This window comes from Cupriavidus sp. MP-37 (genome assembly GCF_020618415.1).
GTDB lineage: Bacteria > Pseudomonadota > Gammaproteobacteria > Burkholderiales > Burkholderiaceae > Cupriavidus.
In genome coordinates, this window is the sequence record NZ_CP085344.1 from 985,933 (window position 1) to 1,041,391 (window position 55,459).

52 protein-coding genes and 1 tRNA gene (2 of these 53 running past the window's edge) are annotated in these 55,459 nt (G+C 67.5%); 32 read left to right on the plus strand and 21 right to left on the minus strand.

The annotated features are described in order from the left end of the window. Positions 1 to 671: the 3' portion of a carboxylating nicotinate-nucleotide diphosphorylase gene (gene nadC / locus LIN44_RS04660; protein ID WP_227313701.1), read on the plus strand. Its footprint begins 193 nt before the window's first position; 671 of the gene's 864 nt are visible here — the last part of the coding sequence; its start codon lies off the left edge, out of view; it ends in the stop codon at positions 669 to 671. A gap of 61 nt (positions 672 to 732) precedes the next feature. Here nadC and nadB read toward each other — a convergent pair whose 3' ends face one another. The 4 genes from nadB to radC form a co-directional block, all read right to left on the minus strand. Next, positions 733 to 2,325, minus strand: a complete 1,593-nt coding sequence (nadB, locus tag LIN44_RS04665) for an L-aspartate oxidase (RefSeq protein WP_227313702.1) — start codon at positions 2,323 to 2,325, stop codon at positions 733 to 735. A 178-nt stretch (positions 2,326 to 2,503) separates the two neighbouring features. Continuing rightward, entirely contained in the window at positions 2,504 to 2,674 is a 171-nt protein-coding gene (gene rpmG, locus LIN44_RS04670; RefSeq protein ID WP_010814980.1) for a 50S ribosomal protein L33, read from the minus strand. A gap of 13 nt (positions 2,675 to 2,687) precedes the next feature. Next, positions 2,688 to 2,921 (minus strand): 50S ribosomal protein L28, encoded by a 234-nt coding sequence (rpmB, locus tag LIN44_RS04675; RefSeq protein ID WP_006575661.1) that lies wholly within the window; start codon positions 2,919 to 2,921, stop codon positions 2,688 to 2,690. Between the two features lie 190 nt (positions 2,922 to 3,111). Beyond that, complete coding sequence (gene radC / locus LIN44_RS04680) at positions 3,112 to 3,798, minus strand: DNA repair protein RadC (RefSeq protein ID WP_227313703.1); 687 nt, start codon at positions 3,796 to 3,798, stop codon at positions 3,112 to 3,114. 103 nt (positions 3,799 to 3,901) lie between these two features. On the opposite strand from radC, the gene LIN44_RS04685 reads away from it, so the two are divergent. The 7 genes from LIN44_RS04685 to LIN44_RS04715 all read left to right on the plus strand — a co-directional run bounded on the left by LIN44_RS04685 (position 3,902) and on the right by LIN44_RS04715 (position 11,020). Continuing rightward, positions 3,902 to 4,390, plus strand: a complete 489-nt coding sequence (locus LIN44_RS04685; protein ID WP_227313704.1) for a peptidylprolyl isomerase — start codon at positions 3,902 to 3,904, stop codon at positions 4,388 to 4,390. A 36-nt stretch (positions 4,391 to 4,426) separates the two neighbouring features. After that, positions 4,427 to 5,392, plus strand: coding sequence for a 4-hydroxy-3-methylbut-2-enyl diphosphate reductase (gene ispH / locus LIN44_RS04690; protein ID WP_227313705.1), 966 nt, complete (start codon positions 4,427 to 4,429; stop codon positions 5,390 to 5,392). 558 nt (positions 5,393 to 5,950) lie between these two features. Continuing rightward, positions 5,951 to 7,162: a branched-chain amino acid ABC transporter substrate-binding protein gene (locus LIN44_RS04695; RefSeq protein WP_227313706.1), complete on the plus strand. Its 1,212-nt coding sequence runs from the start codon at positions 5,951 to 5,953 to the stop codon at positions 7,160 to 7,162. 212 nt (positions 7,163 to 7,374) lie between these two features. Continuing rightward, positions 7,375 to 8,310 (plus strand): branched-chain amino acid ABC transporter permease, encoded by a 936-nt coding sequence (locus LIN44_RS04700; protein WP_227313707.1) that lies wholly within the window; start codon positions 7,375 to 7,377, stop codon positions 8,308 to 8,310. A gap of 13 nt (positions 8,311 to 8,323) precedes the next feature. Next, the gene (locus LIN44_RS04705; protein ID WP_227313708.1) at positions 8,324 to 9,481 is read left to right on the plus strand and encodes an ABC transporter ATP-binding protein; all 1,158 of its coding nucleotides are present in this window, start codon (positions 8,324 to 8,326) and stop codon (positions 9,479 to 9,481) included. Positions 9,482 to 9,494: 13 nt separating this feature from the next. After that, on the plus strand, positions 9,495 to 10,271 hold the full coding sequence (locus tag LIN44_RS04710; protein WP_062801615.1) for an ABC transporter ATP-binding protein: 777 nt from the start codon (positions 9,495 to 9,497) through the stop codon (positions 10,269 to 10,271). 32 nt (positions 10,272 to 10,303) lie between these two features. Next, positions 10,304 to 11,020: an ABC transporter ATP-binding protein gene (locus tag LIN44_RS04715; protein ID WP_227313709.1), complete on the plus strand. Its 717-nt coding sequence runs from the start codon at positions 10,304 to 10,306 to the stop codon at positions 11,018 to 11,020. A 279-nt stretch (positions 11,021 to 11,299) separates the two neighbouring features. Here the strand turns inward: LIN44_RS04715 and LIN44_RS04720 are convergent, their stop codons facing one another. Together LIN44_RS04720 and LIN44_RS04725 are read right to left on the minus strand one after the other, a co-directional pair. Next, positions 11,300 to 12,487, minus strand: a complete 1,188-nt coding sequence (locus tag LIN44_RS04720; RefSeq protein ID WP_227313710.1) for an acetylornithine transaminase — start codon at positions 12,485 to 12,487, stop codon at positions 11,300 to 11,302. Positions 12,488 to 12,785: 298 nt separating this feature from the next. Further along, a complete protein-coding gene (locus tag LIN44_RS04725; protein ID WP_227313711.1) occupies positions 12,786 to 13,844 on the minus strand; it encodes a CDP-6-deoxy-delta-3,4-glucoseen reductase in 1,059 nt (352 codons plus the stop codon). Positions 13,845 to 13,853: 9 nt separating this feature from the next. Between LIN44_RS04725 and LIN44_RS04730 the strand changes: the two genes are divergently transcribed. The 11 genes from LIN44_RS04730 to hutG all read left to right on the plus strand — a co-directional run bounded on the left by LIN44_RS04730 (position 13,854) and on the right by hutG (position 26,266). Further along, positions 13,854 to 14,891, plus strand: a complete 1,038-nt coding sequence (locus LIN44_RS04730) for an NAD-dependent epimerase/dehydratase family protein (RefSeq protein WP_227313712.1) — start codon at positions 13,854 to 13,856, stop codon at positions 14,889 to 14,891. A 308-nt stretch (positions 14,892 to 15,199) separates the two neighbouring features. Beyond that, on the plus strand, positions 15,200 to 16,180 hold the full coding sequence (locus LIN44_RS04735) for an ABC transporter substrate-binding protein (RefSeq protein WP_227313713.1): 981 nt from the start codon (positions 15,200 to 15,202) through the stop codon (positions 16,178 to 16,180). Positions 16,181 to 16,208: 28 nt separating this feature from the next. Continuing rightward, on the plus strand, positions 16,209 to 17,078 hold the full coding sequence (locus LIN44_RS04740) for an ABC transporter permease (protein ID WP_227313714.1): 870 nt from the start codon (positions 16,209 to 16,211) through the stop codon (positions 17,076 to 17,078). Beyond that, positions 17,075 to 17,854, plus strand: coding sequence for an ABC transporter ATP-binding protein (locus LIN44_RS04745; RefSeq protein ID WP_012353726.1), 780 nt, complete (start codon positions 17,075 to 17,077; stop codon positions 17,852 to 17,854). The genes LIN44_RS04740 and LIN44_RS04745 overlap by 4 nt, the downstream gene beginning before the upstream one ends. 6 nt (positions 17,855 to 17,860) lie before the next feature. Then, positions 17,861 to 18,622: a histidine utilization repressor gene (hutC, locus tag LIN44_RS04750; protein WP_227313715.1), complete on the plus strand. Its 762-nt coding sequence runs from the start codon at positions 17,861 to 17,863 to the stop codon at positions 18,620 to 18,622. Between the two features lie 63 nt (positions 18,623 to 18,685). Next, a complete protein-coding gene (hutH, locus tag LIN44_RS04755) occupies positions 18,686 to 20,260 on the plus strand; it encodes a histidine ammonia-lyase (protein WP_227313716.1) in 1,575 nt (524 codons plus the stop codon). Between the two features lie 206 nt (positions 20,261 to 20,466). Further along, positions 20,467 to 22,167 carry a urocanate hydratase gene (gene hutU / locus LIN44_RS04760; RefSeq protein ID WP_227313717.1) on the plus strand — a complete coding sequence of 567 codons (1,701 nt, stop codon included), beginning with the start codon at positions 20,467 to 20,469 and terminating at the stop codon, positions 22,165 to 22,167. Continuing rightward, the gene (locus LIN44_RS04765; protein ID WP_227313718.1) at positions 22,164 to 22,766 is read left to right on the plus strand and encodes a HutD family protein; all 603 of its coding nucleotides are present in this window, start codon (positions 22,164 to 22,166) and stop codon (positions 22,764 to 22,766) included. The genes hutU and LIN44_RS04765 overlap by 4 nt, the downstream gene beginning before the upstream one ends. Next, a complete protein-coding gene (hutI, locus tag LIN44_RS04770; protein ID WP_227313719.1) occupies positions 22,763 to 24,016 on the plus strand; it encodes an imidazolonepropionase in 1,254 nt (417 codons plus the stop codon). Before LIN44_RS04765 ends, hutI begins: the two co-directional genes overlap by 4 nt. Beyond that, complete coding sequence (locus LIN44_RS04775) at positions 24,013 to 25,419, plus strand: formimidoylglutamate deiminase (RefSeq protein WP_227313720.1); 1,407 nt, start codon at positions 24,013 to 24,015, stop codon at positions 25,417 to 25,419. Before hutI ends, LIN44_RS04775 begins: the two co-directional genes overlap by 4 nt. Before the next feature lie 34 nt (positions 25,420 to 25,453). Beyond that, positions 25,454 to 26,266, plus strand: a complete 813-nt coding sequence (gene hutG / locus LIN44_RS04780; protein ID WP_227313721.1) for an N-formylglutamate deformylase — start codon at positions 25,454 to 25,456, stop codon at positions 26,264 to 26,266. A 28-nt stretch (positions 26,267 to 26,294) separates the two neighbouring features. Here hutG and LIN44_RS04785 read toward each other — a convergent pair whose 3' ends face one another. From LIN44_RS04785 to LIN44_RS04795, 3 genes are read right to left on the minus strand one after another with little or no spacing between them, the layout of a single operon-like run. Next, the gene (locus LIN44_RS04785) at positions 26,295 to 27,203 is read right to left on the minus strand and encodes an SMP-30/gluconolactonase/LRE family protein (protein ID WP_227313722.1); all 909 of its coding nucleotides are present in this window, start codon (positions 27,201 to 27,203) and stop codon (positions 26,295 to 26,297) included. Between the two features lie 35 nt (positions 27,204 to 27,238). After that, positions 27,239 to 28,621: a gluconate:H+ symporter gene (locus LIN44_RS04790; protein WP_227313723.1), complete on the minus strand. Its 1,383-nt coding sequence runs from the start codon at positions 28,619 to 28,621 to the stop codon at positions 27,239 to 27,241. A 2-nt stretch (positions 28,622 to 28,623) separates the two neighbouring features. Next, a complete protein-coding gene (locus LIN44_RS04795) occupies positions 28,624 to 29,478 on the minus strand; it encodes a cytochrome b561 domain-containing protein (RefSeq protein ID WP_227313724.1) in 855 nt (284 codons plus the stop codon). A gap of 255 nt (positions 29,479 to 29,733) precedes the next feature. On the opposite strand from LIN44_RS04795, the gene LIN44_RS04800 reads away from it, so the two are divergent. Then, positions 29,734 to 31,103 (plus strand): IS3 family transposase gene (locus LIN44_RS04800; RefSeq protein ID WP_227314337.1). Its coding sequence is split into 2 segments (ribosomal slippage): positions 29,734 to 30,217 and positions 30,217 to 31,103, totalling 1,371 coding nucleotides; the frame shifts between segments, so codons are not numbered across the junction. A gap of 67 nt (positions 31,104 to 31,170) precedes the next feature. Here the strand turns inward: LIN44_RS04800 and LIN44_RS04805 are convergent. The 3 genes from LIN44_RS04805 to LIN44_RS04815 form a co-directional block, all read right to left on the minus strand. Further along, positions 31,171 to 32,796: a bifunctional aspartate transaminase/aspartate 4-decarboxylase gene (locus LIN44_RS04805; protein ID WP_227313725.1), complete on the minus strand. Its 1,626-nt coding sequence runs from the start codon at positions 32,794 to 32,796 to the stop codon at positions 31,171 to 31,173. A 94-nt stretch (positions 32,797 to 32,890) separates the two neighbouring features. Then, a complete protein-coding gene (aspT, locus tag LIN44_RS04810) occupies positions 32,891 to 34,576 on the minus strand; it encodes an aspartate-alanine antiporter (RefSeq protein ID WP_227313726.1) in 1,686 nt (561 codons plus the stop codon). Positions 34,577 to 34,998: 422 nt separating this feature from the next. After that, positions 34,999 to 35,742: a M48 family metallopeptidase gene (locus LIN44_RS04815; RefSeq protein WP_227313727.1), complete on the minus strand. Its 744-nt coding sequence runs from the start codon at positions 35,740 to 35,742 to the stop codon at positions 34,999 to 35,001. A gap of 286 nt (positions 35,743 to 36,028) precedes the next feature. Between LIN44_RS04815 and LIN44_RS04820 the strand changes: the two genes are divergently transcribed. Further along, positions 36,029 to 36,313: a BrnA antitoxin family protein gene (locus LIN44_RS04820; RefSeq protein ID WP_227313728.1), complete on the plus strand. Its 285-nt coding sequence runs from the start codon at positions 36,029 to 36,031 to the stop codon at positions 36,311 to 36,313. Positions 36,314 to 36,368: 55 nt separating this feature from the next. Here the strand turns inward: LIN44_RS04820 and LIN44_RS04825 are convergent. Next, a tRNA-Leu gene (locus tag LIN44_RS04825) sits at positions 36,369 to 36,453 on the minus strand. Positions 36,454 to 36,618: 165 nt separating this feature from the next. Here LIN44_RS04825 and LIN44_RS04830 point away from each other — a divergent pair. Next, positions 36,619 to 37,539, plus strand: a complete 921-nt coding sequence (locus LIN44_RS04830; protein ID WP_227313729.1) for an alpha/beta hydrolase — start codon at positions 36,619 to 36,621, stop codon at positions 37,537 to 37,539. 21 nt (positions 37,540 to 37,560) lie between these two features. Here LIN44_RS04830 and LIN44_RS04835 read toward each other — a convergent pair whose 3' ends face one another. The 4 genes from LIN44_RS04835 to LIN44_RS04850 form a co-directional block, all read right to left on the minus strand. Then, positions 37,561 to 38,442, minus strand: a complete 882-nt coding sequence (locus LIN44_RS04835; protein ID WP_227313730.1) for an NAD(P)-dependent oxidoreductase — start codon at positions 38,440 to 38,442, stop codon at positions 37,561 to 37,563. Between the two features lie 36 nt (positions 38,443 to 38,478). Further along, on the minus strand, positions 38,479 to 39,642 hold the full coding sequence (locus LIN44_RS04840; RefSeq protein WP_227313731.1) for an ABC transporter substrate-binding protein: 1,164 nt from the start codon (positions 39,640 to 39,642) through the stop codon (positions 38,479 to 38,481). A gap of 79 nt (positions 39,643 to 39,721) precedes the next feature. After that, on the minus strand, positions 39,722 to 40,879 hold the full coding sequence (locus LIN44_RS04845; RefSeq protein WP_227313732.1) for a class I SAM-dependent methyltransferase: 1,158 nt from the start codon (positions 40,877 to 40,879) through the stop codon (positions 39,722 to 39,724). A gap of 85 nt (positions 40,880 to 40,964) precedes the next feature. Continuing rightward, complete coding sequence (locus tag LIN44_RS04850) at positions 40,965 to 41,906, minus strand: CysB family HTH-type transcriptional regulator (RefSeq protein WP_012353708.1); 942 nt, start codon at positions 41,904 to 41,906, stop codon at positions 40,965 to 40,967. Between the two features lie 164 nt (positions 41,907 to 42,070). On the opposite strand from LIN44_RS04850, the gene LIN44_RS04855 reads away from it, so the two are divergent. Genes LIN44_RS04855 through cobA form a run of 7 tightly spaced genes read left to right on the plus strand, consistent with a single transcriptional unit; the run spans position 42,071 to position 49,111 of the window. Next, entirely contained in the window at positions 42,071 to 42,844 is a 774-nt protein-coding gene (locus LIN44_RS04855) for a sulfite exporter TauE/SafE family protein (protein WP_227313733.1), read from the plus strand. A gap of 28 nt (positions 42,845 to 42,872) precedes the next feature. After that, a complete protein-coding gene (locus LIN44_RS04860; RefSeq protein ID WP_227313734.1) occupies positions 42,873 to 44,555 on the plus strand; it encodes a nitrite/sulfite reductase in 1,683 nt (560 codons plus the stop codon). An 18-nt stretch (positions 44,556 to 44,573) separates the two neighbouring features. Beyond that, positions 44,574 to 45,155: a DUF934 domain-containing protein gene (locus tag LIN44_RS04865; protein ID WP_227313735.1), complete on the plus strand. Its 582-nt coding sequence runs from the start codon at positions 44,574 to 44,576 to the stop codon at positions 45,153 to 45,155. Further along, entirely contained in the window at positions 45,152 to 45,964 is an 813-nt protein-coding gene (locus LIN44_RS04870; RefSeq protein WP_227313736.1) for a phosphoadenylyl-sulfate reductase, read from the plus strand. The genes LIN44_RS04865 and LIN44_RS04870 overlap by 4 nt, the downstream gene beginning before the upstream one ends. Positions 45,965 to 45,976: 12 nt before the next feature. Then, a complete protein-coding gene (cysD, locus tag LIN44_RS04875; protein ID WP_227313737.1) occupies positions 45,977 to 46,942 on the plus strand; it encodes a sulfate adenylyltransferase subunit CysD in 966 nt (321 codons plus the stop codon). A gap of 25 nt (positions 46,943 to 46,967) precedes the next feature. Further along, entirely contained in the window at positions 46,968 to 48,272 is a 1,305-nt protein-coding gene (locus LIN44_RS04880) for a sulfate adenylyltransferase subunit 1 (RefSeq protein ID WP_227313738.1), read from the plus strand. Between the two features lie 38 nt (positions 48,273 to 48,310). Beyond that, on the plus strand, positions 48,311 to 49,111 hold the full coding sequence (gene cobA, locus LIN44_RS04885) for a uroporphyrinogen-III C-methyltransferase (RefSeq protein WP_227313739.1): 801 nt from the start codon (positions 48,311 to 48,313) through the stop codon (positions 49,109 to 49,111). A 221-nt stretch (positions 49,112 to 49,332) separates the two neighbouring features. Here the strand turns inward: cobA and LIN44_RS04890 are convergent, their stop codons facing one another. Genes LIN44_RS04890 through lptF form a run of 3 tightly spaced genes read right to left on the minus strand, consistent with a single transcriptional unit; the run spans position 49,333 to position 52,048 of the window. Next, on the minus strand, positions 49,333 to 49,722 hold the full coding sequence (locus LIN44_RS04890) for a sirohydrochlorin chelatase (protein WP_227313740.1): 390 nt from the start codon (positions 49,720 to 49,722) through the stop codon (positions 49,333 to 49,335). A gap of 11 nt (positions 49,723 to 49,733) precedes the next feature. After that, positions 49,734 to 50,921, minus strand: coding sequence for an LPS export ABC transporter permease LptG (gene lptG / locus LIN44_RS04895; protein WP_227313741.1), 1,188 nt, complete (start codon positions 50,919 to 50,921; stop codon positions 49,734 to 49,736). Beyond that, on the minus strand, positions 50,918 to 52,048 hold the full coding sequence (gene lptF / locus LIN44_RS04900; protein WP_227313742.1) for an LPS export ABC transporter permease LptF: 1,131 nt from the start codon (positions 52,046 to 52,048) through the stop codon (positions 50,918 to 50,920). Before lptF ends, lptG begins: the two co-directional genes overlap by 4 nt. A 187-nt stretch (positions 52,049 to 52,235) precedes the next feature. Between lptF and LIN44_RS04905 the strand changes: the two genes are divergently transcribed. Genes LIN44_RS04905 through LIN44_RS04915 form a run of 3 tightly spaced genes read left to right on the plus strand, consistent with a single transcriptional unit; the run spans position 52,236 to position 54,746 of the window. After that, positions 52,236 to 53,786, plus strand: coding sequence for a leucyl aminopeptidase (locus tag LIN44_RS04905; protein WP_227313743.1), 1,551 nt, complete (start codon positions 52,236 to 52,238; stop codon positions 53,784 to 53,786). Positions 53,787 to 53,820: 34 nt separating this feature from the next. After that, positions 53,821 to 54,255 carry a DNA polymerase III subunit chi gene (locus LIN44_RS04910; protein WP_227313744.1) on the plus strand — a complete coding sequence of 145 codons (435 nt, stop codon included), beginning with the start codon at positions 53,821 to 53,823 and terminating at the stop codon, positions 54,253 to 54,255. Beyond that, positions 54,252 to 54,746, plus strand: coding sequence for a DUF2486 family protein (locus LIN44_RS04915; RefSeq protein ID WP_227313745.1), 495 nt, complete (start codon positions 54,252 to 54,254; stop codon positions 54,744 to 54,746). Before LIN44_RS04910 ends, LIN44_RS04915 begins: the two co-directional genes overlap by 4 nt. Before the next feature lie 222 nt (positions 54,747 to 54,968). Here LIN44_RS04915 and ilvD read toward each other — a convergent pair whose 3' ends face one another. Continuing rightward, positions 54,969 to 55,459 carry the final stretch of a dihydroxy-acid dehydratase gene (ilvD, locus tag LIN44_RS04920; RefSeq protein ID WP_227313746.1) on the minus strand. Its footprint extends 1,183 nt past the window's final position, so only the last 491 of its 1,674 coding nucleotides appear in the window; the start codon falls outside the window, past its right edge — the gene reads right to left on this strand; it ends in the stop codon at positions 54,969 to 54,971.

Below are 55,459 nucleotides of genomic sequence, written 5' to 3' on the forward strand. Positions count from 1 at the left end.
ACGCGTGCATGCGCGCGGTCGACCCGGCCCTGGCGGTGCGCTGGCTGCAGCAGGAAGGCGAGCGCATGGCGCCGGACGCGGTGGTCTGCGAGATCACCGGCCCGGCCCGCTCTCTGCTGACCGCCGAGCGCCCGTCGCTGAATTTCCTGCAGCTGCTGTCCGGCGTGGCCACCGTCACGCGCCGCTATGCCGACCTGATCGCCGGCACCCGTGCGCGCGTGCTCGATACCCGCAAGACGCTGCCCGGCCTGCGCCTGGCGCAGAAGTACGCGGTCCGTATCGGCGGCGGCGAGAACCAGCGCCTGGCGCTGTATGACGGCATCCTGATCAAGGAGAACCATATCGCCGCGGCCGGCAGCATCGGCGCGGCGATGCGGGTGGCGCTGGCGCTCGATACGCAGGCTTCGGTGCAGATCGAGGTCGAGTCCCTGGCCGAGCTGGAAGAAGCCCTGGCCGCGGGGGCGAAGTCGGTGCTGATCGACAACTTCACGGTGCCGATGATGCAGGACGCCGTGAAGATCAACCAGGGCAGGGCGCTGCTGGAAGTGTCGGGCGGCGTCAATGCCGAGACCATCCGCACCTTCGCCGAGACCGGCGTCGACCGGATCTCGGTGGGCGCACTGACCAAGGACGTGCGGGCGACGGATTACTCGCTGCGGATCATCGGCTGAGGGGGTGCTCCCCTCTCCCGCGTGCGGGAGAGGGAGCACACAGTCACTTGATTGTTGTGCTTCAACGCTTGCGAACCGCAGGCGGCTGCATCACCGTCGGCAGCGCCTTCGGCAACGAATCCGGATAGTCGCGGCTGAAATGCAGCCCGCGGCTTTCATGCCGCGAGTAGGCGCTGTCGACGATCAGCGAAGCCACCTCGACCAGGTTGCGCAGTTCCAGCAGATCGCGCGTGACGCGGAAGTTGGCGTAATACTCGGCAATCTCCTCGCGCAGCAGCACGATGCGGTGCTGCGCCCGCTCCAGGCGCTTGCTGGTGCGCACGATGCCGACGTAGTTCCACATCATGCGGCGCAGTTCGTCCCAGTTGTGCGACACCACGACTTCCTCATCGGCATCGGACACGCGGCTCTCGTCCCATGCCGGCAGCGTGATATTCGGCGCGCCGGCCTTGTCCTGCGAGGCAATGTCTTCAGCGGCGGCGCGGCCGATCACCATGCATTCGAGCAGCGAGTTCGAAGCCAGCCGGTTGGCGCCGTGCAGGCCGGTGCAGGCGGTCTCGCCGACGGCGTAGAGATTGCCGATGTCGGTGCGTCCCGAGGTGTCGGTGACCACGCCGCCGCAGGTGTAGTGCGCGGCCGGCACCACCGGGATCGGCTCGCGCGTGATATCGATGCCCAGTTCCAGGCAGCGCGCGTGGATGGTCGGGAAATGCTCCTTCAGGAAGGCCTCGGGCTGGTGCGTGATATCGAGATAGACGCAGTCCAGCCCGCGCTTCTTCATTTCGAAGTCGATCGCGCGCGCGACCACGTCGCGCGGTGCCAGTTCGGCGCGCGCATCGTGCTCGGGCATGAAGCGGGTGCCGTCGGGCAGCTTGAGCAGGCCGCCTTCGCCGCGCACCGCTTCGGAGATCAGGAAGGATTTGGCATACGGGTGGTACAGGCAGGTCGGGTGGAACTGGATGAATTCCATGTTCGACACCCGGCAGCCCGCGCGCCACGCCATGGCGATGCCGTCGCCGGTGGCCGTGTCGGGGTTGGTGGTGTAGAGGTAGACCTTGCCTGCACCGCCGGCGGCCAGCACGGTGTGCGTGGCGGTGAGGGTGTGCACGGCCCCGGTGCGATCGTCCAGCACGTACAGGCCGTAGCAGCGGTTGCCCGGCAGCCCCATCTTGCGCGACGTGATCAGGTCGATCGCGAAGTGGTCTTCCAGGATGGTGATGTTCGGGTGCCGGGTGGCCTGCTGCAGCAGCGTGCTGACCACCGCATGGCCGGTGGCGTCGGCGGCGTGGATGATGCGCCGGCGGCTGTGGCCGCCTTCGCGCGTCAGGTGGAAGCCCAGCTCGGCCTGCGCGTCGCGGGTGAACGGCACGCCGCGGTCGATCAGCCACTGGATGGCCTCGCGCCCATGCTCCACGATAAAGCGCGTGGCCTCTTCATCGCACAGCCCCGCACCGGCAACGAGCGTGTCCTGGGTGTGCTCGTCGTGGCTGTCGCCGGAGTCAAGCACCGCGGCGATGCCGCCTTGCGCCCAATCACTGGCGCCCTGCGTCATGGCGCGCTTGCTGAGGATGGCCACCCGGTGGGTGTCGGCCAGTTGCAATGCGACCGTAAGGCCGGCCAGGCCGCTGCCGACGATGGCGACGTCGTAATTCATGGTGCAAGGAGAGCGCCGGCAGGGCGCTTGGCAGATTGGGGGAAACGGCAAAGTCTACACCCGGCGCGCCGTCCCGTGCATCAATGCGCCGGCCCGGTGCAATCGAGCGCAACAAAAAGCGACGGGCAACAAAAAGCCCCGCTGCATGGCGGGGCTTTCTGGCGGGATACCGGATCAATTACTTGATCTTGGTTTCCTTGTAAGCGACGTGCTTGCGGGCGACGGGATCGAACTTCATGATCTCCATCTTTTCCGGCATGGTGCGCTTGTTCTTGGTGGTGGTGTAGAAGTGACCGGTACCTGCGGTCGATTCCAGCTTGATCTTGTCGCGGCCGCCCTTGCTTGCCATGATGTACTCCTAATTAGACTTCGCCGCGTGCGCGCAGGTCGGCGAGCACGGAGTCGATGCCTTTCTTGTCGATCAGGCGCAGGCCGGCGTTCGAGACGCGCAGGCTCACCCAGCGGTTTTCGGATTCAACGAAGAAACGACGATTCTGCAGGTTGGGCAGAAAACGGCGCTTGGTCTTGTTGTTTGCGTGGGAAACGTTGTTGCCGACCATCGGCGCTTTCCCGGTCACTTGACAGACGCGTGCCATGAAGCACTCCTAAATCTTCTATTCGTGGACAATGTTCGCAACAGATCAACAAAAGGCGCGCGGGCCCGGACTGCAGCGGTTGAGACTTCAGCAAAACGGGCATTATAGACCGGATTCCCCCGGCGGATCAATGCTTTCTGTGCTCCGCCGCAGCCGGGTGTTGCGCTCCGGGCATGTCGTGGCGTAGGCGTCACAGCCCGGGCAGGCGCTCGCAGGATTCCGCCAGCGAGCGGATTTCGTGTCCCGCGACGATGAAGTGGTCGAGCAGCCGTACATCGATCAGGTCGAGCGTGCGCGCGAGTTCGCGCGTCAGGTGGATGTCGCTCTGGCTGGGTTCGGTGGTGCCGCGCGGATGATTGTGGGCGACGATGATGCCGGCCGCATTATGCGCCAGCGCCTGGCGCGCCACCTCGCGCGGATACACCGAGGTCCGGGTCAGCGTGCCGCGGAACAGCTCCTCGCTGGCGAGCATGCGGTTGCCGGGATCCAGGAACAGGCACATGAAGACCTCATGCTGCAGCGGTGCCAGGGTCAGGCGCAGGTAGCCGCGTACCGACTCCGGGGAGTTGAAGCCGGCGGGCAGCCGCAGCGACTCGGCCAGCGCGCGCCGCGCCAGTTCGGGGATGGCCTGCAGCTGGGCGAATTTCGCTGCGCCCATGCCGCGCACGCCGGACAGGGCATTGCCCTCGGCCGCGAACAGGGCGGTCAGCGAGCCGAAGCGGTGCAGCAGCTCGCGTGCCAGGTCCACGGCACTTTTGCCGGCGGCGCCGACGCGCAGCAGCACGGCCAGCAGTTCGGCATCAGACAGGGCGGCAGCGCCGCTTTCCAGCAGTTTTTCGCGGGGCCGCTCGCAGGCGGGCCATTTGGCAATGGTCATGGGCATCCAGGGTAGTGGCGTCGGGAACAGGGGCCGGCGGCCCTGGGGCGGCGGGCTATGGGCCAGTCGAATACAATACGGGTTGTTCCCTGGTTGATCACCCATGAATTTGCAAACTTTCGCGTCGGAAGCCGACGGCGGCACGGCTGGCCGCAAGACTGTCCAGGCCGACTCCTTCCTGACCCTGCACTACAGCATCGCGCTCGAGAACGGCACCGAGGTCGTCAGCACCTTCGAAGAGAAGCCCGCCACGCTGCTGCTGGGCCAGGGCCAGTTCGCGCCGACGCTCGAGCAGGCGCTGCTGGGCATGCCCGAAGGCGAGCGCATGACCTACCGGCTGGCGCCGGAGCACGCCTTCGGCCCGCGCAACGCCGAACTGCTGCAGTGGGTGTCGCTGGCCACGCTGCGCGAGAACAGTTCGTTCGAAGAGGACTACAGCCCGGGTGACCTGGTCGAGTTCAACGCGCCCGGCGGCGGCAAGTACGCCGGCGTGCTCAAGGAGATCGGCGAGACCGCCGCGTTGTTCGACTTCAACCATCCGCTGGCTGGGCAGACCATCCTGTTCGACGTGCAGCTGATTGGCATCCTCTGAACCGTCGCCACGTCGAACCTGTCCGGATACCGCAGCATGCCCGACCTGACCCCCGCCCCCGACGCAGAAATCCTGATGGCCCAGCCGCGCGGCTTCTGCGCCGGCGTGGACCGCGCCATCGAGATCGTCGAGCGCGCGCTCGAGCGCTTCGGCGCCCCCATCTACGTCCGCCACGAAATCGTCCACAACGCCTATGTGGTGGCCGACCTGCGCCGCAAGGGCGCGGTGTTCGTGCGCGAGCTCGACGAGGTGCCCGCCGGTGCCACCGTCATCTTCAGCGCCCATGGCGTGTCGCGCGAAGTGCGCGAAGACGCCGCCCGGCGCGGCCTGCACGTGTTCGATGCGACCTGCCCGCTGGTGACCAAGGTGCATGTCGAAGTCAGCAAGCTGCGCGCGCAGGGCTGCGAGATCGTGATGATCGGCCATCGCGGCCACCCGGAGGTCGAAGGCACCATGGGGCAGGCCAACGGCGGCATGGTGCTGGTGGAGTCGGTCGGCGATGTCCAGACGCTGCAGATCGCCGATCCGTCGCGGCTGGCCTACGTTACCCAGACCACGCTGTCGGTGGACGAGACCCGCGAGATCGTGGCCGCGCTCAAGGCGCGCTTCCCCGAGATCCGCGAGCCCAAGAAGCAGGACATCTGCTATGCCACGCAAAACCGCCAGGACGCGGTGAAGTTCATGGCGCCGCAGGTGGAGGTGGTGATCGTGGTGGGCAGTCCCAACAGTTCCAACTCGAACCGCCTGCGCGAGTTGGCCGAGCGCCTGGGCGTGCCGGCCTACATGGTGGACGCGCCCGAGCAGGTGCGGCCCGAGTGGGTCGCCGGCAAGCGCCGCATCGGCCTGACCGCCGGGGCCTCGGCGCCCGAGGCGCTGGCCCAGTCGATCGTCGAACGCCTGCGTGAACTCGGTGCGCGCCAGGTGCGTCCGCTCGACGGCATCGAAGAAAACATGGCGTTCCCGCTGCCGCGCGGGCTGCTGCCCACCAGCGCAGCCGCCTGAGCGCTGCGCGGGCTTGCCCGCCGCTTGAGTGCCTGGCCCGATAAAGGGGCGCCGCGATTGCGGCGCCCCTTTTTGTTTCTGCTGTCCGCCGGCCCGGGAATAATGCCCGCTGCCGGTGCCCGGCGCGCCCGCGATTCGTGCCGGGCACTAATCAGGGTAATCCCCGAGGCTGGGGTTTTCCCTATTATGGTGCGGCGCTACATTCTGCACATTAGAGCGAAGCACCATTCTATTTAAATGAAACGCCTAATTAATAATGGTGCAATATAGGTGGTGCCGGCGATGCTTCCTTGCCGCCTCGGGCGCCGCAGGCACGGTTCTTGTAAGAAGGAGGGGCGGCCGCGTCATGTGAGCGGGAATTGCCGCAATCTGTGCATTGGGGAAATTCCCTAGCTCAAATGCGCGGTAAATCGTCAAGGATGTTGCGTCGCGTATTGCATCGACTAAGAAAGGGGATACAATGCGCGCGTTTCAAATTGAAACTAAACAACGGCGGTCCAGGGAAACGTCCGGGAGGCGTTGCAAATCCCTGTTTTTGTGAATCCTAGGAGATCACTCATGCAAATCACGTTTGCCAAGATTCTGCCGATCGCGGCCGCAGTGGCGCTGGTCGCAGCTTGCGGCAAGAAGGAAGACAAGCCGGCGGATCCGGCCTCTTCGGCGCCGGCGGCAGCGGCTCCCGCAGCGCCTGCGGCCGGTGGCGGCGAGACCGTCGTCAAGATCGGCCACGCGGCCCCGCTGACCGGCGGCATTGCGCACCTTGGCAAGGACAACGAAAACGGCGCCCGCCTGGCCGTGGAAGAAGTCAACAAGTCCGGCCTGGAAGTCGGTGGCAAGAAGGTCAAGCTGGAACTGGTCGGCGAAGACGACGCCGCCGACCCGAAGACCGGCACCGCCGTGGCGCAGAAGCTGGTAGACGCCAAGGTCGTGGCCGTGGTCGGCCACCTGAACTCGGGCGTGTCGATCCCGGCCTCGAAGATCTACAGCGATGCCGGCATCGTGCAGATCTCGCCGTCGTCGACCAACCCCGACTACACCAAGCAGGGCTTCAAGACCACCTACCGCGTGGTCGCCACCGATGCCCAGCAGGGCCCGGCGCTGGCCAACTACGCCGCCAAGACCCTGAACGCCAAGAGCGTGGCGATCGTCGACGATGCCACCGCCTACGGCAAGGGCCTGGCCGACGAGTTCGAGAAGACCGCCAAGGCCGCCGGCGTGAACGTGGTCGCGCGTGAGGCCACCAACGACAAGGCCACCGACTTCAAGGCCATCCTGACCAAGATCAAGGGCAAGAAGCCGGACGTGATCATGTACGGCGGCATGGATGCCACCGGCGGCCCGTTCGCCAAGCAGGCCAAGGAACTGGGCATCGGCGCCAAGATCGTCGGCGGCGACGGCGTCTGCACCGACAAGGTGGCCGAGCTGGCCGGCGATGCCGTGACCAACATCATCTGCTCCGAGGCAGGCCTGGCCCTGTCGCGCATGGAGCAGGGCGCTGACTTCGACAAGCGCTACCAGGCCCGCTTCAACGCGCCGGTGCAGATCTACGCGCCGTTCACGTATGACGCGGTGATGGTCATCGTCGACGCCATGAAGCGCGCCAACTCGACCGAACCGGCTGCCATCCTCGCCGAAATGCCCAAGACCAACTACAAGGGCGTGATCGGCAACATCGCCTTCGACGAGAAGGGCGACATGAAGGAAGGCACCATCACGCTGTACGAGTACAAGGACAAGAAGAAGTCCGTCCTCGACGTCGTGAAGATGTAATCTGGGCTTACCGGCCCATCCGAACGGCACCGTGAGTATTTTGCGGTGCCGTTCTTTTTAGCCTCGCCTAATGTAGAAGCATCCTTACCATGGATGGAGCAGGGCAGGCCGCTCACCAGCAAACCAACCACCGCAACGTTACCCATCACACACCAGGGTCCCCCCGGCATCCACACCATGCCGTAAGGTCAGGGACTGAAGCAGGAGTTTTCATGGATATCTTTATCCAGCAGATCGTGAACGGTCTGGTGCTCGGCAGCATTTATGCGCTGATCGCACTGGGCTACACCATGGTCTACGGTATTCTCGGGATCATCAACTTCGCCCACGGCGACGTGCTGATGATCGGCGCGCTGACCGCCCTGTCAGCCATCCTCGGATTGCAGAAGTTCGCCCCCGGCCTGCCTGAATGGCTGACGCTGGTGATCGCCACGCTGATCGCCATGCCGGTCTGCGCGGTCCTGTCCTATTCCATCGAGCGGGTCGCCTACCGGCCCTTGCGCAATGCGCCACGGCTGGCACCGCTGATCACCGCGATCGGGGTCTCCATCATCCTGCAGACGATGGGCATGCTGATCTGGTCGCGCAACCCGCTGACGTTCCCGCAGCTGCTGCCGTCCGAACCCATCGACATCGGCGCCACCGGCGCCACCATCACCGGCAAGGAGATGGTCATCATCGGCATGGCCGTGATGGTGATGTCCGGCCTGCTGGCCCTGGTCAACCGCACCAAGCTCGGCCGCGCCATGCGCGCCACCGCCGAGAACCAGAAGGTGGCCGGCCTGATGGGCGTGAACCCCAATTTCGTCATTTCGGCCACCTTCATGATCGGCGCCACGCTGGCCGCGCTGGCTGGGGTGATGATGGCCACCAACTACGGCAACGCCCACTTCTACATGGGCTTCATCCCCGGCCTGAAGGCGTTTACCGCCGCGGTGCTGGGCGGCATCGGCAACCTGGCGGGCGCCATGGTCGGCGGCATGCTGCTGGGCCTGATCGAGGCGCTCGGCGCCGGCTATATCGGCGACCTGACCAACGGCGTGTTCGGCTCGAACTACCAGGATGTCTTTGCCTTCATCGTACTGATCACCGTGCTCGTCTTCCGTCCGTCCGGCATCATGGGCGAACGCGTGGCGGATCGCGCCTGAGGAGAGCGAAGCCATGAATACTCCGATTCCATCCACGGCCGCCGTCGCGGCGCCGACCAAGGTGCCGGCCAAGACCCTGGCCGCACTGATCGGCTTTTTGGTGGTCGCCCTGTGCGCACCGTTCATCGTCCAGACCCTGGGCGGCAACTACTGGGTCCGCGTGCTGGACTTCGCGCTGCTGTACATCATGCTGGCGCTGGGCCTGAACATCGTGGTCGGCTTTGCCGGCCTGCTTGACCTGGGCTATATCGCGTTCTACGCGGTCGGCGCCTACATGATGGCGCTGCTCGGCTCGCCGCACCTGGCTAACCAGTTCGAGTGGATCCAGCAGCTGTTCCCGACCGGCGTCCACCTGTCGATGTGGTTCGTGCTGCCGCTGGCGATCCTGGTGGCCGCCACCTTCGGCGTGCTGCTGGGCGCGCCGACGCTCAAGCTGCGCGGCGACTACCTGGCCATCGTCACGCTGGGCTTCGGCGAGATCATCCGCATCTTCATGAACAACCTGGACCGCCCGGTGAACATCACCAACGGTCCCAAGGGCATCACCGCGGTCGACCCCGTGCATATCTTCGGTTTCGATTTCTCGAAGTCGCACGAGATCTTCGGGCTCAAGTTCTCGCCGGTGTTCATGTACTACTACCTGCTGGTGTTCCTGGTCATCGTGATCGTGTTCGTGTGCCTGCGCCTGCAGACCTCGCGCATCGGCCGCGCCTGGGTTGCCATCCGCGAGGACGAGATCGCCGCCAAGGCGATGGGCATCAACACCCGCAACATCAAGCTGCTGGCCTTTGCCATGGGCGCGTCATTCGGCGGCGCCTCGGGCGCGGTGTTCGGCGCGTTCCAGGGCTTCGTCTCGCCGGAGTCGTTCACGCTGTGGGAATCGATCTACGTGCTGGCGATCGTGGTGCTGGGCGGCATGGGCCATATCCCGGGCGTGATCCTGGGCGGCGTGCTGCTGGTGGGCTTCCAGGAACTGCTGCGCGTGGTCGCCGAGCCGATGCAGACCGGCCTGTTCGGCCATGTGATCGTCGATGCCGAGGTGCTGCGCCAGCTGCTGTTCGGCCTGGCCCTGGTCGGCGTGATGCTGTACCGCCCGGCCGGCATCTGGCCGTCGCCGCGCAAGGAAGACCGCCCGGTGGTGCGCCGCGCGGGCAGCCTCGGCCGTCTGTAACCCGGAGGAAGACATGAGCAACAACGATTTCCTCCTGTCGGTACAGGGGGTCAACAAGCGTTTCGGCGGCCTGCAGGCGCTGTCCGATGTGGGCCTGCAGATCAAGCCGGGCGAGATCTACGGGCTGATCGGCCCCAACGGCGCCGGCAAGACCACGTTCTTCAACGTGATCACCGGCCTGTACACGCCGGATTCGGGCGAGTTCGTGCTGGGCGGCAAGCCCTACCAGCCGACCGCCGTGCATGAAGTGGCCAAGGCCGGCATTGCGCGCACGTTCCAGAACATCCGCCTGTTCGGCGACATGACCGCGCTCGAGAACGTGATGGTCGGCCGCCACGTGCGCTCCAAGGCCGGCGTGTTCGGCGCGATCTTCCGCCCGCCCTCGGTGCGGCGCGAGGAAGAGGGCATCGAAGACATGGCGCATGACCTGCTCGACTACGTCGGCATCGGCAAGTACGCCAACTTCACCGCGCGCAACCTGTCGTACGGCCACCAGCGCCGGCTCGAGATCGCGCGCGCGCTGGCGACCGAGCCCAAGCTGCTGGCGCTGGACGAACCCGCCGCCGGCATGAACGCGACCGAGAAGGTCGAGCTGCGCGGCCTGCTCGACAAGATCAAGAACGATGGCAAGACCATCCTGCTGATCGAGCACGACGTAAAGCTGGTGATGGGGCTGTGCAACCGCCTGACGGTGCTGGACTACGGCAAGGTGATTGCCCAGGGCCTGCCGCACGAGGTGCAGAACAACCCCGCGGTGATCGAGGCCTACCTCGGCACCTCGGCGCACTGATGGCGGGAGCGGACGTAATGAATCAGCCTGCAATGAAACAGACAGTACTGAAGATCTCCGGCCTGAAGGTTGCCTACGGCGGCATCCAGGCCGTCAAGGGCATCGACCTGGAAATCCGCGACGGCGAGCTGGTCACGCTGATCGGCGCCAACGGCGCCGGCAAGACCACCACCATGAAGGCCATCACCGGCCTGCAGGGCTGGGTCGGCGGCGACGTGGAATACATGGGCAAGTCGATCAAGGGCGTGCCCAGCTACGCGCTGCTCAAGCAGGGCCTGGCGATGGTGCCGGAAGGCCGCGGCGTGTTCGCGCGCATGACCATCACCGAGAACCTGCAGATGGGCGCCTACACGCGCAACGACGAGGCCGGCATCAAGGCCGACGTCGAGCGCATGTTCGGCATCTTCCCGCGCCTGAAGGAGCGCGCCAACCAGCTCGCGGGCACCATGTCCGGCGGCGAGCAGCAGATGCTGGCGATGGCGCGCGCGCTGATGAGCCAGCCCAAGGTGCTGCTGCTGGACGAACCGTCGATGGGTCTGTCGCCGATCATGGTGGAGAAGATCTTCGAGGTCGTGCGCGACATCTCGGCGCAGGGCGTGACCGTGCTGCTGGTCGAGCAGAATGCGCGCCTGGCGCTGCAGGCGGCGCACCGCGGCTACGTGATGGAGTCCGGCCTGATCACCATGAGCGGAGAGGCCAGCCAGATGCTGGACGATCCCAAGGTGCGGGCGGCGTATCTGGGTGAGTAAAGGCCAGCAGGATCGAGCGGATTTGGGTGCTCCAAAGCCGCTCGAACTGGCCTAAGCAAGGTGTTCTCCCTCTCCCCTCATGGGGAGAGGGTTGGGGTGAGGGGTGGTCTGGCTGGGAACCACATCAAGCAGGCCCAACGGTTTTTAAAAGCTCGTAGCGCTGGCAAGCACCGGCCCTCACCCCCACCCCTCTCCCGCACGCGGGAGAGGGGAGCAAACCGGCAGCATGCAAGGTTTGCCGCAGCCCTCAGGCCTCGCCGCGCGCGAGGCCTTTTTTGCTCAGGCCAGCTTCTTCAGCAGCGTGCGCAGCATGCCGATCATCTGGTCGATCTCTTCGCGCGTGACGTTCAGCGCCGGCATGAAGCGCAGCAGGTTGGCGCGCGGCGCGTTCAGCAGCAGGCCCTGCGGGGCCATGTCGCGCGCTTCTTCCACCAGCTGCGGGCCGATGTCCTTGCCCAGCAGCAGCGCGCGCAGCAGGCCTTCGCCGCGTTCGCCGCCGAGGCCGAACTCGGCCGACAGCGCCAGCAGCTGTTCCCTCAGGTACTCACCCTTGGCCTTGACGTCGTCGAGGAAGCCGGGCGCGGTCAGCTGCTCGATCACGGCGCTGCCGACCGCGGTCATCAGCGGGTTGCCGTTGTAGGTGCCGCCCTGGTCGCCGGCCTCGAAGCTGGCCACCTCGGCCTTGCACAGCAGCGCCGACAGCGGCACGCCGCCGCCGATGCCCTTGCCCAGCGTCATGATGTCCGGCTCGACGCCCGCCAGCTCGTAGGCGAACAGCGTGCCGCAGCGGCCGCAGCCGGCCTGCACTTCATCGACGATCAGCAGCAGCTTGTGCTTGTCGGCGAGCGCGCGCAGCCCTTGCATGAACTCGCGCGTGGCCGGGATCACGCCGCCTTCGCCCTGCACCGGCTCCAGCATGATGCCGACGGTCTTGTCGGTGATCAGCTGCTCGACCGAGGCCAGGTCGTTCAGCTCGGCGCGCGGGAAGCCCGGCACCTGCGGCGCGAAGATGGTGTCCCAGCCGGCCTTGCCCGACGCGCTCATGGTGGCGAGCGTGCGGCCATGGAAGCTGTGGTCCATGGTGATGATCTCGAAGGCGCCGTCCTTGTGCTTGCGGCCCCATTTGCGCGCCAGCTTGATCGCGCCTTCGTTGGCCTCGGCGCCGCTGTTGGCGAAGAAGACCTTGTCGAAGCAGCTGTGGTCGGTCAGCTGCTTGGCCAGCTTCAGCATCGGCTCGTTGTAGAAGGCCGGGCTGGGGTTGATCAGCTTGTGCGACTGGGCCACCAGGGCGTCGATCATGCCCTGGTTGGAATGGCCCAGGCAGTTCACCGCCCAGCCCTGCACGAAGTCCAGGTAGCGCTTGCCGTTGTGATCCGTCAGCCAGGAGCCCTTGCCTTCGGTAAACACGAGCTCGGGGCGGTTGGTGATGTACATCAGGGATTGGACGGGATACTCAGCAAATGCCATGGCGGACTCCAGGGGTCGGCGTGTAACGATGGACGGACGGGCGCGAAAGACGCAACAGGAACGAAAACAAAAACAAAAACAAAAAGCCACGGGGGTTGCCCGTGGCTCGTTGACATGAACAGACGCAGTCGACGGTCAGCCGCGCGGCACCCCAGCGGGGAGCGACGTACGGAAGCTGCGGCGTCGGTTGAAGGTCGTGTGCATGCGGGCAAATATAAGGCGCACGGGCCCGGGTGTCAAAACCAATTTTGGCGGGCCCGGGCATTGTTGCGCTGGCGGAACGGCTCGCGGGCGGCCCTCAGGCCGCCGGCGTGGCCGCGTGCATGTCGGCCTCGGAGGTGAACGAGTCGGCGAAGAACGCGTCTTCGTGCAGCTGGCACTGGCGGGTAAAGTCGGTGCGCGCGGCGTTGATCATCACCGGCGCGCCGCAGGCGTAGACCTCGTGGCCCGACAGGTCGGGGAAGTCGGCGATCACCGCCTGGTGGACGAAGCCGGTGCGGCCCTGCCAGTTGTCTTCCGGCTGCGCGTCGGACACCACCGGCACGTACTGGAAGTTGGGCAGCTCGCGCGCCCACTGCTCGGCCAGCGCATGCATGTACAGGTCCTTGGGCCGGCGGCCGCCCCAGTACAGCGTCATCGGACGCTTGATGCCGGTATAGGCGGCATGCTCGACGATGGCCTTGATCGGGGCGAAGCCGGTGCCGGAAGCCAGCAGGATGATCGGCGCTTCCGATTCCTCGCGCAGGAAGAAGCTGCCCAGCGGGCCTTCGAAGCGCAGGATGTCGCGCTCTTTCATGGCCGGCTGGCCTTCCTTCGCGCCGAACACGTAGTCGGTGAAGGCGCCGCCCGGCATATGGCGGATGTGCAGTTCGATCGGGCCGTCCTCGTGCGGCGGCGTGGCGATCGAATAGCTGCGGCGCTTGCCGTCGCGCAGCAGGAATTCGACGTACTGGCCGGCCAGGTACTGCATGCGCTCGGTCGCCGGCAGCTGCAGCTTGATCGCGATCACGTCGTCGGCCAGGCGCTCGAGCGAGGTCACGCGGCACGGCACCTTCTTGATCGGGATGTCGCCGGCGCCGTGGACTTCGCGGCATTCGATGGTGATGTCCGAGGCGGCATTGGCGCAGCAGAACAGCGCGCGGCCCTCGGTCTTCTCCTGCGCGGTCAGCGCCGCCGGGGCATGGTCGCCCTGCACGATGCTGCCTTCGAGCACGCGGCCCTTGCACGACCCGCAGGCGCCGTTCTTGCAGCCGTACGGCAGCCCGATGCTGTGGCGCAGGGCCGCGCCGAGGATGGTTTCGTCCGCGGCCACTTCAAACTTGTGGCCGCTGGGCATGACGGTTACTTGATAAGCCATAATCGGTCTATGAGCCAAATTCTGTCGAAGCTGCAGCCCGCGCGATTCCCGCAACCGGCGCAACCAACGCAAGCGCCTCGGCTGCCGGCGCCATCGCGCCGGCTGGGCCGCCCGCGCCTGCTGATCGTCGGCTGCGGGGATGTGGGGACGCGCTGCCTGCGTATCCTGTCGTCGCGCATGCGTGTCTTCGCCGTGACGTCGCAGCCGGCACGCCGCGCCGAACTGCGTGCCGCCGGCGCGGTGCCGCTGGTGGCGGACCTGGACCGGCCGGCCACGCTGGCACGGCTGCGCGGGCTGGCCACGCGCGTGCTGGACCTGGCGCCGCCACCCGGGCAGGGCGAAGGCGATCCGCGCACGCGTGCACTGCTCGCCATATTGCGCCGGACCACATGGCGCCGGGCCGCGTGGCGCCGTGCCGGGACGGCTGCCGGCACGCTGCCCGGCGAGCCCGCCATTCTACCCGACCGTTCCCGGCCCCGCGCTGCGTTTGTCTACGCCAGCACCACCGGCGTCTACGGCGACCGCCAGGGCGCGCGCGTGGCCGAGTTCCATGCAGTGCGGCCGCAGACCGCGCGCGCGCGCCGCCGCGTTGCCGCCGAGCAGGCGGTGCGCGCCTTCGGCCGCGACGCCGGCTGGCGCGCCAGCGTGGTGCGCATCCCCGGCATCTACGCCGAGGACCGGCTGCCGCTGGCGCGGCTCAAGCGCGGCACGCCGGCGCTGGTGCCGCAGGACGACGTCTACACCAGCCACATCCATGCCGACGACCTCGCCCGCATCATGGTGGCCGCGCTGTTCCGCGGCCGCCCGCAGCGCGTGGTCCATGCCAGCGACGATACCGAGCTGCGCATGGCGGACTACTTCGACCTCGTCGCCGAGCGCCGCGGGCTGCCGCGTCCGCCGCGCATCACGCGCGGCGAGGCGCTCCAGGTGATCGACAAGACCCTGCTGAGCTTCATGAGCGAGTCGCGCCGGCTCGACAACCGCCGGCTCAAGCGCGAGCTGCGCCTGCGGCTGCGCTATCCCACCGTCGCCGACTTCTTCGGCTGATTGCTCCGGCTTCGTCCCCGTGCCGCTGGCACGGGGCTTGCTGCCCCACGGCGTCTTCTGGTTCCTGTCTATACAGCAACACTTTTCACGCGCCTGACTGGTGCCGGCGGTTCCCGCCTGGGCCCAGGACGGTGCATCGCCTGAACGCGGGTTCCGCAATGGAATGCGCTTTTTAAGGCGATTATCCGTCTGGTTGCTTGGTGGAAGCCCTACGTTGACTTGTATATACAGGCATTGTTTAATGCCCGAAAACGAGCACGGCCACACGCATGGCCTGCCGTCGACGGACACACCAAAGGAGCGTACAGATGAGGAATCCAAGCAGGTTTCGCGGTCGGGTGGCAGGGCGGGTGGCAATGCTGGCGACGGTGCTGGCCGCGGCCCTGGCGGCCGGCGCGGCGCAGGCGCAGAACACGCCGGTGACGCTGGGCATGAGCGGCTGGACCGGCTTTGCGCCGCTGACGCTGGCCGACAAGGCGGGCATCTTCAAGAAGCACGGCGTCGACGTCGAGATCAAGATGATTCCGCAGAAGGACCGCCACCTGGCGCTGGCCTCCGGCGCGATCCAGTGCGCGGCGACCACCGTGGAAACCCATGTGGCCTGGAATGCCAATGGCGTGCCCATTACCCAGATCGTGCAGCTCGACAAGTCCTACGGCGCCGACGGCCTCGCCGTGCGCGCCGACGTGAAGAGCTTTGCCGACCTGAAGGGCAAGACCATCGGCGTCGATGCGCCGGGCACCGCGCCGTACTTCGGGCTGGCCTGGATGCTGAAGAAGAACGGCATGTCGCTCAAGGACGTGAAGACCACCACGCTGTCGCCGCAGGCCGCGGCGCAGGCTTTCGTGGCAGGGCAGAACGACGGCGCGATGACCTATGAGCCGTACCTGTCGACGGTGCGCCAGAACCCGGACAAGGGCAAGATCCTGGCGACCACGCTCGACTATCCGATGGTGACCGACACGCTCGGCTGCGCGCCCAAGTGGCTCAAGGACAATCCCAAGGCCGCGCAGGCGCTGGTCGACAGCTACTTCGAGGCGCTCGAGATGATCCGCAAGGAGCCGGCCAAGGCCAACGACATCATGGGCGCGGCGGTCAAGCAGACCGGCGAGCAGTTCGCCAAGTCGTCGGCCTACCTGCGCTGGCAGGACCGCGAGGCCAACAAGAAGTTCTTCGACGGCGAGCTGGCCAGCTTCAGCAAGGAAGCGGCCGCGGTGCTGCTGGACATCGGCGTGATCCGCCAGGTGCCGGACGTGACCAAGCTGTACGACGCGCGTTTCCTCAAGTAACCCGGCAGCTCTCAGGAGGCGTGACGTCATGACGCAAGCCCGTATTGGTTCACCCGCCCCGGCCGCCGCCGTGGCGGCCCCCGCCGCCGGGGAAGCGCCGGTGCGCCGGCGCCATCCGTGGCTGGCGCCGCTGGTGCCGGTGGCGCCCAACACCCGCTGGATGCTGGGCCTGTCCTTCTTCGTGCTGTTCTTCGGCGTGTGGGCCGTGGTGACGCTGGGCGGCTTCGTGCCCCGCACGTTCCTGGCCGATCCGATGACCATGGCCAGGGAAGGCCTGACCCTGTTCACCGAGTACAACTTCATCGGCGACATCGGCATGACGGTGTGGCGCGTGGTCGGCGGCTTCGTGCTGGCGGCGGTGATCGCGGTGCCGCTGGGCATCTTCATGGGCGCGTACAAGGCGGCCGAGGCCTTCTTCGAGCCCTTTGTCTCGTTCTGCCGCTACCTGCCGGCGTCGGCCTTCATCCCGCTGCTGATCCTGTGGGCCGGCATCGGCGAGACCCAGAAGCTGCTGGTGATCTTCATCGGCTCGTTCTTCCAGATCGTGCTGATGGTGGCGGTGGCGGTCGGCGGCGCGCGCAAGGACCTGGTCGAGGCCGCGTACACGCTGGGCGCCAACAGCGCCGGCATCGTGCGGCGCGTGCTGATCCCGGGCGCGGCGCCGGAAATCGCCGAGATCCTGCGGCTGGTGCTGGGCTGGGCCTGGACCTACGTGATCGTGGCCGAGCTGATCGGCTCGTCGTCGGGCATCGGGCACATGATCACCGACAGCCAGGCGCTGCTCAATACCGGGCAGATCATCTTCGGCATTATCGTGATCGGCTGCATCGGCCTGGTCTCGGACCTTGTCTTCAAGCGCGCCAACCAGCGCCTGTTCCCGTGGAGTTCGATCCAATGAGCGCACTGTCCATCCAGCAGGTCTCGCGGACCTTCTCCAACCCGCGCGGCGGCCAGACGCTGGCGCTGCAGCCGGTCGATTTCGAAGTGCGCGACAACGACTTCGTCACCATCCTCGGTCCGTCGGGCTGCGGCAAGTCGACGCTGCTGCGCATCGTCGCGGGCCTGGATACGCCGACCAGCGGGCGCGTGCTGCTCGACGGCCAGCCGGTGTTCGCGCCCGGCGCGGACCGCGGCATGGTGTTCCAGTCGTACACGCTGTTCCCGTGGCTGACGATCGAGCAGAACGTGCGCTTCGGCCTGCGCGAGCGCGGCATGAGCGCGGCCGAGCAGAAAGAGCGCAGCGATTTCTTCATCCAGCGCGTCGGGCTGCGCGGCTTCGAGCATCATTTCCCCAAGCAGCTGTCCGGCGGCATGCAGCAGCGCACCGCGATCGCGCGCGCGCTGGCCAACGACCCCAAGATCCTGCTGCTCGACGAGCCCTTCGGCGCGCTCGACAACCAGACCCGCGTGCTGATGCAGGAGCTGCTGCTGGGCATCTGGGAGGCGTCGCGCAAGACGGTATTATTCGTGACCCACGATATCGACGAGGCCATCTTCATGGCCAACCGGGTGGCGGTGTTTTCCGCCAGGCCGGGTCGGATCAAGAGCGAGATCGCGGTCGATTTCCCGCATCCGCGCCATTACACGATCAAGACCACGCCGGAGTTCTCCGCGCTCAAGGCGCGGCTGACCGAGGAAATCCGCGCCGAGGCCATGGCCGCGGCCGAGCACTAAGACCTTATGAACCACGCCGCCGGCACCCCGACTTCCGCTTCTGCCTCTCCCACCGCGCTCTACCAGCAGGTGAAGGAGTACATCGCCCGCCAGATCCAGAGCGGCGCGTGGCAGCCGGGCGACCGGGTGCCGTCGGAGCAGGAACTGGTGAACCGCTTCGGCGTCTCGCGCATGACCGTCAACCGGGCGCTGCGCGAGCTGCAGGAGCAGGGCCGGGTGGTGCGCGTGGCCGGCGTTGGCACCTTCGTCGCCGAGCACAAGCCGCAGTCGACGCTGCTGTCGGTGGTCAACCTGCAGGACGAGATCCGCATGCGCGGGCATGACTACGCCTGCGACGTGATCCTGGTGGAGCGGGTCTCGGCGTCGATCGAGGTGGCCGCGGCGCTGGAGCTGCGCACCGGCGAGTCGGTGTTCCACTCCGTGTGCGTACACCGCGAGGACGGCGTGCCGGTACAGCTGGAGGACCGCTACGTCAATCCGCGCGTGGCGCCCGATTTCATCAACCAGGATTTCAGCGAGACCCAGCCCGGCGAATACCTGCTGCGCCACGTGCCCTACGATCAGGTCGAGCATGTGGTCGACGCCATCGCCGCCACGCCGGAGCAGGCCGCGCAGCTGGAAATGCCGCCCACGCAGGCCTGCCTGATGCTGACGCGCCGCACCTGGACCAACGGCGTGCCGGTGACCTTTGTGCGTTGCCTGCACCCGGGCAACCGCTATCGCCTCGGCAGCCGCTTCCGCGCCGACGGCAATCCCGCTTTCGGCTGATTCCCTGGTGGGATCGGCCTTTGGTCCAATTTTTATCCTAAGCTGTATAGACAGGAACATACAATGACTGCGAGCCAACACGACCAAGCCTCCCGCCCGCTGCTGACCCTGCAGCCGGGCCACGTCACCCTGGCCGACCTGCGCCGCATCTACCGTGGCGAAGTGCGCCTGGCCATGGCCGATTCCGCCTGGTCCGGCGTGCGCGCCGCGCAGGCCACGGTGCAGGACATCATCGACGCCGACGCCGTGGTCTACGGCATCAACACCGGCTTCGGCAAGCTGGCGCAAAGCCGCATCCCGCACGACAAGCTGGCGCAGCTGCAGCGCAACCTGGTGCTGTCGCACAGCGTCGGCACCGGCCCGGACCTGGCCGAGGATACGGTGCGGCTGATCCTGACTACCAAGGCCGTCAGCCTGGCGCGGGGCCATTCCGGCGTGCGTCCCGAACTGATCGAGGCGCTGCTGGCGCTGGTCAACCATGGCGTGACGCCGTGCATTCCCGCCAAGGGCTCGGTCGGCGCCTCGGGCGACCTGGCGCCGCTGGCGCATATGTCGTGCACGCTGATCGGCGTGGGCGAGGTGCTGGTCGACGGCAAGCGCGTGCCGGCCGCCGAGGGCCTGGCCCATGCCGGCCTGCAGGCCTTCGAACTGGGCCCGAAGGAAGGGCTGGCGCTGCTCAATGGCACCCAGGTGTCGACCGCGCTGGCGCTGGCCGGGCTGTTCGCCGCCGAAGACGCGTTTGCCGCGGGCCTGGTCGCCGGCGCGCTGTCGCTGGAGGCGATCAAGGGCTCGGTCAAGCCGTTCGACGCCCGCATCCATGCCGCGCGCGGCCAGGCCGGCCAGATTGCCGTCGCCGGCGCGGTGCGTGCGATGCTGGACGGCAGCGAGATCGTCGACTCGCACAAGGCCTGCGGCCGCGTGCAGGACCCGTATTCGATCCGCTGCCAGCCGCAGGTGATGGGCGCGTGCCTGGACAACCTGCAGCATGCCGCGCGCATCCTGCAGATCGAAGCCAATGCGGCCTCGGACAACCCGCTGGTGTTCTCCGAGCAGGGCGACGTGGTCTCCGGCGGCAACTTCCACGCCGAGCCGGTGGCCTTCGCCGCCGACATCATCGCGCTGGCGATCGCCGAGATCGGCGCGATCTCCGAGCGCCGGCTGGCGTTGCTGCTCGATACCGGCCTGTCCGGCCTGCCGCCGTTCCTGGTGCGCGACGGCGGCCTGAATTCGGGTTTCATGATCGCGCAGGTGACCGCCGCCGCGCTGGCCTCGGAAAACAAATCGCTGGCGCATCCGTCCAGCGTCGACAGCCTGCCGACCTCGGCCAACCAGGAAGACCATGTGTCGATGGCCACCTACGGCGCGCGCCGGCTGGGCGAGATGGCGGCCAACACCGCGGTGGTGGTCGGCATCGAGGCGATGGCCGCGGCGCAGGGCATCGAATTCCACCGGCCGCTGAAGTCGTCGCCGCTGGTCGAGCAGGAACTGGCCCGCATCCGTGCGCGGGTGGATTTTGTCGAAGGCGACCGCTACCTGGCGCCGGATATTGAAGCGATGAAGCAGTGGGTGGTGCAGGGGGATGCGGGGGCGGGGTGGCCTGCCGCCGTCCGGGCAATTTTGCCGACCAACGCTGCCTGACACGCCGGCCCTCTCCCCCGCCCCTCTCCCGCAAGCGGGAGAGGGGAGACCCCAGACAGTGTTGGAGAGGCCAGCGGTTTGCTCCCCTCTCCCGCGCGCGGGAGAGGGGCCGGGGGTGAGGGCCAGCGCATCCGCTCCCCATCACGCATCAAGTGGCAACAGGAATCGATCGCGCCACCAGCGCCATCCCAAAAGGAGAACAACCCATGAACGCTCCCGAAACCCAATCCCTGCAACGCGGCCGGCGCGAGATCCGCGCGCCGCGCGGCACCCAGCTGCACTGCAAGAACTGGCTGATCGAAGCCGCCTACCGCATGATCCAGAACAACCTGGACCCCGACGTGGCCGAGCGGCCGCAGGACCTGGTGGTGTACGGCGGCATCGGCAAGGCCGCGCGCAACTGGGAATGCTTCGACGCCATCCTCGACAGCCTGCGCCGCCTCGGTGAAGACGAGTCGCTGCTGGTGCAGTCGGGCAAGCCGGTGGGCGTGTTCCGCACGCACCCGGACGCGCCGCGCGTGCTGATCGCCAACTCCAACCTGGTGCCGCACTGGGCCACATGGGACAAGTTCAACGAGCTCGATCGCGCCGGCCTGATGATGTACGGCCAGATGACCGCGGGCTCGTGGATCTACATCGGCACGCAGGGCATCGTGCAGGGCACCTACGAAACCTTTGTCGAGGCCGGTCGCCAGCACTACGGCGGCGACCTGTCGGGCAAGTGGATCCTGACCGCGGGCCTGGGCGGCATGGGCGGCGCGCAGCCGCTGGCCGGCGTGCTCGCGGGCGCTTGCGTGCTGGCGATCGAATGCCAGGAATCGCGCATCGACTTCCGCCTGCGCACGCGCTATCTCGACAAGAAGGCCACCACGCTCGACGAGGCGCTGGCGATGATCGCCGACGCCACGGCAAGGAAGGAGGCGATCTCGGTGGGCCTGCTCGGCAACGCCGCCGACATCGTGCCGGAACTGGCAAAGCGCGCGCAGGCCGGCGGCATGCGCCCGCATATCGTCACCGACCAGACCTCGGCGCACGACCTGGTCAATGGTTACCTGCCGCAAGGCTGGACCGTCGCGCAGTGGGAGCATGCGCGCCAGCACGACCCCAAGTCGGTGGAAGCCGCCGCGCGCCCGTCCATCGTCAGGCACGTGCAGGCCATGCTCGACTTCCAGAAGATGGGCGTGCCGACGGTCGACTACGGCAATAACATCCGCCAGGTCGCGTTCGACGAAGGCGTGCAGAACGCTTTCGATTTCCCCGGTTTCGTGCCGGCCTATATCCGCCCGCTGTTCTGCCGCGGCAAGGGCCCGTTCCGCTGGGTGGCGCTGTCCGGCGATCCCGAGGATATCTACAAGACCGACGCCAAGATGAAGGAACTGTTCCCCGAGGACAAGCACCTGCATCGCTGGCTCGACATGGCGCACGACCGCATCGCCTTCCAGGGCCTGCCGGCGCGGATCTGCTGGGTGGGGCTGGACGAGCGCCACCGCGCCGGACTGGCCTTCAACGAGATGGTGAAGTCGGGCGAGCTGAAGGCGCCGGTGGTGATCGGGCGCGATCATCTGGACTGCGGCTCGGTGGCGTCGCCCAACCGCGAGACCGAAGCGATGCGCGATGGCTCCGACGCGGTGTCGGACTGGCCGCTGCTGAACGCCCTGCTGAACACCGCCGGCGGCGCCACCTGGGTCAGCCTGCACCATGGCGGCGGGGTCGGCATGGGCTTCTCGCAACACGCCGGCGTGGTGATCGTCTGCGACGGCACCGATGCGGCGGCAAAGCGCATCGAGCGCGTGCTGTGGAACGATCCGGCCACCGGCGTGATGCGCCATGCCGACGCCGGCTATGACCTCGCCATCGCCTGCGCGCACGAAAAGGGCCTGGACCTGCCGATGGTGAAGGGCGTATGAGTGCCGCGCCATTCGAGCCGTTTGCGCTGGCCGAGATCGCGCCCACGCGCTGGAAGAACGGAGGCGGCAACACGCGCGAGATCGCGGTGTGGCCGCCGGGTGCGGGCATGGATGACTTTGTGTGGCGCCTGAGCGTTGCCGATATCGAACGCGACGGCCCGTTCTCGGCGTTTCCCGGCATCGACCGCCAGATCGTGCTGCTCGACGGCGCGGGCGTGACCTTGCGCGCGGACGACGGCAGCTTCAGCCAGCGCCTGGCCAGCGTGGGCGAGCCGTTCGCGTTTTCCGGCGATACCAGCCTGCAGTCGGCGCTGCTCGATGGCGCCACGCGCGACTTCAACGTGATGACGCGGCGCGGACACTGCCGCGCGCGCGTCGAAGCGTTCCGCGCAGGGTTTGCGGTCAGCACCGGCAGCCACATGCTGTGCCTGCTGGCCATCAGCGGTACCTGGCAGGCGCAGGGCGATGCCCTGCGGCTGCAGCCGGGCGAAGGGGCGCTGTCGCGCGCGGCCGCTCCCGCCTCGACGCACGCGTTTGAACCTGACGGTGACGCGGCCCTGTGCCTGTGCGTCACCCTCGAGATGGAGCCTGGCCAATGACACCGACTTCCTTGCCGTCCGCACCCAGCGCGGATGGCGTCTGGCACCACTGCCACCTGCTGCCCGATGGCGATCCTGCGCAGGCGATTCGCGATGCCGCGCTGGTGGTCGAGCACGGACGCATCGCCTGGCTCGGCGCAGCGGCGGAGCTGCCCGAGGCCTGGCGCGGCGCACCGCGCCATGACGCCAACGGTGCCTGGATCACGCCGGGGCTGGTCGATTGCCACACGCACCTGGTCTACGGCGGCCAGCGCGCCGACGAATTCGCCATGCGCCTGGCCGGCGCCGGCTATGAAGAGATCGCGCGCGCCGGCGGCGGCATCGTCTCGACGGTGCGCGCGACGCGCAGCGCCGACGAAGACACGCTGTTCGCGCAGGCCGCGGCACGCCTGCGGCCGCTGCTGGCCGAGGGCGTCACCGCCGTCGAGATCAAGTCCGGCTACGGGCTGAACCTGGAAGCCGAACGCAAGCAGCTGCGCGTGGCGCGCCGGCTGGGCGAGCACTTCGGCATCTCGGTCTACACCACCTTCCTCGGCGCGCACGCGCTGCCGCCGGAATACGCGGGCCGTGCCGACGACTATATCGACCTGGTCTGCAACACCATGCTGCCGGCGCTGGCCGGCGAAGGCCTGGTCGATGCCGTCGATGCCTTCTGCGAGTCGATCGGTTTCTCGATCGCGCAGACGGAACGGGTGTTCGACGCCGCCGCGCGCCACGGGCTGCGCGTCAAGCTGCATGCGGAGCAGCTCAGCAACCTCGGCGGCGCCGCGCTGGCGGCACGGCACCGCGCGCTCTCGGCCGACCATCTCGAGCATCTCGACGAAGCGGGCGTGGCCGCGATGGCCGAAGCCGGCACGGTCGCGGTGCTGCTGCCGGGCGCCTACTACTTCCTGCGCGACACCAACCTGCCGCCGATCGCGTTGCTGCGGCAGTACGGCGTGCCGATGGCGATCTCGACCGACCACAACCCCGGCACCTCGCCGGTGACGTCGCTGCTGCTGATGATGAATATGGCCTGCACGCTGTTCCGGCTGACGGTGCCCGAGGCGCTGGCGGGCGTTACCGCGCACGCGGCACGCGCGCTGGGCGCCGCCGATCGCCATGGGCGGCTGGCGGCGGGGCGGGTTGCCGATTTCGCGCTGTGGCACATCGATTCGCCGGCCGAGCTGGCGTACTGGTTCGGCCGCAATCCGGTCGCGACGGTGGTGCGCCAGGGGTGCGTCCATGCCTGTGCGGGAGCCACGGCATGAGCGGCACGCAACTGTTCGCACCGTATGCGCTGCTGCCGGAAGGCTGGGCCCGCGACGTGCTGCTGGCCTGGGACGACGCGGGGCGCTTCACCGCCGTGCAGCCCGGGGCCGCACCCGGCGCCGGCGTGCCGAATGCGGCGGGCCCGGTGTTGCCGGGCATGCCCAACCTGCATTCGCATGCGTTCCAGCGCGGCTTTGCCGGCCTGACGGAATTCCGCAGCCGCCCGCAGGGCGACGATCCGGCCGGTGCCGATTCGTTCTGGAGCTGGCGCACGCTGATGTACCGCTTTGCGCAGCGGCTCTCGCCCGACACGCTGGAAGCGGTCGCCACCCAGCTCTATATCGAGATGCTGCGCGCGGGCTATACCAGCGTGTGCGAGTTCCACTACGTGCATCACGATGAAGGCGGCAGGCCCTATGCCGATGCCGCCGAGATGTCGCTGCGGCTGCTGCGCGCGGCGCAGCGCACCGGCATCGGCATGACGCTGCTGCCGGTGCTGTACCAGACCGCGGGTTTCGGCGGCAAGCCGCCGCTGAAAGGGCAGCGGCGCTTCCTGCACGACACCGATGCGATGCTGAAGCTGCTGGAGCGGCTGCGCCCGGCGTGCGCGCAGTCCGGCGCGCGCCTCGGGCTGGCGCCGCATTCGCTGCGCGCGGTGCCGGAGGCAAGCCTGCTGCATGCGCTGGCGGGACTGCGCGCGATCGACGCACAGGCGCCGGTCCATATCCATATCGCCGAGCAGCAGAAGGAAGTGGATGACTGCATCGCGTGGTCGGGCACGCGCCCGGTGACGTGGCTGTTCGATCATGTCGAGGTCGATGCGCACTGGTGCCTGGTGCATGCCACGCATATGGACTGGGACGAACGCCGGCGCCTGGCGCACAGCGGCGCGGTGGCCGGCATCTGCCCGACCACCGAGGCCAACCTGGGCGACGGCGTGTTCGAGGCCGCGCCCTACCTGGCCCAGCAGGGCGCATGGGGCATCGGCTCGGACAGCCATGCCAGCGTCAGCGTGGCGGAGGAACTGCGGCTGTTCGAATACGGGCAGCGGCTCGGCCTGCAGCGGCGCAACGTGCTGGCGTCCGACACCCACGCGCAGGTGGCGGACCGCCTGTACCTGGAAGCGGTGGCCGGCGGCGCGCGCGCCTCGGGCCGCGCGCTGGCCGGACTGGCGGTGGGGCAGCAGGCCGACTTCGTGGTGCTCGACGGCGCGCACCCCACGCTGGCGGGACTCGACGGGCCGCAGGCGCTGGCCACCCACGTGTTCGCCTGCCACGGCCATGAGACACTAGCGGAAGTCCGCACCGCCGGCCGCAGCCGCGTGCAGCATGGCGCGCATCCGCTGCAGGCGGAGGCCGGGCGCCTGTTTATCGCGGCGCGCGCCAGCTTGCTGGCCGACTGAAAACCGGGCGCACGCCCACAGCATCGCAACCATCATGTCCTTTTCCACCGATACCCCCGCCTTCACCCTGCACCGTGGCACGCGCCCGCTGCTGGTATCGATGCCGCATGTCGGCACGCACCTGCCGGCATCGGTCTCGCAGCGCCTGAGCGCCGAGGCCCGCACCGTGCCCGACACCGACTGGCACCTGGAACGCCTGTACGACTTCGCCCGCGAACTGGGCGCGTCGGTGCTGGCGGCCACGCACTCGCGCTATGTGGTCGACCTGAACCGTCCGCCCGACAACGCCAACCTGTATCCGGGCCAGGACACCACCGGACTGTGCCCGGTCGACACCTTCGACAAGACGCCGCTCTATGCCGACGGCAACGGTCCCGACGACGCGGAAATCGCCGCGCGCCGCGACGCGATCTGGCGCCCGTACCACCAGGCGCTGGCCGACGAGCTGGCACGGCTCAAGGCCGCGCATGGCACCGTCGCGCTGTGGGACGCGCATTCGATCCGTTCGGTGCTGCCGCGCTTCTTCGACGGCAAGCTGCCCGACTTCAACCTCGGCACCGCCAACGGCGACAGCTGCGACGCCGCGCTCGCCGGCCAGCTGCTGGAGCAGGCCAGCGCGGTGCCGGGCCATACCGCGGTGCTCAACGGCCGCTTCAAGGGTGGCTACATCACGCGGCAATACGGCAAGCCGGGCGAGGGCGTGCATGCGGTGCAGCTGGAGCTGTCGCAGTGCGCCTACATGAGCGAGGTCTATCCGTTCGCCTATGACGAGGCGCGGGCCACCGCGCTGCAGCCGGCGCTGCGCGGCATGCTGGCGACGGTGCTGGAGTTCGTTGAATCGCGGTGAAGCGGCAGGGGCGCTGTGCGCGCCCCGCTCAGGCCACGGCCAGCCCGAGGCGCAGGCGGTACAGCGATGTGCTCGCGGCAATGAACAACTCATTGCCCGCGGCGCCGCCGAAGGCAAGATTGCCAACTTTTTCCGGCACCGGGATCTGCGCCATCCGCGTGCCGTCGGGGTGGAACACCTGTACGCCGCTGGCACTGCTGGTGAACAGCCAGCCGCGCCGGTCGACGCGCAAGCCGTCCGGCAGTCCGGGCTCGATGACGGCGAACACGCGCGGCCGGGCCAGCACCCGCCCGGCAACGACGTCGAAGGCGACGATGTGGTGATGGGCCCCGTCGCGCAAGGCTGCCGAGGTATCCGAGACATAGAGTGTGTCTTCCGCGGGCGAGAAGGCCAGGCCGTTCGGCTCGTCGAGGAAGTCGCTGGCCACTTCCAGCGTGCCGGCGCCGGGATCGTAGCGGAAGACGTAGTTGTGCCGCAGTTCGGGATCGGCGCGATGGCCTTCCCGATCCGACACGATGCCATAAGGCGGATCGGTGAACCACAGCGTGCCATCGCGCTTGACGACGATATCGTTCGGCGAATTCAGCCGCCGCCCCTGATAGTGGCTGACCACCACCTCGTCCTCGCCCCAGCGCGACCCGTGCCGGCGCGTGCGCACGATGGCGCGGCGTCCGTGCGAGCAATGCAGCAGCGAGCCATCCGCCTCCAGCGCATGGCCGTTGGTAAATTCGACGCCGGTCCGCCACACCGACATGCCCTGCGCGGGGCTCCAGCACAGCATGCGGTCATTGGGGATATCGCTCCACAGCACCGCGCCGTCTTGCGGCAGCCACACCGGTCCCTCGCTCCAGGCGGCGCCGCCGGCCAGCCGCTCAAGCCGCGCACCGGCCAGTTGCAGCGCGCGTGCGCGTGCATCGAAAATCTGCACCGCTTCCATGTCGATCTCCATTGGCCACCGGATCACGCAGGCCGTCACACGAACTGCCACAGCACCAGGACCGACCCCAGCGCGGCGATGCCGGCGATGGTCGTCAGCACCGTCCAGCTCTTCAACCCATCGGCGACGTTCAGGCCGAGCATGCGCGTCACGATCCAGAAGCCGGCATCGTTGACGTGCGAAACCGCCATGCCCCCCGCGCCCATCGCCAGCCCGAGCAGCGCCAGGTGATTGGCGCCGGGCGATGCCTGCGCGACCAGCGGCGCGATGATGCCAGCGGTGGTCATCAGCGCCACCGTGGTCGGCCCCTGCGCCGCGCGCAACAGCATCGCCAGCAGGAAGGCAAGGATGGCCAGCGGCAGCCCTGACGATTGCAGCGACGTTGCCAGCGCCGGGCCGATCCCGGTCGACACCAGAACCTTCGCGAACGCGCCGCCGGCGCCGGTGATCAGGATCACCACCGACACGGCCGGGATCGCCGCGCCGGCCACCTCCGACACCGTCGCCAGCCGCGCGCCGCGCCGGATGCCGAGCAGGTAGGCGCAGAGCAGCAGGCCGAGCAGCAGTGCGACGTAGGGGATGCCGAGAAACATCAGCAGCGAACGGCCGACGGTTCCCGGCGGCAACAGGATCTGCGCCACCGTTCCGGCCAGGATCATCACGATCGGCAGCGCGATCAGCCCGGCAACGAGACCGGCGCCGGGAGGCGCGCCACTGCCGAGGCGCGCAGGTTCGTGATGGACCTGTGGCTCGTGCGGGAGACTGCGCGTAGCCTGGCCCAGTTCGCGGGCGATATCGGCGGCCATGGCGAACGGGCGCCGGCTCAGGCGGCTGGCCGCCAGCACCGTCACGACGCCGGTGACCAGCGCGACCGGCAGCCCGAGCAGCAGCAGGCGGCCGATGTCGATGCCCAGTTCACCGGCCACCGCCACCATGCCGGGATGCGGCGGCAGCAGCGCATGCACCACCAGCAAGACCGCGCACACCGGCAGGCCGATCGCCGCCAGCGCAATGCCGCGGGTGCGCGCGAGGCCGTAGAGCAGCGGCATCAGCATCATGACGCCGACCTCGAAGAACACCGGAATGCCCACGCCGAACGCGGTGCAGACCATGGCCAGCGGCACGCGCTTGTCGCCGAAGCGCTCGATCAGCCGATTGGCCAGCATCTGTGCGCCGCCGGACAGTTCGATCAGGCGCCCGATCATCGCGCCCAAGGCAATGATCACCGCGACATGGCCCAGCGTCTTGCCCAGCCCGCCCTCGATGGCATTGGCCAGCTCGGTCACGGGCACGCCCGCCGCGACGGCCACGCCGGTGGCCACCAGGATCAGCGCGAGGAAGGGGTGCACCCGTGCGATCAGAATCAAGGCCAGCAACAGCAGGATCGCTGTGGTACCGCCGAGTATCAGTAGTGCCACGTCTATGTCTCCGTGTCGACCTGCAATGCCGGCGTCGGTGGCGCGCCGGACGTGGACCGGGATTGCGAAGCAAAGCGCGCGATGCCCCAGCCGATGGGTGCGCGCCGATTGCCGGGATGCTGCGGATCGGGGCCCCAGATGGCCTGGTACGTGTCGATGCACCAGCCGGCCCGCTGCAGCGCCAGCGCCAGCACCGCCAGCGTGAGCCACCAGGCGAACAACAGCAGCGGCATCCAGCGCGGGGCATCGGCAAGCACCAGGCCAATGGCGATGGTTGCCAGCGCCAGCGGCAGCGAACTCCAGCCGATGCCCTTGTGCACGCACTCGAACACCACCCGGCGCGCGCTCATGTCGTAATGGTCACCGCGCAGGCAGGCGCTGGAGGGTCCGCCCTTGCTGCCGCGCAACAGCCCGCTGCACAACTGCAGCATGGCGCAACCCGCCAGCAGCCAGCCACAGGCGTGGTGCCAGAGCGCCAGTGGATGCGGCATGCCAGGGTGGCCGACGATCAGCAGCAAGCCTGCCGACATCAAAGCCATGCCGCTGCCCTGCAGCCACAAGTGGGCGTGCCACCAAGTCTTGCGATCCAGCTCGTCAGGCCACGCTTGCGATGGCAACACCTTGCAGAAGCGTGCCGCCAGCATGCCGAGCGGCAGCAGCACTCCCCAGCTCAGCACCATCAGACGACCGTGCCAGGCTACCGATGGCAGGATGTGGTGCGCGTCCGCGCGCGACAGCGGCTGGCCCAGCCATTGCGCGGGCCAACCCGGCAACACGGCGGCGGTGAGGATGCCTGCGCAAAGCGCGAGGCCGAGCGCCAGCGTCCAGCGCGCTAACGCTGGCAGAACGAGCGGCATGTCGTGTCTCCTGTTGTTGTTCTGATGTGCAGCGCGGGCACCACCTTCTGCGCTGCAGCGGCCCCGGATCGGAACGTGGTGGCAACTATAGCGAGCGGGGTACGATCCCTCTAATCAATTGATGGCATACCTGGTTCACCGCGGGTTATGGGCTGCTGAAATGGCTGCGCAAGGTAGCGCGGGTGAAAAAAGAAAAAGCCCGGCGTGATGTGAACTGCACCCCAAAAGTTGGACACCAACTTTTGGGGTGTTTTCATGTATAGGTACACCGAGCAGTTCAGACTGTCGGTCATCAAGGAATATCTGCGCGGGCAGGTAGGAGCTGGTGCGCTTGCCAAGCGCCATGGAATAGACGACGGGACGGTGCGACGCTGGGTGGCAGCCTATCGGCTGCACGGTGAAGCCAGCCTGAGGCGCAGGTACAAGACCTACAGCGCCGAGTTCAAGCTCTCGGTGCTTGAGCGGATGCGCCGCCAAGGCTTGTCGCATCGGGAAGTGGCGGCACTGTACGACATTCGCAATATCGGCGCCATTGGTGTGTGGGAACGCCAGTATGATGCTGGGGGTTTAGAAGCTCTGACGCCTCGGCCTAAGGGGCGGCGGCCCAGCAAGATGCCACAACGGACTCCCAAGACAAAGCCATCGCGGTCTTCAGACGACCGTACGCGCACACGCGAGGAACTCCTTGAAGAGTTGAACTACCTGCGCATGGAGAACGCGTACCTAAAAAAGCTCGAAGCCTTGGTTCAAGCGAGCAAGACATCTGCGCAACCCAAAAGGCGCAAATAGTGCTTGAGCTGAGGCAGCAGTACCCATTGTCCGGTTTGCTGAGGGTGGCGGGGCTGGCGCGCAGCACCTTCTACTACCAGCAGGCAGTGCTCCAGGCGCAGGACAAGTATGCGGAGCTGAAAACGCGCATTCGCGAACTCTTCGCCCGACACATGGGTCGTTATGGCTACCGCCGCATCACAGCGGCGATCCGGCAAACCGGTACGGTCGTCAACCACAAGACGGTTCAGCGGCTCATGCACGAGATGGGATTGAAGTCGTTGGTCCGGCCGAAGAAATACCGATCCTACAAGGGCATGGTGGGTCGTGTCGCGCCCAACGTTCTGCAACGGCGATTCCACGCCAAACGCGCGAATCGGAAGTGGGTAACCGACGTGACCGAGTTCAACGTGGCCGGCGAGAAGCTCTACCTTTCCCCGGTGCTGGACCTGTACAACGGCGAGATCATCGCCTACGAGACTGCCCGCAGGCCCGCCTTTGAGATGGTGAGGAATATGCTGAAGAAGGCGTTCCGCCGCCTCGGCCCGAAGGATCGACCCGTACTGCATTCCGATCAGGGCTGGCAGTATCAGATGCCGGCCTATCAGCGAATGCTCAAAAAGCGCAGCGTCCGTCCCAGCATGTCGCGCAAGGGCAATTGTCTGGACAACGCCGCCATGGAAAGCTTCTTCGGCACCCTGAAGTCCGAATTCTTCTACCTGAACAAATTCGCCAGCGTCGAGAAACTACAGCAAGGCCTGGCCCAATACATTCACTACTACAATCACGACCGCATCAAACTCAAACTAAAAGGGCTGAGTCCCGTGAAGTACAGGACTCAGCCCTCTCAAGCCTAGCCAATCACTGTCCAACTTTTTGGGGTCAGTTCAGATGCCGGGCTGCAGCGAACGCGGGTGTGCAGTCTTACTTCTTCACCACGTGCTTGTTCGCCTTGCTGCCGGTGACCTCGTTGTACTTGTCCACATAGACCTCGAACAGCTTGCGGATCGAGCGCCCGATCTTGGCGTAGTCAGCTTCGTTCAGATTGGCCAGCGAGACCCGCCCGGACGGATGGCGGGTGCCGAAGCCGCGGCCCGGCAGCAGCACCACGCCGGCCTCGTCGGCGAGCTGGAACAGCAGCTCGTTGGGCTCGACCGAATTCAGCACCCACTTGACGAACTCCGGTCCGATCGCCTTGCCGCCGAGCTGTTCCAGATCGAGCAGCGTGTAGTAGTCGACGGCATTGGGGTCGTCACTGTCCGGCGCGATGCCGATCTCGCGGTACAGCGCGGCCTTGCGGCTGCGGATCAGCCGCTTCATCGCGTTCTTGTAGTGGTCCGGCGTATCCATCAGCGAGAACAGCGAGAACAGCACCATCTGCACCTGCTGCGGCGTCGACAGGCCGGCGGTGTGGTTCAGCGCCACCGTGCGGCTGTCGGCAACCAGGCGGTCGATGAACTTGAGCTTGTGCGGCTCGGTGGTGATCGAGCTGTAGCGCTTGTCGAGTTGCTGGCGGGTCGCGTCCGGCAGCTTGCCGATCTGCAGGTCGAAGATGTTGTCGCGGTGCGTGGCGATCACGCCCAGGCGCCAGCCGGTCGCGCCAAAGTACTTGGAGAAGGAATACACCAGGATGGTGTTGCGCGGGCACATGGCGAACAGCGAGACGAAGTTGTCGGCGAAGGTGCCGTAGACATCGTCGGTCAGGATGATCAGGTCCGGGCGCTCCTCGATGATCGAGGCCAGGTATTCCAGGCTCTCGTCGCTCATGCGCACCGATGGCGGGTTGCTCGGGTTGACCAGGAAGAAGGCCTTGACCTTGGGATCGCGCAGCTTGTCGAGCTGCGCTTTCGAATACTGCCAGCGCGACTCCGGATCGGCGTCGACCGACAGCTCCACCAGCTGGTAGTCGTTCAGTTCCGGGATCTCGATATACGGCGTGAAGATCGGCATGCCCAGCGCGATGGTATCGCCGGCCTTGAGCAGGTGATTCTCGCGGATGGTGTTGAACAGGTAGGTCATGGCCGCGGTGCCGCCTTCCACCGCGAACAGGTCGAACTCGCCGATGAACGGATGGTTGCCGATCATCTCCTTGCGGATGTACTGGCTGACGATGGTTTCCGACAGCTTCAGCATGCGGTCGGGCACCGGATAGTTGCAGGCCAGGATGCCTTCGCACATCTCGTAGAGGAAGTCGCCCGCGCTCAGGCCGAGCTGGTCGCGCACGTACGAGACCGCACCGGCCAGGAACCTGACCCCCGGGGTGTCGGCGAATTCGCGCGCGAACAGGTCGAAGCGCTCCTCGATGCCTTCGCGGCGCGGGAAACCGCCGACGCCCTCGGGCATGTACGAGAACGAGCGTTCCGATTCGCGCATCGCGAACAGGCCCAGCTGCCAGAAGCCGTGGCGCGGCACCGTCGCCAGGAAATTGGGGTTGCCGCGGCCGGCGTTGAGCATCAGCCGCTCGGCGTCGCTGCTGGCCAGCTTGATCAGTTCATCCTTCAGTTCGAACGGCGAGAGGCTGGACAGCTTGGAGATATCGAACTTGCTCATGGCTTGCTCCTGTGTAGACGCTTGTCGGTCGGGTTGGCGGGCCGGCACCAGCGGCACGGCCCGCGCAGTAGCGGAGGGGGCAAAGGGAATTGCGCTAGACCAGGCCCACCACCAGCGGGCCCAGCAGCGTCAGCAGCACGTTGGCGAGCGCATAGGTGATGGCGAACGGCACCGTCGGCACCGGGCTTTCGGCCTTGTCCAGGATGCCGCCGAAGGCGGGGTTGGCGCTGCGCGAGCCCGACAGCGCGCCGGCCAGCAGCGCGGCGTTGTCATACCTGAGCACGTAGCGGCCGAACAGCATGGTCAGGAACAGCGGCAGCAGCGTTACCACCGCGCCCAGGATGAAGATGGTCAGGCCGCTCTGGCGCAGCGTGGTCACGGCCTGCAGGCCGGAATTGATGCCGACGATGGCGACGAACGCGGCCAGGCCGAAGTCCTTCAGCAGCTGGCACGCGGCGGTCGGCATGGCGCCGAACATCTTGTGCTTGGAGCGGGCCCAGCCGAACACCAGCCCGGACAGCAGCGCGCCGCCGCCGGCGCCCAGCGTCAGCGGAATCGAGCCGACGCGCCACACCAGCAGGCCCACCAGCAGGCCCACCAGCACGCCGGCGCCGAAGTAGACGAAGTCCGTCTTCTCGCTGGGCACCAGTTCATAACCGGCGTTCTCGGCCGCGCGCTTGGTGTCGGCCGGGGTGCCGTAGATAGTGATGACGTCGCCGTGCTGCAGCTTCAGTTCGGGCAGCAGGGGCAGCGGGTGGTCGTAGCGCTCGATGCGCTCGATATAGACGCCGTGGCGCATGTCGCGCCCGACCATGTCGACGATCTCGGCCACGGTCTTGTTGTTCATGCCCTTGGCAGTGAACACCACGTTGCGCGACTGCATCACCGCGCCCATGCCGTCGGCGTCGGCCACTTCTTCGCCGATCTGCGCGGCGGTCGGCACCATGGCATCGCGGCGTCCCACCAGCAGCACCAGGTCGTCGTGCTGCAGCACCAGGTCCTGCGTGACGTCGAGCTGCTTGCCGCCGCGCTGTACTTTCTCAACGGTGACCAGGTCCTCGCCGCCCATCTCCAGCTGTGCGACGGTCTGCCCGGTCGCATCGTTGATGCGATAGAGCCGGCCGACCAGCCGCGGCAGCGCGCCGCGCTGGCCCGGGCCGTACTGCGGCAGGCCGCCGTTGAGCCGGGCCTCGACCTTCTTGGCATCGGTCTTCAGGTCCGACTTCATGAAGCGCGGCAGGATGTTGACGCAGACGATGATCGCGCCGAGCGAGCCGAACACATAGGTCACCGCATAGCCGATGGCGACGTTGGCCTGCATCGTCTTGACCTGGTCGGGCGGCAGCCCCAGCTTGGTGATGGCGTCGCCCGCGGTGCCGATGATGGCCGACTGCGTCATGCCGCCGGCGGCCAGGCCCGCCGCGAGGCCCTTGTCGAGATGGAACAGCTTGGCCAGCACCACCACCGTGACCAGTCCGCACACCGCCATGAACACCGCCATGGCGATCTCGCGCAGCGAGCTGCGGTTCAGCGAGTTGAAGAACTGCGGGCCGCTTTCGTAGCCCACCGCGTAGATAAAGACCGCGAACATCACCGCCTTGACGCCGTTGTCGATCTCGACGCCGACCTGGCTGATCACCACCGCGGCGAGCAGCGAGCCGGCCACGCCGCCCAGCTGGAAGCGCCCGAAGGTGATCTTGCCGATCGCATAGCCGACCGCCAGCGCAAGGAACAGCGCGGATTCGGGCGACTTCTGGAAAATCTCATGCAACCAATCCATCTAAGGCTCCTGGAAAGAGTGAGGCAGGTTGGGCGAGTTGTGGCATCCGGGCGTGGGGGCGCTGGGACTCGGCCTCGCGGGCGGCGCGCGTGCAGGTGCCGCGGTGCGTGACGCGGCATACCGTCCCTGGGCGCGAGGGCGATCATGGCGACGCGGTCCGTTTGCGCTGTCGGCACGCAGGCAACACGTGCGACGGCATGGCCGTGTCGAGGCAGCGAAACGATTATCTCTGCCGCTCCGGGGGCGGCGTAGTGAAAGCTTTTGTCGGTGAATTAAACGCAGTCAACATTGCGCGCGCGGATGGCGCGGCTGCGCGGAGCGGGCTGGATGGCGCGGCGCAAAGGCGCGGCGCGTACCCGCCGAAGGGAGGGCGCCGCCGCCTCACCCGGACCGGTGCGGCGGCAGGGACGAATGCGCCGGGCTCAGCGCCCGCCGGCCAGGCGCGCTTCGATATGCTTGGCGCGCTCCAGCGAGCCCGGGTGCGAACTCAGCATGCTCGATTGCCCGCCATCGAGCGTCGACATCTTGCGGAACGCCGACGCCAGCGCCTGGCGGTTGGCGCCGTTCTTCGTCAGCAGGTCAAAGGAATAATCGTCGGCCGCGGTTTCCTGGCGCTGCGAGAACTGCGCATTGACGAACTGCTCGGCCAGCGCGCCGATCTGCGACGACGACAGCGCCGTCAGCGAAGCAATGCCGGTCGACCCCAGCAAGCCGCGCGCCGCGGCCGCGGTGTAGGCTACCTGCATCGCCGCCTTGGTGTGGCCCAGCGCCACATGGCCGATCTCGTGGCCGACCACGCCGCGCACCTCGTCGTCGCTGAGCAGGTCCATCAGCCCGCTGTAGACCCGCACGCAGCCGTTGGCCATGGCCCAGGCGTTGATGTCCTTGGTCATGTAGACCTTGGCGTCGAGCGGCAGCCCGGTATTGCCCAGGCCGCTCATCACGGTGGCCAGGCGCCGGGCATAGGTGCTGCCGGCCGGCGCGATGGTGTTCTTCTTGTCCATCTCGGCGCAGGACTGGTCCGACAGCGTCTTGACGTTGCTGTCCGACAGCGTCGCGGCGGTAAACAGGCTGCCGCCGGCCTGGGTCAGGCTTTCCATGTTGGCGCCGGCACAGCCGGCCAGCAGAGTGGCGCAGGCGAGGACGGGCAGGGTCAGTCGGCTCATGGTCGCTCCGGGATAGCGGGGATAAACGGGATGGCAATGCCCTAGGATAGGCAGCCACGCCCGCAGGTACCAGTGGGCGCTGTCCGACACACCTTGAAACGTCGGCCGGAAGGCATCGCAGGTATAAGCGATGTGACGGAACCGGCTGGAGATTCAGGGCTGCCGGCCATTAATATTTGTAAGTACAATTAATCGTGTGACCATCGAATTCGATCCCGCTAAGCGAGACAAGACCCTGGGCGAACACGCGGCGAGGCACGCCGCATCATCAGCATGAGGAAAGCCAATGAACGGGAACAAGCGCGCTACTTCCACCACCTGGGTTGATCCCGATGACGCGCCGGAGTTGACTGACGAGTTTTTCAAGCAGGCCGACTTGCTGCATGGGGACAAGCTCGTCAAACGAGGGCGCGGCCGTCCACGCGGTACCACCAAGACCGCCACGACTGTACGCCTGGATGACGATGTCCTCGAGGCGTTGAAGGCAAGCGGACCGCGCTGGCAAACGCGGCTCAATGTCCTGGTTCGCGACTGGCTGAAGACGCACAAGCTCGACGAAATCGAGGTCTGAGCAGGAGCCGGCCTTATGTGGACGGCTTATTGGCTGATTGCTTTGGAAGGAAATCTGGTGCCCGGGGTCGGACTCGAACCGACACGCCTTGCGGCGGGGGATTTTGAGTCCCCTGCGTCTACCTGTTTCACCACCCGGGCAGGTGTGACGGCATCGGAACCGATGCCGGGCTGAGCCGGGGATTATGCCGGAAATCCCGCTGCCGGACAACCGGCGCCGGGCCGGTCCGGGGTCACGCAAATCCGGTAGCATGGCGTCCAGTCCTGCGCCCGCCAACCGTACCGATTGCGCCGACCCCGACCGCCATGACCGACCCAGACTTGCTTGCGCGCCTTGCCAGCCTGCCTTCGCAGGACCCCGCCTTCTATGACCGCGAGTACAACAACCGCGCCAATGTGCCGGACAACCCGGCGCACCTGGCGCGCTGGGCGCAATGGTCGGCGCAGGTGCGCGCACGCGGCCATTTCCTGGCGGACCTGAGCTATGCCGGCGCGGACTCGCGCCATGCGTCCGGCGAGACCCTGGACTACTTCCCCGCGCAGCGCGCCAACGGGGCCTTGCCGCCGCTGCTGGTGTTCGTGCACGGCGGCTATTACCGCGCGCTGGACAAGCACGACCACAGCTTCGTCGCCAGCGCGCTGCCGGCGCTGGGGGTGTCGGTGGCGGTGGTCAACTACACGCTGGTGCCGGCGGCGACGGTGCCGGAGATCGTGCGGCAGGTGCTGCGCAGCGTGGCCTGGCTGTACCGGCAGGCGGACCGTCTCGGCCACGATCCGGACCGGCTGTTCGTGGCAGGGCATTCGGTGGGCGGCCACCTGGTGGCGATGCTGATGGCCGCGCGCTGGCCGCAACTGGGGGCGGATCTGCCTGAGGGACTGGTGCGGGGCGGCCTTTCGGTCAGCGGACTGTACGACCTGGAGCCGCTGCGGCGCGCGGCCTTCCTGCAGTGCGACCTGCAGCTGTCGGAAGCCGATGTCGCGCGGCTCTCGCCCGCGTACATGGCGCCCGCCGGCGATGCGCCGCTGGCGATCGCGGTGGGCGAGCTGGAGGCGGACGAATATCACCGCCAGCATGCGCTGATCCGCGCGGCGTGGCCGGCCAAGGTGGCGCATCCGGCGGCGAGCGACCTGGTGCTGCCGGACTGCCATCACTTCAATGTGCTGGACAGCCTGGCCAGCGCGGACGGCGCGCTGACGCAAGCGGTGCTGCGCCTGGTAGGGCGCTGAGCCGCCACCGCGCGCCGGGCTTCAGCCCTCCAGCACGCGCAGCAGCGACGAGGTATCGTCCTTGCCCCAGCCCTTTTCCATCAGCGTGCGCAGTTGCGCCGAGGTGGCCTGCATCGCGGGCAGGTCCAGGCCGATTTCCTCGGCGATATCGCGCGCCAGGCCGAAGTCCTTGTCGTGCAGCCGCGCCTCGATGCCGGCGGCGAAGTTGCGCGCCACCATCTTGGGGCCCATCAGGTCGAGCATGCGGCTGCCGGCCATGCCGGTCGCCATGGCCTCGAACACGCGGCCGGTGTCGACCTCCTGCGCGGCGGCAAAGCGCATCGCTTCGGCAATGCCCTCGATATTGACCACCTGGGCGATCTGGTTGCACAGCTTGGCGACCTGGCCGGCGCCGTGGTCGCCGATATGGGTGATGGTCCGGCCCAGCCGCTCGAGCAGCGGGCGCACGCGCTCCAGTATCTCGGCCTTGCCGCCGACCATGATGGTCAGCGTGCCGGCCTCGGCGCCCATGGTGCCGCCCGACACCGGGCAGTCGAGCGCCTCGATGCCGCGCGCGGCCAGCGCCGTGGCGATCTCGCGCGTGACGATGGGGGAGATCGTGCTGTGGTCGACGCAGATGGTGCCGGGCGCGGCACCGTGGATCACGCCCTGCGCGCCCAGCAAGACTTCCCGCACATCTTCGGACGAGGTCACGTTGGTGAAGACCACGCTGGCGCCGCGCGCCGCCTCGGCCGGGGTGAAGAACGGTTCGGCCCCCAGCGCGCGCGCGGCCTCGGCCGCCTCCGGGCGGCGCACGAAGGCGCGCACGGTGTGGCCGGCGGCCAGCAGGTGGCGCACCATGTGCGAGCCCATGGCGCCCAGGCCGATAAAGGCGACGGTGACGGGGGTGGGAGTCGTGCTCATGCCATGCTTCCTTTGTTGATGCGTTGATGCGGCGGGCTACTTGTCGCCCGCATAGGCAAACTTGCCGTTGCGGATCACCCCCATCACGCGCGAACGCTGGTCGAAGCCCTGGTGGTCCTTCGGGTTCAGGTTCATCACGCCATTGGGGATGGTGAGATTGGTGGTGGTTTCCAGCGCGTCGCGCATGGCCGCGCGGAACTCGCGCGTGCCGGGCTGGGCCCCGCTCTTCAGCGCGCGGCGGGCGGCGTCATCGAGCAGCATCCAAGCGCCCCAGGCATCGCCGGCGAACTGCGTCACGCTGTCGGCGCCGTACTTGGCTTCGTAACGATTGACGAAGTCCAGCGCGACCTTGCGCACCGGATGGCTCTCGGGCAGCTGGCGCGCGACCACCACCGGCCCGGTCGGGAACAGCGTGCCTTCCACGTCCTTGCCGCCCATGCGCAGGAAATCCCAGGTGGCAATGCCGTGGGTCTGGTAGACCTTGCCCTTGTAGCCGCGCTCGCCCAGCGTCTTCTGCGGCAGCACCGACGGCGTGCCGGCGCCGGCGATCAGGATCGCGTCGGGGTTGGCCGCCATCAGCTTGAGCACCTGGCCGGTGACCGAGGTGTCGTTGCGCGAGAAGCGCTCGTTGGCGACGACCTTGAGCTTGCGGACTTCGGCCAGCCTGGAGAACTCGCGCCACCAGCTTTCGCCGTAGGCGTCGGCAAAGCCGATAAAGCCGACCGTCCTGACGCCGTGGTTGCTCATGTACTCGGTCAGCACGGTGGCCATGTGCGAGTCGTTCTGCGGCATCTTGAAGGCCCAGCGGCGCTTGGCGTCGCTCTGCGGCTCGACGATGGCGGCCGAGGCGGCCAGCGCCACCATCGGGGTCTCGCCCTCGGCCACGGCGTCGAGCGCGGCGATGGCGGTGGGCGTGATGTTGGGGCCGACGATCACGTCGACCTTTTCCTCGGAAATCAGCTTGCGCACGTTGCGCACCGCGGCGGCCGGGTCGGTGCCGTCGTCGAGGATGATGTAGTGCGCCTTCTGGCCGCCCAGCGTCTGCGGCCACATCAGCACGGTGTTCTTGGACGGGATGCCGATCGAGGCGGCCGGCCCGGTGGTGGACACATCGATGCCGACGCGGATATCGGCATGGGCGGCGCCGGCAAGGCACAGCGCGGCGGCAAGCAGCAAGGGGCGCAGGGGCAGCTTCAGCATGGTCTCCTCCGTTCTTATATGTGACGGAAAGGATAGCCGAACTCGGCCGGCGGGGCACCGTGGCCCCGCCGCGGCAATGTCAGCGCACGCCCAGGCGCCAGAGTGAGGTCACTTCCGCCGAGCGCGCCGCATGCAGCGGGTCGGCCGCGTCGGTTGCGCGCGGGTGGCGCGGGCGGATGTCGGAGCGGCCCAGCACCTTCAGCCCCGCCGCCTCGATCCAGCCCGTCAGTTCGTCGCGCTGGCGCAGGCCCAGGTGCTCGGCCAGGTCGGACAGCAGCAGCCAGCCCTCGCCGCCGGGTTCCAGGTGCCCGGCCAGCCCTTGCAGGAAGCCGCGCAGCATGGCGCTGTCCGGGTCATAGACCGCGCGCTCCACCGGCGAACTGGGCCGTGCCGGCACCCACGGCGGGTTGCACACCACCAGCGGCGCGCGGCCCGGCGGGAACAGGTCGGCCTCGATCACCTCGACCTGCGCGGCGTAGCCGAGCCGGGCGATGTTCTCGCGCGCGCAGGCCAGCGCGCGCGGGTCCTGGTCGGTGGCGACCACGCGCTGCACGCCGCGGCGCGCCAGCACTGCGGCCAGCACGCCGGTGCCGGTGCCGATGTCGAAGGCCAGCGTCTTCGCCGGCAGCGGCTCGGCCGCGACCAGGTCGACGTACTCGCCGCGCACCGGCGAGAACACGCCGTACCACGGGTGGATGCGGTCTTCCAGCGCCGGGATCTCGACGCCCTTCCTGCGCCACTCGAACGCGCCGATCATCCCCAGCAGCTCGCGCAGCGAGGCCACGTAGGGCTCGCCGGCCGGGCCGTAGACCTGCTCGCACGCCTCCTGCACATCGGGCGCGCGGCGCAGCGGGATCTGGTGGCCGGCCTCGAACGGCAGCAGCAGCATGCCCAGCGTGCGCGCGCGCTGCGACTGCGCCAGCCGGTGCAGGTGGAAGGCCTCGGTGGGCGACGCGGCCTGGCTCTTGTCCCGGATCTTGTGGCCGGGGCGGCTGGCCTTCTTGGGCTTGCGCTCGGTGCGGCGGGCCAGCGCGTTCAGCAGCTGGCGCGCGTTCTGGAAATCGCCCCGCCACAGCAGCGCGGTGCCTTCGCAGGCAAGTCGGTAGGCGCTGTCGGCGCTGGTGGTGTCGTCGGCGACGACCACGCGCCGCGGCGGCGGCAGGCCGGCCTCGGAGCGCCAGGCGGCGCTGTGCTCGACGCCGTTTTCGGTCCAGTGGATGCGGGGCAGGTCGCTCACAGGACCTCCGGACGGCAGGTGGGGATGTGCAGGGCAGGCATCGTGGCTTGATTCTTATATAGAGCGGGGCGGCAGCGGTGCCGCCTCACAGTTCGTAGGCTTCGTGTTCGCCGGACATGGCCTGCTCGACCAGCTTGCGGTTGAGCGTCGGCGAGAACAGTTCGATGAAGGTGTAGACAAAGCTGCGCAGGTAGGCCCCCTGCTTGACGGCCAGGTGGGTCACATTGCTGCCGAACAGGTGCCCGGCGGCAATGCCGCGCAGGTTGCGGTCGCGCTCGGCATCATAGGCGACGCCGGCGACGATGCCCACGCCCAGCCCGATTTCCACATAGGTCTTGATCACGTCCGCGTCGATGGCCTCGAGCACGATGTCCGGCGCCAGGTGGCGCAGCGCGAAGGCCTTGTCGATCTTGGTGCGCCCGGCAAAGTTGGCGTCGTAGGTGATCAGCGGGTAACCCATCAGGTCTTCCAGCGCCAGGTGCTTCTTGTCCAGCAGCGGGTGCTCGGGCGGCGTAATCACCATATGGGTCCACTGGTAGCCCGGCAGCGACACCAGGTTCTTGTCGCTGGAGATGCCTTCGGTGGCGATGCCGATGTCGGCCTGGTCGTGCAGCAGCATATCGGCGATCTGGGCCGGGTTGCCCTGCTGGATCGACAGCCGCACCTTGGGATAGCGCTTGGTGAACTCGCTGATCACGCGCGGCAGCGCATAGCGCGCCTGCGTGTGCGTGGTGGCGATGGTGAAGTTGCCCTGGTCCTGTGCCGCGTAATCCATACCGACGCGCTTCAGGCTTTCCACCTCCTGCAGGATCTTCTCCACGGAACTGAGAATGCGGCGGCCGGGCTCGGTCAGGCTGCGGATGCGCTTGCCGTGGCGCGTGAAGATATCCACGCCCAATTCTTCTTCCAGCTCGATGATGGCCTTGGATACGCCTGGTTGTGACGTATAGAGCGCTTTAGCGGCCTCGGTCAGGTTGTAGTTCTGCCGGACGGCTTCCCGCACGAAGCGAAACTGGTGCAAGTTCATATATCTGCGTTCGTATAAACAAACAACTTCTTATTAGTTTGAGGTATGAGGCCAGTTTATTACGATTCTCGAACTTTGTTAATGAACGGCCTGCCCTCGGTGCGCCTTCTCGCCGCAACCTGCTGGACGGCGAGATCCGCGGGCCACGCCACACCGAGTCCCCCATGTCCCTGGCCTATACCGTATCTGGTCTGTTCGTAGGCGTCCTCGTCGGCCTGACCGGCGTGGGAGGGGGCTCGCTGATGACGCCGCTGCTGACGCTGCTGTTCGGCTTCTCGCCAGCCACCGCGGTCGGCACCGACCTGGCCTTCGCGGCCATCACCAAGGGGTTTGGCACCATCGCGCATCGCGCCCACGGCCACGTGCAGTGGCAGGTGGTGCGGCGCCTGTGCATCGGCAGCCTGCCGGCAGCCGTCGCCGCCATCCTGGTGCTGAAGAGCGCCGGCGAGCTCGACGGCCGGTGGCTGCATGCGATCCGCGTGACCATCGGCGTGTCGGTGCTGCTGACGGTGCTGTCGCTGCTGTTCCGCCGCCAGATGCTGGCCTGGCTGGAACGCAACCCGCGCTTCCAGCTGCATGGCCGCAAGCAGGTCATCGCCACCGTCATCGTCGGCGCGGTGATCGGCGTGCTGGTCACGGTCTCGTCGATCGGTGCCGGCGCGGTTGGCGCCACGCTGATCCTGCTGCTGTATCCCCATATGAAGCCGGCCGAAGTCGCCGGCACCGACATTGCCTACGCCGTCCCGCTGACGGCGCTGGCCGGGCTGGGCCATGTGTGGCTGGGCACGGTCAACTGGAATTTGCTGCTGGCGCTGCTGGTGGGTTCGATCCCCGGCATCTGGCTGGGCGCGCAACTGTCGCGGGCGCTGCCCGAGCGGCTGGTGCGCGCCGCCCTGGCGACCACGCTGACGCTGGTTGCCATCAAGCTCGTCTCCTGAATTCAACGAATACTGAACGGACCCCGCCATGTATCAGTACGACCAATATGACCAGCGCATCGTCGCCGAGCGCGTCGCCCAGTTCCGTGACCAGGTGCGCCGCCGCCTGGCGGACGAGCTGAGCGAGGAAGAATTCCTGCCGCTGCGGCTGCAGAACGGCCTGTACATGCAGCGCCACGCCTACATGCTGCGCGTGGCGATTCCGTACGGCCTGCTGTCGTCGAAGCAGCTGCGCAAGCTGGCCCATATCGCGCGCGAATACGACCGCGGCTATGGCCACTTCTCGACCCGCCAGAACATCCAGTACAACTGGATGGAACTGGAGCGCGTGCCCGACGTGCTGGCCGAGCTGGCCAGCGTCGAGATGCACGCGATCCAGACCTCGGGCAACTGCGTACGCAACATCACCACCGACCACTTCGCCGGCGTGGCGCCGGACGAGTCGGTGGACCCGCGCGTGCTGGCCGAGCTGCTGCGCCAGTGGAGCACGTTCCAGCCGGAATTCGCCTTCCTGCCGCGCAAGTTCAAGATCGCGATCTCGGCGTCGGCCGACGACCGCGCCGTGGTGCAGATGCACGACATCGGCGTCTACGCCTACAAGAATGCCGACGGCGAAGTGCGCCTGCGCATCCTGGCCGGCGGCGGCCTCGGCCGCACGCCGATCCTGGGCACGGTGATCAAGGACGACCTGCCGTGGCAGCACATGCTGACCTACATCGAGTCGGCCATCCGCGTGTACAACCGCTACGGCCGCCGCGACAACAAGTACAAGGCCCGCATCAAGATCCTGGTGAAGGCGATCGGCGCCGACAAGTTCGCCCAGGAAGTCGAGGAAGAATGGCAGTACAGCAAGGACGGCCCGGCCACGCTGACGCAGGCCGAATTCGACCGCGTGGCGCAGTACTTCACGCCGCCGGCGTATGAAAAGCTGGCCGATACCGACGCCTCGTACGAAAAGCACCTGCTCGAGGACAAGGCCTTCGCGCGCTGGGTGAGCCGCAGCGTGCACGGCCACAAGGTGCCAGGTTATGCCGCGGTGACGCTGTCGACCAAGCCGGGTGTGGCCTCGCCCCCGGGAGACGCCACCGACGCGCAGATGGAAACCGTGGCCGACCTGGCCGACCGCTTCGGCTTCGGCGAGCTGCGCGTGGCGCACGAGCAGAACCTGGTGCTGCCGGACGTGAAGAAGCAGGACCTGTACGCGCTGTGGCAACTGGCGAAGCAGGCCGGACTGGCGACGCCGAACATCGGCCTGCTGACCGACATCATCGCCTGCCCCGGCGGTGACTTCTGCTCGCTGGCCAATGCCAAGTCGATCCCGATCGCGCAGGCGATCCAGGACCGCTTCGACGACCTCGACTACGTCCATGACCTGGGCGAGATCTCGCTGAACATCTCGGGCTGCATCAACGCCTGCGGCCACCACCACGTCGGCAATATCGGCGTGCTGGGCGTCGACAAGGACGGTTCGGAGTGGTACCAGGTCACGCTGGGCGGCGCGCAGGGCAACCAGACCGCGCTGGGCAAGGTGATCGGCCCGTCGTTCAGCGCCGAGGAAATGCCCGACGTGGTGAGCCGCATCATCGATACCTTCGTTGCCAACCGCATCGAAGACGAGCGCTTTATCGAAACCCTGTCCCGCATCGGCATCGCCCCGTTCAAGGAGCGCGTCTATGCCGACAAGCAGCCGCGCGAACGCGCCGAAGCCTGAGGACCGGAGAGACTGAACATGGCAAAGATCATTCAACTGCAACGCGACGGTGCCAATCTCACCCCGGTGATCGTCGATGACAACTGGACCGTGTTGCGCGCCACCGAAGAGCAAGCGCTGACCGAAGAGCGCATCGCCGCCGTCGCGCAGGGCCAGGACGCCGTGCTGTTCCCGCTGTCGGTGTGGCAGGCCAATGAAGCGCTGCTGGCCGGACGCGACGCCGCCCGCACCGGCGTGTGGCTGGCGCCGGAAGACGAGCCGGGCGATGCCGCCGCATACTTCGAGCGCGTGTCGCTGGTGGCGGTGGACTTCCCGGTGTTCCGCGACGGCCGCGGCTTCTCCACGGCCTACCTGCTGCGCACCCGCTACAAGTGGCAAGGCCAGCTGCGCGCCATCGGCGACGTGCTGCGCGACCAGCTCAACTTCATGAAGCGCTGCGGCTTCGACGCCTTCGCGGTCCGTGCCGACAAGAACATCGACGACGCGATCAAGGGCTTCACCGAGTTCACCGTGACCTACCAGGCTTCGGTCGACGAGCCGCTGCCGCTGTTCCGCCGCGCGCGCGCCGAGGTCGGTGCGCAGCCGAAGGAAACGGCATGAGCACCGTGCTGAGCGATATCGCGGTGGTGGCGGAGGGCGGCGCCGGCGCGGTGTCGGGGTTGCGGCCGCCGGCACTGTGGGTCGCGCCCGCGTACACCGGCAGCATCGAAGCGCTGGAGCAGAAAGAGCGCGAGCTGGCCGAGCGCCTGGCGGGCATCGCCGGCCGCTTCTTCCGCGCGCGCTTTGCCTCGAGCCTGGCCGCCGAAGACATGGTGCTGACCGACGCGATCCTGCGCGGCAGCGAAGCCGTGCGCGCGGGCATCCGCGTGTTCACGCTGCAGACCGGGCGCCTGCACGCCGAGACCCTGGCGGTGCTGGACAAAGTGCAGGCGCACTACGGCTACACCATCGAGCAGTTCACGCCCGATGCCGAAGCGGTCGGGAACTACCTGAAGAAGCACGGGCTGAACGGCTTCTACGACAGCATCGACGCGCGCAAGTCGTGCTGCGGCATCCGCAAGGTCGAGCCGCTCAACCGCGCGCTGTCGCACGCCGACGCCTGGCTGACCGGCCAGCGCCGCGAGCAAGCCGTGACGCGCGCCGAGCTGCCGTTCGAGGAACTGGACGAAGCCCGCGGCATCCCCAAGTTCAATCCGCTGGCGGACTGGAGCGAGGCCGAAGTGTGGGCCTACCTGAAGCGCCACGACGTGCCGGTCAACGACCTGCACGCCAAGGGCTACCCCAGCATCGGCTGCGAGCCGTGTACGCGCGCGGTACGCGCGGGCGAGGATGTGCGCGCGGGACGGTGGTGGTGGGAGTCGAAGGACTCGAAAGAGTGCGGGCTCCACGAACAGAACATCAAGCATTGAGGCCGGAACAAAATGGGCATCATGAACGACATCGCAGAAGCCACCTCGGGCGTGGCTCACCTGTTGCAGGTACAGAACGACCATCTCGACCGCCTCGAGGCGGAATCGATCTACATCATCCGCGAGGTGGTGGCCGAGTGCCGCAACCCGGCGCTGCTGTTCTCGGGCGGCAAGGACTCGATCGTGATGCTGCACCTGGCGCTGAAGGCCTTCCGCCTGGGCGAGCGCAAGATCGAGCTGCCGTTCCCGCTGGTGCATATCGACACCGGCCACAACTACCCGGAAGTGATCGCGTTCCGCGACCAGCGCGTGGCCGAGCTCGGTGCGCGCCTGGTGGTGGGCCACGTCGAGGACTCGATCAAGCGCGGCACCGTGCGCCTGCGCAAGGACACCGATTCGCGCAACGCGGCGCAGGCGGTGACGCTGCTGGAAACCATCGAGGCGCACAAGTTCGACGCGCTGATGGGCGGCGCCCGCCGCGATGAAGAGAAGGCGCGCGCCAAGGAGCGCATCTTCTCGTTCCGCGACGAGTTCGGCCAGTGGGACCCGAAGGCCCAGCGCCCCGAGCTGTGGAGCCTGTACAACGCCCGCATGGCGCAGGGCGAGCAGATGCGCGTGTTCCCGATCTCGAACTGGACCGAGCTGGACGTGTGGCAGTACATCGCCCGCGAGAAGCTGGCGCTGCCGCCGATCTACTACGCGCACCAGCGCGAGGTGGTGCGCAAGAACGGCCTGCTGGTGCCGGTCACGCCGATCACGCCCAAGCAGGACGGCGATGTCAGCGAAGTGCTGTCGGTGCGCTTCCGCACCGTCGGCGACATCAGCTGCACCTGCCCGGTGGCCAGCGTTGCCGATTCGCCCGAAGCGATCATCGCCGAGACCGCGGTGACCGAGATCACCGAGCGCGGCGCCACCCGCATGGACGACCAGACCAGCGAAGCCTCGATGGAGCGCCGCAAGAAGGAAGGCTACTTCTAAGCCGCACGCAGCAAAGGATCCAGACATGACTCACCAAGCAACCCACCAAGGCCTGCTGCGCTTCATCACCGCCGGCTCGGTCGACGACGGCAAGAGCACGCTGATCGGCCGCCTGCTGTACGACAGCAAGGCCGTGCTGTCCGACCAGCTGACCGCGCTGGCCAACGCCAAGAACAAGCGCACCGCCGGCGAGCAGATCGACTTCTCGCTGCTGACCGACGGCCTGGAGGCCGAGCGCGAGCAGGGCATCACCATCGACGTGGCCTACCGCTACTTCTCGACCGCGCGCCGCAAGTTCATCATCGCCGATACGCCGGGCCACGAGCAGTACACCCGCAACATGGTCACCGGCGCCTCGACCGCCGACGCAGCCATCGTGCTGGTCGATGCCACGCGCGTGACCGTCACGGACGGCCGCGCCGAACTGCTGGCGCAGACCAAGCGCCACTCGGCGATCCTGAAGCTGCTGGAAATCCGGCACGTGATCGTCGCCGTCAACAAGATGGACCTGGTCGACTACAGCGAGCAGACCTTCAACGAGATCCGCGCCGCCTACGCCGAACTGGCCGAACAACTGGGCCTGAAGGACGTGCGCTACGTGCCGGTGTCGGCGCTGCGCGGCGACAACATCGTGCACGAGAGCGACGCCATGCCGTGGTACCAGGGCGAGCCGCTGCTGCCGCTGCTGGAAGAGCTGCCGGTGGAAGAAGCCGCGCCCGAGGACGACGCCGCGCTGCGCTTCCCGGTGCAGCTGGTGATCCGCCAGGATGGTTCGCAGTCGGACGACTTCCGCGGCTATGCCGGCCGTGTCGAGGCCGGCACCGTGCGCGTCGGCCAGAAGCTGCGCGTGCTGCCCGCCAATCGCGAGGCCGTGGTGGCCGAAGTGCTGACCCCGAACGGCGCCGCCGAATCGGCCAACGTCGGCGACACCGTCACCGTGCGCCTGGCCGAGGACGTCGATGTATCGCGTGGTGACATGTTCGTCGCCGCCGATGCGACCGCGGCCTCCGCCAAGAAGCTGCAGGCCGACCTGTGCTGGTTCGACGACGAGTCGCTGAACCCGTCGCGCAAGTACGTGCTCAAGCACACCACGGCCAGCGTGTTCGCGCGTGTGTCGGCGGTGGAGCGCGTGCTGGACGTGCATACGCTGTCGCACGAGACCGGCCGCCACGACATCCGCCTGAACGATATCGGTTCGGTGCAGATCTCGCTGCAGAAGCCGATCGTCTGCGATGCCTATGGCGATAATCCGGCAACGGGCGCCTTCGTGCTGATCGACGAGGCGACCAACCACACGGTGGCCGCAGGCATGATCCGTGCGTTCTCCTGATCGGTAACGGACAGGATCGACCGGACAAGGGGTTGGAGATGGGCAGGCAGGCACAGAAGACTTACGGCAAGGTGGCTCTGATCGGGGCCGGCCCCGGTGCGGCAGACCTCATTACGGTGCGTGGTGCACGGCTTTTGGGCGAAGCCCAGGTGGTGCTGCACGACGCGCTGGTGTCGCCGGAGATGCTGGCCTGGTGTCCGCAGGCCGAGCTGGTCGAGGTCGGCAAGCGCTGCGGGCAGCGCTCGACCGCGCAGCTGTTCATCAACCGCCAGATCGTCGACCTCGCCGGCAAATACGAACGCGTGGTGCGCCTGAAGGGCGGCGACCCGATGCTGTTCGGCCGCGCCGACGAGGAACTGCAGGCGCTGGAAGCGGCCGGCATCGAGTATGAAGTGGTGCCCGGCATCACCGCCGCGCTGGCGGCCGCGTCCGCGATCGGCAAGCCGCTGACCAAGCGCGGCGTGTCGCGCAGCGTGGCCTTTGCCACGCAGGCCAAGGCCGCGGACGGCGAGGGCTCGCCCGATATCGAAGCCGCGGTCAAGGCCGACACGCTGGTCTACTACATGGGCCGCGACCAGGCGGCGTCGATTGCCGCGCAGCTGATCGCGCATGGCAAGCCGGCGTCGACGCCGGCATGGGTGGTGGAAGCCGCCACCACGCCGCAACAGCGCAGCCGCGAGTTCACGCTCGGCCAGATGGCGGCTGGCGAGGCGGCCGCCTGGATCGATCCGGTGCAGCCGAGCCTGCTGATGATCGGCGCCGCGCTGGCCGCGCGCGCGACCGAGGCGCCGCGGGAGGATGCGGGCGTGACGGAAGTGCGCACGCCGCGCGCTGCCTGAGAGTATTTTCTCCCCTCTCCCATTTATGGGAGAGGGGCGGGGGTGAGGGCGGGAGCCTCCACGAAGTGAGGCATCAAGGTGCTTGCCAGCGCCCGCCCTCACTCCCGGCCCCTCTCCCGCAAGCGGGAGAGGGGAGAAGACCGGCGGCATCGACGCGTTGAAAGTAAATACCCCGTGCGGAAATCCGGCACGGGGTATTTTTCATTGAGGTGGTCAGGACTTCAGGAAGCGGGCGCAGCCCCCGGCAGCGACGCCACACAGTAAGCCGCAATCGCCTCCAGCACCGCATCAGACTCACCCACCGCGGCCGCGCAATGTATGCGCAGGCCGGGATGGGCCTGCCGGCACTGGTCGATCAGCGCAGGCAGATCGCGCCGGATATGGCCGCCCTGGCCGAAGAACACCGGCACCACGGTGATCTCGCCCACGCCGTCAGCGGCGAGCTCGGCCAGTGTCTCCGGCAGCAGCGGCGACATCAGTTCCAGGAACGCCAGCCGCACCGCGCAGCCGGGCAGGGCGGCCACCAGCTTCTGCCGCAGCCGGTCGAACGGCTCGCGCCAGCGCGCATCGCGCGCGCCGTGCGCGAACAGGACCAGGGCGCGGTCTGCCATGGCGGTGCTCCTCAGTGCCGGTCCACCCAACGCAGCGCCAGCAGCGCCACCATCAGGTAGAGCGTGCCGGGCACCAGCGCCGAGATGATCGGCGGCCAGGTATGCAGCAGGCCGACGTGCGAGAACAGCGTGTTCGACAGGTGGAACGACAGCCCCAGCATGATGCCGCCGAACACCTTCACGCCGACCGCGCCGGCGCGCGCGTGCAGGTAGGCGAACGGCAGCGCCAGCGCCACCATCACGAACAGCGTCAGCGGGTAGATCACCTTTTTCCAGAACGCGATCTCGTAGCGCTGCGTGTCCTGCTTGTTGTCGCGCAGGTGGCGGATATAGCGGAACAGGTCGAGCGTCGACATCCGCTCCGGCGTGACCAGCAGCACCGACAGGATCTGCGGGGTCAGCTCCGAATGCATGGCCACGCGCGGGAACTTGACCTGCTCGGCGCGGAAGTCCGGCGCCAGCGCATCGCGCGCCGGCGCGGCGGGCGCGGCCGGCGTGGGCTGTGCGCCCTGGGCCTGCGGCGCCAGCTCGACGAAGCGGGTCTCGCTGACGTTCTGCAGCTCCCAGGACTGGCCGCCCTGGTAGCGCCCCTCCTGCGCCACGCGGATCACGCGCAGCCGGTACTGGGGGTCGAACTCGTACATGGTGATGCCGGTGATGGTCTGGTCCGGCCGCAGCCCGGCGACATTGACGAAGCGGGTGATTTCGCCACCGCCGGCGGCATCCTTGTCGCGGTCCTTGACCCAGACCCCGGAGCGGAAGCCCGACGACACGGTGGCGCCGATCGCCTCCAGCTTGACCTTCTGCGCGTACTGCTCGGCGCGCGGGCCGATGAACTCGCCGAACAGAAAGGTCACGAGCGCCAGCGGCACCGCCAGCTTGAACAGCGAGAACAGCGCCTGGCGCGTGTTCAGCCCCGCCACGCGGAAGATGGTGTACTCGGACTGGCTGGCCAGCTGCGAAAACACATAGATCGCGCTGATCAGCACCGCGATCGGCAGCACCTCGTACACCCGCGTGGGCGCCTGCAGCAGGACGTGGAACAGCGCCACCAGCGAGGTGTACTGGGCGTTGACGTTCTCCAGCTCGTTGAGCATGTCGAAGAACACGAACAGCGACAGCACCGCGAACAGGATGAAGGCGAACACGCTATAGACCAGCCGGCCGAAATAGCGTTCGTAGACGCGCAGGATCCTCATGCCCGGCCTCCGGCGGCGCTCGCGGCATCGCGCTTGCGCAGCCCGAACACGGCGCGCCAGCCACCCAGGCTGCGGTTCTGGCGATAGCGGAACAGCAGCAGCGCGCCCAGGAACACGATCAGGTGGATCGGCCACCAGGCCAGCCAGAACGGCACCGAGCCGTTGCGCACCCAGGACTGCGTCAGGTTGACCAGGTTGCTGTAGGTCAGGTAGATCAGCACGGCGAACACCAGCGGCGTGTAGCGGCCCAGGCGCGGGTTCACGTAGGCCAGCGGGATCGCGATCATGACGAAGTTGAAGGCGAGGATCGGCAGCGAGATGCGCCAGATCAGCTCGCCCAGGTTTTCACGCGTGGGGTTGCGGATCAGCTCGATGGTGTCGCGGCTCTTGGGCGGCAGCTTGGCCTCGGACTCGGGCGGCTTGTTGTCCACCTTGACCGCATAGCGCTCGAACTCGACGATGCGGTAGTCGATCTGGCCGGGCGTGCCGGAATAGCGGCGGCCGTTTTCCATCACCACCAGGCGGTCGCCGTTGGGCATGGTCTCGAACTTGCCCTGGTGCGCCAGCGCCACGCCGATCTTGTCGGCTTCGGCATTGGCGACAAAGACATTGCGCGCGTGCTTCATGTCGGCGTCGATGCCCTCGATGAACAGCACGTAGTTGGCCTTGGCCGGTTCGATGAAGCGGCCCGCGGCGATCATCGACATCACCCCGCGCTGCTCGAAGCGGTCGCGGAACAGCGCGCTCTGCTGGTTGGCCCACGGCCAGGCGAACATGCCCAGCAGCAGCGCCAGCACGATGAAGGGCGCGGCGAACTGCAGCACCGGCTTGACCAGGTCGCGCAGCGAGATGCCGGCCGAGAACCACACCACCATTTCCGAGTCCTTGTACCAGCGCGTCAGCACGATCAGGGTGGAAATGAACAGCGTCGCCGACAGCAGGATCGACAGGTAGCCGATGGTGGCCAGGCCGATCAGCATCAGCACGTCGTTGGGGCTGGCCTTGCCGTTGGCGGCCATCCCCAGGATGCGGATCACGAGCGAGGTGAGCATGAAGGTCAGCATCACCAGGAACACCGCCCCGGCGGTGTAGGCAAGCTCGCGTCGCAGGGCTTGTTGAAGGATCATGCGGGTTCGGTTCCGGGCTGCCGGCCGGAGCGGGCGATGTGCCGTGCGAGGTGCCTGGCAGAACAGCTGGCTGACGGCACAGCGTGCTGTCAACGTGACCGGGGCGTATCAGCGGCGGCAGGTCGCGGGGTAAAAATCGCGGATAATGGAGGCTTTCGTGTCTAACGAGCCCCTGGAAGGAAGCGCGATGGAATTTAGCACAAAAGCCCTGGATTGGAGCAAAGCCGGCCAAAATGGTTTCCTGGCGACCAAGACCGACTGCCTGGTGGTCGGCCTGTTCGAAGGCCAGAACCTCGGCGGCGTCGCCAAGGCCCTCGATGTGGCCACCAAGGGCTTGGTGGGACGGCTGGTCAAGCAGGGCGACTTCGAAGGCAAGCGCGGCACCCACCTGATGCTGCATGAAGTGGCCGGCGTGGGCGCCGCGCGCGTGCTGCTGGTGGGCCTGGGCAAGGAAGCCGATTTCACCGACAAGGCCTTTGCCGATGCGGTACGCACCGCGGTGCGTGCGCTGTCGTCCACGCGTGCGGCCTCGGCGTTGTGGTGCCTGGCGCAACAGGCGCCGCAGCAGCGCGATGTGTCGTGGGCCGTGATCACCACCATCACGCTGGTGCGCGAGGCCGGCTACCGCCTGCTGGAGCGCCATCCGGGCCTGAAGCGCGCCAATGCCCAGAGCGCCGCCAGCGGCAAGCCCAACGGCAACGACAAGGCGTCGCTGCGCAAGGTCGTGATCGCGGTCGACAGCGGCGATGCCCGCGCCGCCACCCAGGCCGCGGTGCGCGGCACCGCCATCGCCAACGGCATGGAGCTGACGCGCGACCTCGGCAACCTGCCGTCCAATATCTGCACCCCGACCTACCTCGCCAATACCGCGCGCAGCATCGCCAAGCGCCACAAGCTCAAGGCCGAGATCCTCGGGCGCAAGCAGATTGAGGCGCTGAACATGGGCGCATTCCTGGCCGTGACCAAGGGCAGCGAGGAGCCGCCGCAGTTCATCGTGCTGCGCTATGACGGCGCCGGCGCCAAGCAGGCGCCGGTGGTGCTGGTGGGCAAGGGCATCACCTTCGATACCGGCGGCATCTCGCTCAAGCCGGGCGAGGGCATGGACGAGATGAAGTACGACATGTGCGGCGCGGCCTCGGTGCTGGGCACGATCCAGGCCGTGGCCGAGATGGGCCTGAAGCTCAATGTGGTCGCGGTGGTCCCCACCTGCGAGAACATGCCCAGCGGCATCGCCACCAAGCCGGGCGACGTGGTCACCAGCATGTCGGGCCAGACCATCGAGATCCTGAACACCGACGCCGAAGGCCGCCTGATCCTGTGCGACGCGCTGACCTATGTCGAGCGCTTCAAGCCGGCCGCGGTGATCGACGTCGCCACGCTGACCGGCGCCTGCATCATCGCGCTCGGCCACGTCAACAGCGGCCTGTACGCGCGCTCCGACGCGCTCGCCGACGCGCTGCTGCAGGCTGGCCGCCGCGCCATGGACACCGCCTGGCGCATGCCGCTGGACGACGAATACCAGGACCAGCTCAAGTCCAACTTCGCCGACATGGGCAATATCGGCGGCCGTCCGGCCGGCAGCGTCACCGCGGCCTGCTTCCTGGCGCGCTTTACCGAGAAGTACGACTGGGCCCACCTGGACATCGCCGGCACGGCGTGGAAGAGCGGCGCGGCCAAGGGCGCCACCGGCCGTCCGGTGCCGCTGCTGACGCAGTTCCTGATGGACCGCGCCGCCTGAGCGCGGTGCCACCGAGCCGGAGCGGAAACCGTCCATGACGCGCATCGACTTCCACAGCAACGTGCCGGACGTGCTCGGCTATGTCTGCCGGCTGGTCCGCAAGGCCTACGGCGCCGGGCAGAAGGTGGTGATCCACGGCGCGCCGCCGCAGCTGGCCGACCTGGACGCGCGCCTGTGGACGTTCTCCGCGCTGGACTTCCTGCCGCATTGCGGACTGGAAAGCCCGAACGCGGCGGTGACCCCGATCCTGCTGGCGGCGACCACCGAAGGCGTGCCGCACCACCAGTTGCTGATCAACCTGGCTGACGAGGCGCCGGCGCAGTTTGCCAGCTTCGAGCGGCTGATCGAGGTGGTCGGCGCCGGCGACGCCGCGCGCGAGGCCGGCCGGCAGCGCTACCGCTTCTACCGCGAACGCGGCTATCCGCTGACGCACCACGACATCGGCCAGCCCAAGGGAGACGCCGCATGAGCGAACGCACCACCTCGCGGGTGATCCCGCGGCCGGAACCGCACGACAGCATCCCGCTGCTGACCGAGGTCGTCGACCTGCCCGATGCCACCGAAGCGCCGGCGCAGGCGGGCGCAGCGGCGGACGACGGCGTGATCGACACCTTCGGCATGGACGATGCCGGCATGGTGATGCAGGTGGGCGACACCGGCGACGCCGCGCTGGACGACGCGATCGTGCCGGCCCAGCCCGCAGCCGGGACTGGCACCGCCACGGACACCGACGACGACCTGCGCGCAGTGCGCACCGAGCTGCTGAGCCGCGTGATGATGCGCTTTCGCACCGAATGGCCGCAGGTGGTGGCGGCCCACACCGAAGCCACGCTGCAAGCCCGGCTCGCGCCGCTGACGGCGCAGCTGGCCAGCGAGCTGACCCAGTCGCTGGAAGCGCGGCTGGTGGAGTGGCTGGATGCGACGCTGGAGGAGATGGAGCGGACCCCGGGCGAGGATTGATGTTTGCTCCCCTCTCCCGCAAGCGGGAGAGGGGCAGGGGGTGAGGGCAGGCGCTGGCATACCGACGGGCAAGACTTCGTCGAGGCTCCGGCCCTCACCCCCACCCCTCTCCCACTTCGCGGGAGAGGGGAGCGTCTGCCAGGGGCGACGGTACTGCAAGCGCTCCGCAAACAAAAAAGCCTGCGATCCCGCGCAGGCTTTTCGCCATCCAATGCCCCGCAATCAGTCCGTCACCGCGCCCTTGCTCGCCGTCGACGCCAGTCGCGCAAACTTCGCCAGCACCCCGCGCGTATAGCGCGGCGCCGGCGCCTTCCAGCTGGCGCGCCGCCTGGCCAGTTCTTCCTCCGCCACGTTCAGCTGCAGCAGCAGCCGGTGCGCGTCGATCGTGATCGAATCCCCTTCCTGCACCAGCGCGATGGTGCCGCCGACGTACGCCTCCGGCGCGACATGGCCGACCACCATGCCCCAGGTGCCGCCCGAGAAGCGGCCGTCGGTGATAAAGCCGACCGACTCGCCCAGGCCCTTGCCGATGATGGCCGAGGTCGGCGCCAGCATTTCCGGCATGCCGGGGCCGCCCTTGGGGCCCAGGTAGCGCAGCACCAGGATGTCGCCGGGGTTGATGCGGTCGGCCAGGATCGCGTCCATCGCGCTCTGCTCGTCCTCGAACACGCGTGCCGGGCCGGTGATGACCGGGTTCTTCAGGCCGGTGATCT

Excerpts from the sequence above, each read along its gene's own strand:
- nadB (WP_227313702.1), bottom strand. The coding sequence starts at position 2,325 with ATGAATTACGACGTCGCCATCGTCGGCAGCGGCCTGGCCGGCCTTACG.
- rpmG (WP_010814980.1), bottom strand. The coding sequence starts at position 2,674 with ATGGCAAGCAAGGGCGGCCGCGACAAGATCAAGCTGGAATCGACCGCA.
- rpmB (WP_006575661.1), bottom strand. The coding sequence starts at position 2,921 with ATGGCACGCGTCTGTCAAGTGACCGGGAAAGCGCCGATGGTCGGCAAC.
- radC (WP_227313703.1), bottom strand. The coding sequence starts at position 3,798 with ATGACCATTGCCAAATGGCCCGCCTGCGAGCGGCCCCGCGAAAAACTG.
- LIN44_RS04685 (WP_227313704.1), top strand. The coding sequence starts at position 3,902 with ATGAATTTGCAAACTTTCGCGTCGGAAGCCGACGGCGGCACGGCTGGC.
- ispH (WP_227313705.1), top strand. The coding sequence starts at position 4,427 with ATGCCCGACCTGACCCCCGCCCCCGACGCAGAAATCCTGATGGCCCAG.
- LIN44_RS04695 (WP_227313706.1), top strand. The coding sequence starts at position 5,951 with ATGCAAATCACGTTTGCCAAGATTCTGCCGATCGCGGCCGCAGTGGCG.
- LIN44_RS04700 (WP_227313707.1), top strand. The coding sequence starts at position 7,375 with ATGGATATCTTTATCCAGCAGATCGTGAACGGTCTGGTGCTCGGCAGC.
- LIN44_RS04705 (WP_227313708.1), top strand. The coding sequence starts at position 8,324 with ATGAATACTCCGATTCCATCCACGGCCGCCGTCGCGGCGCCGACCAAG.
- LIN44_RS04710 (WP_062801615.1), top strand. The coding sequence starts at position 9,495 with ATGAGCAACAACGATTTCCTCCTGTCGGTACAGGGGGTCAACAAGCGT.
- LIN44_RS04715 (WP_227313709.1), top strand. The coding sequence starts at position 10,304 with ATGAAACAGACAGTACTGAAGATCTCCGGCCTGAAGGTTGCCTACGGC.
- LIN44_RS04720 (WP_227313710.1), bottom strand. The coding sequence starts at position 12,487 with ATGGCATTTGCTGAGTATCCCGTCCAATCCCTGATGTACATCACCAAC.
- LIN44_RS04725 (WP_227313711.1), bottom strand. The coding sequence starts at position 13,844 with ATGGCTTATCAAGTAACCGTCATGCCCAGCGGCCACAAGTTTGAAGTG.
- LIN44_RS04730 (WP_227313712.1), top strand. The coding sequence starts at position 13,854 with ATGAGCCAAATTCTGTCGAAGCTGCAGCCCGCGCGATTCCCGCAACCG.
- LIN44_RS04735 (WP_227313713.1), top strand. The coding sequence starts at position 15,200 with ATGAGGAATCCAAGCAGGTTTCGCGGTCGGGTGGCAGGGCGGGTGGCA.
- LIN44_RS04740 (WP_227313714.1), top strand. The coding sequence starts at position 16,209 with ATGACGCAAGCCCGTATTGGTTCACCCGCCCCGGCCGCCGCCGTGGCG.
- LIN44_RS04745 (WP_012353726.1), top strand. The coding sequence starts at position 17,075 with ATGAGCGCACTGTCCATCCAGCAGGTCTCGCGGACCTTCTCCAACCCG.
- hutC (WP_227313715.1), top strand. The coding sequence starts at position 17,861 with ATGAACCACGCCGCCGGCACCCCGACTTCCGCTTCTGCCTCTCCCACC.
- hutH (WP_227313716.1), top strand. The coding sequence starts at position 18,686 with ATGACTGCGAGCCAACACGACCAAGCCTCCCGCCCGCTGCTGACCCTG.
- hutU (WP_227313717.1), top strand. The coding sequence starts at position 20,467 with ATGAACGCTCCCGAAACCCAATCCCTGCAACGCGGCCGGCGCGAGATC.
- LIN44_RS04765 (WP_227313718.1), top strand. The coding sequence starts at position 22,164 with ATGAGTGCCGCGCCATTCGAGCCGTTTGCGCTGGCCGAGATCGCGCCC.
- hutI (WP_227313719.1), top strand. The coding sequence starts at position 22,763 with ATGACACCGACTTCCTTGCCGTCCGCACCCAGCGCGGATGGCGTCTGG.
- LIN44_RS04775 (WP_227313720.1), top strand. The coding sequence starts at position 24,013 with ATGAGCGGCACGCAACTGTTCGCACCGTATGCGCTGCTGCCGGAAGGC.
- hutG (WP_227313721.1), top strand. The coding sequence starts at position 25,454 with ATGTCCTTTTCCACCGATACCCCCGCCTTCACCCTGCACCGTGGCACG.
- LIN44_RS04785 (WP_227313722.1), bottom strand. The coding sequence starts at position 27,203 with ATGGAAGCGGTGCAGATTTTCGATGCACGCGCACGCGCGCTGCAACTG.
- LIN44_RS04795 (WP_227313724.1), bottom strand. The coding sequence starts at position 29,478 with ATGCCGCTCGTTCTGCCAGCGTTAGCGCGCTGGACGCTGGCGCTCGGC.
- LIN44_RS04805 (WP_227313725.1), bottom strand. The coding sequence starts at position 32,796 with ATGAGCAAGTTCGATATCTCCAAGCTGTCCAGCCTCTCGCCGTTCGAA.
- aspT (WP_227313726.1), bottom strand. The coding sequence starts at position 34,576 with ATGGATTGGTTGCATGAGATTTTCCAGAAGTCGCCCGAATCCGCGCTG.
- LIN44_RS04815 (WP_227313727.1), bottom strand. The coding sequence starts at position 35,742 with ATGAGCCGACTGACCCTGCCCGTCCTCGCCTGCGCCACTCTGCTGGCC.
- LIN44_RS04820 (WP_227313728.1), top strand. The coding sequence starts at position 36,029 with ATGAACGGGAACAAGCGCGCTACTTCCACCACCTGGGTTGATCCCGAT.
- LIN44_RS04830 (WP_227313729.1), top strand. The coding sequence starts at position 36,619 with ATGACCGACCCAGACTTGCTTGCGCGCCTTGCCAGCCTGCCTTCGCAG.
- LIN44_RS04835 (WP_227313730.1), bottom strand. The coding sequence starts at position 38,442 with ATGAGCACGACTCCCACCCCCGTCACCGTCGCCTTTATCGGCCTGGGC.
- LIN44_RS04840 (WP_227313731.1), bottom strand. The coding sequence starts at position 39,642 with ATGCTGAAGCTGCCCCTGCGCCCCTTGCTGCTTGCCGCCGCGCTGTGC.
- LIN44_RS04850 (WP_012353708.1), bottom strand. The coding sequence starts at position 41,906 with ATGAACTTGCACCAGTTTCGCTTCGTGCGGGAAGCCGTCCGGCAGAAC.
- LIN44_RS04855 (WP_227313733.1), top strand. The coding sequence starts at position 42,071 with ATGTCCCTGGCCTATACCGTATCTGGTCTGTTCGTAGGCGTCCTCGTC.
- LIN44_RS04860 (WP_227313734.1), top strand. The coding sequence starts at position 42,873 with ATGTATCAGTACGACCAATATGACCAGCGCATCGTCGCCGAGCGCGTC.
- LIN44_RS04865 (WP_227313735.1), top strand. The coding sequence starts at position 44,574 with ATGGCAAAGATCATTCAACTGCAACGCGACGGTGCCAATCTCACCCCG.
- LIN44_RS04870 (WP_227313736.1), top strand. The coding sequence starts at position 45,152 with ATGAGCACCGTGCTGAGCGATATCGCGGTGGTGGCGGAGGGCGGCGCC.
- cysD (WP_227313737.1), top strand. The coding sequence starts at position 45,977 with ATGGGCATCATGAACGACATCGCAGAAGCCACCTCGGGCGTGGCTCAC.
- LIN44_RS04880 (WP_227313738.1), top strand. The coding sequence starts at position 46,968 with ATGACTCACCAAGCAACCCACCAAGGCCTGCTGCGCTTCATCACCGCC.
- cobA (WP_227313739.1), top strand. The coding sequence starts at position 48,311 with ATGGGCAGGCAGGCACAGAAGACTTACGGCAAGGTGGCTCTGATCGGG.
- LIN44_RS04890 (WP_227313740.1), bottom strand. The coding sequence starts at position 49,722 with ATGGCAGACCGCGCCCTGGTCCTGTTCGCGCACGGCGCGCGCGATGCG.
- lptG (WP_227313741.1), bottom strand. The coding sequence starts at position 50,921 with ATGAGGATCCTGCGCGTCTACGAACGCTATTTCGGCCGGCTGGTCTAT.
- lptF (WP_227313742.1), bottom strand. The coding sequence starts at position 52,048 with ATGATCCTTCAACAAGCCCTGCGACGCGAGCTTGCCTACACCGCCGGG.
- LIN44_RS04905 (WP_227313743.1), top strand. The coding sequence starts at position 52,236 with ATGGAATTTAGCACAAAAGCCCTGGATTGGAGCAAAGCCGGCCAAAAT.
- LIN44_RS04910 (WP_227313744.1), top strand. The coding sequence starts at position 53,821 with ATGACGCGCATCGACTTCCACAGCAACGTGCCGGACGTGCTCGGCTAT.
- LIN44_RS04915 (WP_227313745.1), top strand. The coding sequence starts at position 54,252 with ATGAGCGAACGCACCACCTCGCGGGTGATCCCGCGGCCGGAACCGCAC.